Annotated in this window: 50 protein-coding genes (2 of these 50 running past the window's edge); 21 read left to right on the top strand and 29 right to left on the bottom strand. The window is 65.1% G+C overall.

The features are described 5' to 3' along the window. Together CO675_RS09800 and CO675_RS09795 are read right to left on the bottom strand one after the other, a co-directional pair. A protein-coding gene (locus tag CO675_RS09800) for an MDR family MFS transporter (RefSeq protein ID WP_097671701.1) crosses the window boundary here: on the bottom strand, positions 1-785 show its 5' portion. 826 nt of this gene lie to the left of the window's left edge; 785 of the gene's 1611 nt are visible here — the first part of the coding sequence; the start codon lies at positions 783-785; its stop codon lies off the left edge, out of view. 332 nt (positions 786-1117) lie between these two features. After that, on the bottom strand, positions 1118-2266 hold the full coding sequence (locus tag CO675_RS09795) for an HlyD family secretion protein (protein WP_097671832.1): 1149 nt from the start codon (positions 2264-2266) through the stop codon (positions 1118-1120). Between the two features lie 142 nt (positions 2267-2408). On the opposite strand from CO675_RS09795, the gene CO675_RS09790 reads away from it, so the two are divergent. From CO675_RS09790 to mctP, 4 genes are all read left to right on the top strand, one after another. Continuing rightward, positions 2409-3320, top strand: a complete 912-nt coding sequence (locus CO675_RS09790) for a LysR family transcriptional regulator (RefSeq protein ID WP_097671700.1) — start codon at positions 2409-2411, stop codon at positions 3318-3320. 235 nt (positions 3321-3555) lie between these two features. Further along, positions 3556-4527, top strand: coding sequence for a Bug family tripartite tricarboxylate transporter substrate binding protein (locus CO675_RS09785; RefSeq protein WP_097671699.1), 972 nt, complete (start codon positions 3556-3558; stop codon positions 4525-4527). Positions 4528-4674: 147 nt separating this feature from the next. Continuing rightward, entirely contained in the window at positions 4675-4860 is a 186-nt protein-coding gene (locus CO675_RS09780; RefSeq protein ID WP_097671698.1) for a DUF3311 domain-containing protein, read from the top strand. 10 nt (positions 4861-4870) lie between these two features. After that, the gene (mctP, locus tag CO675_RS09775; RefSeq protein ID WP_097671831.1) at positions 4871-6361 is read left to right on the top strand and encodes a monocarboxylate uptake permease MctP; all 1491 of its coding nucleotides are present in this window, start codon (positions 4871-4873) and stop codon (positions 6359-6361) included. Here the strand turns inward: mctP and CO675_RS09770 are convergent. Further along, a complete protein-coding gene (locus CO675_RS09770) occupies positions 6332-9976 on the bottom strand; it encodes an indolepyruvate ferredoxin oxidoreductase family protein (protein WP_097671697.1) in 3645 nt (1214 codons plus the stop codon). The two genes, mctP and CO675_RS09770, sit on opposite strands and share 30 nt — an antisense overlap. Before the next feature lie 157 nt (positions 9977-10133). Here CO675_RS09770 and CO675_RS09765 point away from each other — a divergent pair, with 157 nt between their 5' ends. Continuing rightward, entirely contained in the window at positions 10134-10589 is a 456-nt protein-coding gene (locus CO675_RS09765) for an Lrp/AsnC family transcriptional regulator (protein WP_097671696.1), read from the top strand. Between the two features lie 158 nt (positions 10590-10747). On the opposite strand, the gene CO675_RS09760 is transcribed toward CO675_RS09765, so the two are convergent. Next, positions 10748-11251: a DUF8737 domain-containing protein gene (locus CO675_RS09760; RefSeq protein WP_097671695.1), complete on the bottom strand. Its 504-nt coding sequence runs from the start codon at positions 11249-11251 to the stop codon at positions 10748-10750. An 80-nt stretch (positions 11252-11331) separates the two neighbouring features. Then, a complete protein-coding gene (locus CO675_RS09755) occupies positions 11332-11685 on the bottom strand; it encodes a hypothetical protein (RefSeq protein WP_245452694.1) in 354 nt (117 codons plus the stop codon). A 186-nt stretch (positions 11686-11871) separates the two neighbouring features. On the opposite strand from CO675_RS09755, the gene CO675_RS09750 reads away from it, so the two are divergent. Beyond that, a complete protein-coding gene (locus CO675_RS09750) occupies positions 11872-12792 on the top strand; it encodes a LysR family transcriptional regulator (RefSeq protein ID WP_097671693.1) in 921 nt (306 codons plus the stop codon). Between the two features lie 25 nt (positions 12793-12817). On the opposite strand, the gene CO675_RS09745 is transcribed toward CO675_RS09750, so the two are convergent. From CO675_RS09745 to CO675_RS09730, 4 genes are all read right to left on the bottom strand, one after another. Beyond that, positions 12818-14002 carry a serine hydrolase domain-containing protein gene (locus CO675_RS09745; protein WP_097671692.1) on the bottom strand — a complete coding sequence of 395 codons (1185 nt, stop codon included), beginning with the start codon at positions 14000-14002 and terminating at the stop codon, positions 12818-12820. 315 nt (positions 14003-14317) lie between these two features. Beyond that, positions 14318-15103, bottom strand: coding sequence for a fumarylacetoacetate hydrolase family protein (locus CO675_RS09740; protein ID WP_097671691.1), 786 nt, complete (start codon positions 15101-15103; stop codon positions 14318-14320). Between the two features lie 12 nt (positions 15104-15115). Then, positions 15116-16480, bottom strand: a complete 1365-nt coding sequence (locus CO675_RS09735; RefSeq protein WP_097671690.1) for an LLM class flavin-dependent oxidoreductase — start codon at positions 16478-16480, stop codon at positions 15116-15118. Between the two features lie 24 nt (positions 16481-16504). Continuing rightward, complete coding sequence (locus CO675_RS09730; protein ID WP_097671689.1) at positions 16505-17557, bottom strand: Ldh family oxidoreductase; 1053 nt, start codon at positions 17555-17557, stop codon at positions 16505-16507. Between the two features lie 401 nt (positions 17558-17958). Here CO675_RS09730 and CO675_RS09725 point away from each other — a divergent pair, with 401 nt between their 5' ends. Further along, positions 17959-22074 (top strand): bifunctional diguanylate cyclase/phosphodiesterase, encoded by a 4116-nt coding sequence (locus CO675_RS09725; protein WP_097671688.1) that lies wholly within the window; start codon positions 17959-17961, stop codon positions 22072-22074. On the opposite strand, the gene CO675_RS09720 is transcribed toward CO675_RS09725, so the two are convergent. Both CO675_RS09720 and CO675_RS09715 read right to left on the bottom strand, forming a co-directional pair. Continuing rightward, positions 22048-22389, bottom strand: a complete 342-nt coding sequence (locus CO675_RS09720; protein ID WP_097671687.1) for a hypothetical protein — start codon at positions 22387-22389, stop codon at positions 22048-22050. The two genes, CO675_RS09725 and CO675_RS09720, sit on opposite strands and share 27 nt — an antisense overlap. Positions 22390-22446: 57 nt before the next feature. Then, positions 22447-22917, bottom strand: a complete 471-nt coding sequence (locus CO675_RS09715) for a cupin domain-containing protein (protein WP_245452693.1) — start codon at positions 22915-22917, stop codon at positions 22447-22449. Positions 22918-23136: 219 nt separating this feature from the next. Between CO675_RS09715 and CO675_RS09710 the strand changes: the two genes are divergently transcribed. Next, the gene (locus tag CO675_RS09710) at positions 23137-23736 is read left to right on the top strand and encodes a 3-keto-disaccharide hydrolase (protein ID WP_097671686.1); all 600 of its coding nucleotides are present in this window, start codon (positions 23137-23139) and stop codon (positions 23734-23736) included. A gap of 58 nt (positions 23737-23794) precedes the next feature. Here CO675_RS09710 and CO675_RS09705 read toward each other — a convergent pair whose 3' ends face one another. The 7 genes from CO675_RS09705 to CO675_RS09675 form a co-directional block, all read right to left on the bottom strand. Next, positions 23795-25297, bottom strand: coding sequence for a hypothetical protein (locus tag CO675_RS09705; RefSeq protein ID WP_245452692.1), 1503 nt, complete (start codon positions 25295-25297; stop codon positions 23795-23797). A 92-nt stretch (positions 25298-25389) separates the two neighbouring features. Next, positions 25390-26496 (bottom strand): glycoside hydrolase family 5 protein, encoded by a 1107-nt coding sequence (locus CO675_RS09700; protein ID WP_097671684.1) that lies wholly within the window; start codon positions 26494-26496, stop codon positions 25390-25392. Positions 26497-26560: 64 nt separating this feature from the next. Continuing rightward, complete coding sequence (locus CO675_RS09695) at positions 26561-28879, bottom strand: exopolysaccharide transport family protein (protein ID WP_097671683.1); 2319 nt, start codon at positions 28877-28879, stop codon at positions 26561-26563. Positions 28880-29032: 153 nt separating this feature from the next. Then, positions 29033-29785, bottom strand: a complete 753-nt coding sequence (locus CO675_RS09690; protein WP_097671682.1) for a polysaccharide deacetylase family protein — start codon at positions 29783-29785, stop codon at positions 29033-29035. Further along, positions 29782-30600 carry a class I SAM-dependent methyltransferase gene (locus tag CO675_RS09685; RefSeq protein WP_245452691.1) on the bottom strand — a complete coding sequence of 273 codons (819 nt, stop codon included), beginning with the start codon at positions 30598-30600 and terminating at the stop codon, positions 29782-29784. Before CO675_RS09685 ends, CO675_RS09690 begins: the two co-directional genes overlap by 4 nt. Positions 30601-30604: 4 nt before the next feature. Then, positions 30605-32047, bottom strand: a complete 1443-nt coding sequence (locus CO675_RS09680) for a lipopolysaccharide biosynthesis protein (protein ID WP_097671681.1) — start codon at positions 32045-32047, stop codon at positions 30605-30607. Continuing rightward, positions 32041-32967, bottom strand: a complete 927-nt coding sequence (locus CO675_RS09675) for a DUF6492 family protein (protein WP_097671680.1) — start codon at positions 32965-32967, stop codon at positions 32041-32043. The genes CO675_RS09680 and CO675_RS09675 overlap by 7 nt, the downstream gene beginning before the upstream one ends. Positions 32968-33386: 419 nt before the next feature. On the opposite strand from CO675_RS09675, the gene CO675_RS09670 reads away from it, so the two are divergent. Then, positions 33387-34355 carry a glycoside hydrolase family 26 protein gene (locus tag CO675_RS09670; protein ID WP_143278933.1) on the top strand — a complete coding sequence of 323 codons (969 nt, stop codon included), beginning with the start codon at positions 33387-33389 and terminating at the stop codon, positions 34353-34355. 71 nt (positions 34356-34426) lie between these two features. Here the strand turns inward: CO675_RS09670 and CO675_RS09665 are convergent, their stop codons facing one another. Beyond that, on the bottom strand, positions 34427-35515 hold the full coding sequence (locus CO675_RS09665) for a radical SAM protein (protein WP_097671678.1): 1089 nt from the start codon (positions 35513-35515) through the stop codon (positions 34427-34429). Positions 35516-35920: 405 nt separating this feature from the next. Here CO675_RS09665 and CO675_RS09660 point away from each other — a divergent pair, with 405 nt between their 5' ends. Both CO675_RS09660 and CO675_RS09655 read left to right on the top strand, forming a co-directional pair. Then, positions 35921-36916, top strand: coding sequence for a glycosyltransferase family 2 protein (locus CO675_RS09660; protein WP_245452690.1), 996 nt, complete (start codon positions 35921-35923; stop codon positions 36914-36916). Continuing rightward, positions 36913-38232, top strand: a complete 1320-nt coding sequence (locus CO675_RS09655; RefSeq protein ID WP_143278931.1) for an O-antigen ligase family protein — start codon at positions 36913-36915, stop codon at positions 38230-38232. Before CO675_RS09660 ends, CO675_RS09655 begins: the two co-directional genes overlap by 4 nt. On the opposite strand, the gene CO675_RS09650 is transcribed toward CO675_RS09655, so the two are convergent. Then, positions 38229-39323 carry a glycosyltransferase family protein gene (locus CO675_RS09650; protein ID WP_143278930.1) on the bottom strand — a complete coding sequence of 365 codons (1095 nt, stop codon included), beginning with the start codon at positions 39321-39323 and terminating at the stop codon, positions 38229-38231. The genes CO675_RS09655 and CO675_RS09650 overlap by 4 nt on opposite strands. Positions 39324-39516: 193 nt before the next feature. On the opposite strand from CO675_RS09650, the gene CO675_RS09645 reads away from it, so the two are divergent. Both CO675_RS09645 and CO675_RS09640 read left to right on the top strand, forming a co-directional pair. Continuing rightward, the gene (locus CO675_RS09645) at positions 39517-40476 is read left to right on the top strand and encodes a cupin-like domain-containing protein (RefSeq protein ID WP_097671674.1); all 960 of its coding nucleotides are present in this window, start codon (positions 39517-39519) and stop codon (positions 40474-40476) included. A gap of 36 nt (positions 40477-40512) precedes the next feature. Continuing rightward, complete coding sequence (locus CO675_RS09640; RefSeq protein ID WP_245452689.1) at positions 40513-41694, top strand: GNAT family N-acetyltransferase; 1182 nt, start codon at positions 40513-40515, stop codon at positions 41692-41694. 23 nt (positions 41695-41717) lie between these two features. Here the strand turns inward: CO675_RS09640 and CO675_RS09635 are convergent, their stop codons facing one another. From CO675_RS09635 to CO675_RS09625, 3 genes are all read right to left on the bottom strand, one after another. Beyond that, entirely contained in the window at positions 41718-42665 is a 948-nt protein-coding gene (locus tag CO675_RS09635) for a DUF5996 family protein (protein WP_097671672.1), read from the bottom strand. 159 nt (positions 42666-42824) lie between these two features. Continuing rightward, on the bottom strand, positions 42825-43424 hold the full coding sequence (gene wrbA, locus CO675_RS09630; protein WP_097671671.1) for an NAD(P)H:quinone oxidoreductase: 600 nt from the start codon (positions 43422-43424) through the stop codon (positions 42825-42827). A gap of 90 nt (positions 43425-43514) precedes the next feature. Next, positions 43515-44213: a pirin family protein gene (locus CO675_RS09625; protein WP_097671670.1), complete on the bottom strand. Its 699-nt coding sequence runs from the start codon at positions 44211-44213 to the stop codon at positions 43515-43517. A 126-nt stretch (positions 44214-44339) separates the two neighbouring features. Between CO675_RS09625 and CO675_RS09620 the strand changes: the two genes are divergently transcribed. The 3 genes from CO675_RS09620 (at position 44340) to CO675_RS09605 (ending at position 48599) form a co-directional block, all read left to right on the top strand. Continuing rightward, on the top strand, positions 44340-45254 hold the full coding sequence (locus CO675_RS09620; protein WP_097671669.1) for a LysR family transcriptional regulator: 915 nt from the start codon (positions 44340-44342) through the stop codon (positions 45252-45254). A gap of 187 nt (positions 45255-45441) precedes the next feature. Further along, positions 45442-47889: a Nal1-like putative serine protease gene (locus CO675_RS40910; RefSeq protein WP_198964553.1), complete on the top strand. Its 2448-nt coding sequence runs from the start codon at positions 45442-45444 to the stop codon at positions 47887-47889. A gap of 353 nt (positions 47890-48242) precedes the next feature. Then, on the top strand, positions 48243-48599 hold the full coding sequence (locus tag CO675_RS09605; protein WP_097671668.1) for a hypothetical protein: 357 nt from the start codon (positions 48243-48245) through the stop codon (positions 48597-48599). Between the two features lie 3 nt (positions 48600-48602). Here the strand turns inward: CO675_RS09605 and CO675_RS09600 are convergent, their stop codons facing one another. From CO675_RS09600 to CO675_RS09585, 4 genes are read right to left on the bottom strand one after another with little or no spacing between them, the layout of a single operon-like run. After that, positions 48603-49088 (bottom strand): YbaK/EbsC family protein, encoded by a 486-nt coding sequence (locus CO675_RS09600; protein WP_097671667.1) that lies wholly within the window; start codon positions 49086-49088, stop codon positions 48603-48605. A gap of 20 nt (positions 49089-49108) precedes the next feature. Continuing rightward, positions 49109-49852 (bottom strand): haloacid dehalogenase type II, encoded by a 744-nt coding sequence (locus CO675_RS09595; protein WP_097671666.1) that lies wholly within the window; start codon positions 49850-49852, stop codon positions 49109-49111. Continuing rightward, the gene (locus CO675_RS09590) at positions 49849-50691 is read right to left on the bottom strand and encodes a dienelactone hydrolase family protein (RefSeq protein ID WP_097671665.1); all 843 of its coding nucleotides are present in this window, start codon (positions 50689-50691) and stop codon (positions 49849-49851) included. Before CO675_RS09590 ends, CO675_RS09595 begins: the two co-directional genes overlap by 4 nt. Positions 50692-50727: 36 nt before the next feature. Continuing rightward, positions 50728-51612 carry an amidohydrolase family protein gene (locus CO675_RS09585; RefSeq protein ID WP_097671664.1) on the bottom strand — a complete coding sequence of 295 codons (885 nt, stop codon included), beginning with the start codon at positions 51610-51612 and terminating at the stop codon, positions 50728-50730. Between the two features lie 466 nt (positions 51613-52078). Between CO675_RS09585 and ykgO the strand changes: the two genes are divergently transcribed. Continuing rightward, on the top strand, positions 52079-52204 hold the full coding sequence (ykgO, locus tag CO675_RS09580) for a type B 50S ribosomal protein L36 (RefSeq protein WP_002718645.1): 126 nt from the start codon (positions 52079-52081) through the stop codon (positions 52202-52204). A 104-nt stretch (positions 52205-52308) separates the two neighbouring features. Beyond that, positions 52309-52980: a tetratricopeptide repeat protein gene (locus CO675_RS09575; protein WP_097671663.1), complete on the top strand. Its 672-nt coding sequence runs from the start codon at positions 52309-52311 to the stop codon at positions 52978-52980. A gap of 105 nt (positions 52981-53085) precedes the next feature. Here the strand turns inward: CO675_RS09575 and CO675_RS40905 are convergent, their stop codons facing one another. Beyond that, positions 53086-53262, bottom strand: a complete 177-nt coding sequence (locus CO675_RS40905) for a hypothetical protein (RefSeq protein WP_198964552.1) — start codon at positions 53260-53262, stop codon at positions 53086-53088. Between the two features lie 364 nt (positions 53263-53626). On the opposite strand from CO675_RS40905, the gene CO675_RS09570 reads away from it, so the two are divergent. Both CO675_RS09570 and poxB read left to right on the top strand, forming a co-directional pair. After that, positions 53627-54610 (top strand): alpha/beta fold hydrolase, encoded by a 984-nt coding sequence (locus tag CO675_RS09570; protein WP_097671662.1) that lies wholly within the window; start codon positions 53627-53629, stop codon positions 54608-54610. A gap of 83 nt (positions 54611-54693) precedes the next feature. After that, positions 54694-56430 carry a ubiquinone-dependent pyruvate dehydrogenase gene (poxB, locus tag CO675_RS09565; protein WP_097671827.1) on the top strand — a complete coding sequence of 579 codons (1737 nt, stop codon included), beginning with the start codon at positions 54694-54696 and terminating at the stop codon, positions 56428-56430. A 90-nt stretch (positions 56431-56520) separates the two neighbouring features. On the opposite strand, the gene cycA is transcribed toward poxB, so the two are convergent. Then, positions 56521-56916 (bottom strand): cytochrome c-550 CycA, encoded by a 396-nt coding sequence (cycA, locus tag CO675_RS09560; RefSeq protein ID WP_097671661.1) that lies wholly within the window; start codon positions 56914-56916, stop codon positions 56521-56523. Between the two features lie 236 nt (positions 56917-57152). Between cycA and CO675_RS09555 the strand changes: the two genes are divergently transcribed. Then, a protein-coding gene (locus tag CO675_RS09555; protein WP_097671660.1) for an FAD-linked oxidase C-terminal domain-containing protein crosses the window boundary here: on the top strand, positions 57153-57671 show its 5' portion. The gene runs 975 nt beyond the window's last position; only the first 519 of its 1494 coding nucleotides appear in the window; it begins with the start codon at positions 57153-57155; the stop codon falls past the right edge of the window.

Genomic DNA, 57671 nt, shown 5'->3' with positions numbered 1-57671 from the left:
AGCGCCACGGCTGCGATCACCGACAGGCGGACGATGAAAGGCGAGCCGAACCAGTCGTCCTTGTTGCCCTCTTCCAGCACGGTCTGCAGCGCAGCGAGGCCGATCGCCATGGTGATGATGCCGAGCCAGTCGCCCTGGCGGATCAGCGACAGCTTCATCGGGCTCGGATCGAGCGAGACGTACAGCATCGCGATCATCACGGCGCCGGGCACCAGGTTGACATAGAAGATGTACTGCCAGCCCCAATTCTCGGTGAGATAGCCGCCGATGGTCGGGCCGATCGCCGGCGCGAACGTCGCCGACAGCGCGAACAGCGCCAGCCCGATCGGCTGCTTTGCCTTCGGCAGCAGCGTGATGATCAGCGTGAATGCCATCGGGATCAGCACGCCGCCGGTGAAGCCCTGCACGGCGCGCAGCGCGATCATCTGCGGCAGGTCCTGCGCCAGCGCGCAGGCGCCTGAGAACACCAGGAACAGGAACGCATTGGTGAGCAGATAGATGCGCACCGAGAACACCTGCGCGAGCCAGCCGGAAAGCGGGATCACCACGATCTCGGCGATCAGATAGGAGGTCGAAATCCAGCCGCCGTCATCGATGCCCGCGCCAATGCCGCCTTGGATGTCGGCAAGCGAGGCGTTGACGATCTGGATGTTGAGCACCGCCATGAAGGCGCCGAGCGTGGCGCCGACCACCGCGATCCAGGTCCTGGTCGGGATCGCGGGTGTCGCAGGCGCAGCGGGGGAGGGGAGATCGGCAGCGTTGGCTATGGATTGGAGCGTGGTCATCGGGATCGTCCTTGCTTGCCCGCACAACATGGATTAGGCGGCCGGTTTCGATAATCTGGGAAAGACTGGAAGGATTGTCCGGCAGAAATTGATAATCCGCCGTCGGTTCGTGAGGCGGGCATGCTTGCCAGGCTCCCTCTCCCGCTTGCGGGGGAGGGCGGGGTGGGGGCTCTCTCCGCGAGTCACATCGTGGAGAGAGCCCCCACCCGGATTGCATCTGCGATGCAATCCGGCCTCCCCCGCAAGCGGTAGAGGCGAAGAGGGGTTCCGGACAGCAAAACGCGATCGATCTTCACGATCGATCGCGTCAAACCAGTCGAAGCTGTTGGGCGCTAGCCGCCGCTCGGCCGCGCCGCCGACGCCAACTGCCGCTTCTCTTCCCGCTCGGCCAGCACGGTCGCCTTGGTGTTGACGGTCGGGATCGCCGACATGCCGGGCCGCAGCAGGCCGGTGAGGCTGTGATCGTCGAGCACGATCTTCACCGGCACACGCTGCACGATCTTGGTGAAATTGCCGGTGGCGTTGTCGGGTGGCAGCAGCGCGAATTCGAGGCCGCTGGCCGGTGACAGGCTGTCGACATGGCCCTTCAGCGTGGTGCCGTGAAAACTGTCGACGGTGAGCTTGACCGGCTGGCCGTTGCGCACATGGGTCAGCTGCGTCTCCTTGAAATTGGCGACCACATAGACCGCATCGAGCGGCACTACCGCCATCAGCTGGGTGCCGGCCTGCACATATTGGCCGACCCGGAGCGTGCGGGCGCCGACGGTGCCGTCGACCGGCGCGGTGATCCGTGCGTAGGACAGGTTCAGCTCGGCCTGCTGTTCGACTGCGCGCGCGCGATCAGCCTGAGCTGTGGCCTGAGCGCGCTGTGTGATCAGCACGTCGACCTTGCGCTGCGCCGCCGACAGTGCCGACTTCGCGTGCTGCAACTGTGCGGTGTTGCTGCGCAGCGCCGCATCGGTCTGCTGCGCGCGTTGAATGGTGCCGGAGCCGGACTTCATCAGCCCGTCGTAGCGGCTCTGCTCCTCCTGGGCGAATTTCAGATTGGCCTCGGCGGCGGTGACGTCGGCAGTGCTCTGGTCGATAATCGGCTGTTGCAACTCGAGTTGGGCATCGAGGTTGCGCACGGAGGCGTTGGCCGCGTCGACATCGGCCTTGGCCTGACCGAGCGCGGTGCGGTAGTCGCGGTCGTCGATCTCGGCCAGCAGCTGGCCGGCCTTCACCGGCTGGTTGTCGGTCACCAGCACGCGGGCGATGTAGCCCGACACTTTCGGGGCGATGATCGTGGAGTCCGCCTTCACATAGGCGTCGTCGGTCGATTCGAGATAGCGGCCGGTGGTGAGGTAGTCGTAGCCGAAGTCGCTGGCCACGGCGACGCCGAGCACGGCGGCCAGCCCAAGCGTCACCCGCTTGACCGTCCGCCGCGACAGGCGGAGGCCGATTTTGGTTGATTCTTCAGGAACATAGGTTGTGGTCGACATGATTGTCTCCTGGCCGAACATTCGCGTCCTTCCAGAAAGGGCGCCGGATACGGCCCTTAGATGCAATGTCCTCCCCGCTGTGATAATCCCGATAAAACTGGAAGCATTATCAAGCCAGCGCTGATAATCCGGACCTTGTTACATGGATCGCCTGACCAGTTTGACCGCCTTCGTCCGGGTCGTGGATTCCGGCGGCTTTTCCGCCGCCGGCCGCAAGCTCAATATGTCCACCACCATGGTGAGCAACCACGTCCAGTCGCTGGAGGACCGGCTCGGCGCCCGGCTGCTCAACCGCACCACGCGCAAGGTCAGCCTCACCGAGGTCGGCCAGGCCTATTACGACCGCTGCATCCAGATTCTCGCCGACATCGAGCAGGCCGACGAGGTCGCGGGCGCGCAGCAATCGGTGCCGCGCGGCACGCTGCGCATCTTCACCAACACCCATCTGGTCCAGTTCCTGTCATCGACGGTGGCCGAGTTCCTGGCGACCTATCCTGAGGTCAAGGTCGACCTGATGATCGGCGAACGCTCGGCCGACCTGCTCGACGAAAATTTCGATCTCGCCGTGCAGATGATCCCGCCGCGCGATTCCGCGCTGATCGTGCGCCGCATCGCCACCTGGCGCCACGTGCTGTGCTGTTCGCACGACTACGTCGCGGCGCATGGCAAACCGGAACAGCTCGCCGATCTCACGACCCGCAACTGCGTTCGCCATATCAACTACCCGTTCGGTGACGAGTGGCATTTCGTCGACCGCAAAGGCGCGCCGGCAGCGGTGAGGGTGGCGGGCAATCTGGTCTCCAACAGCGGCGAGACGCTGAAACTCGCGGCGCTCGCCGGCGTCGGCGTGTTCCTCGCGGCGGGCTTCCTGGTCCGTGACGAACTCGAATCGGGGAAGCTGGTTCGGCTGCTGCCCGAATACCGGCCGGTCGAGCTCACGATGAACGCGATCTACCCGCACCGCCATCACCTCTCGGCGAAGGTGCGCGTCTTCATCGACCTCCTGGTGCACCACGCCACCGAGCAGCAGAAGCTGATCAATCCGTATTCGTGATGGGCGCGGAAATAATATCGCACGTAAATCTATCACCATCATCCTGAGGAGCCGCGCAGCGGCGTCTCGAAGGATGCACGGCCCGGCTGGTAGCCGTCGACCCTTCGAGACGCGCTTCGCGCTCCTCAGGGTGACGGGACTGGCAGCGCAGCGCTTGGCTCGTCATGACCGCCTGGCATCCGTTGCATGGCGCCAACGTGTATGAAGGTCACCTCACTCGCCGCCGGGGCCTGCCATGCCGCTTCGTGTCTTGACCGCCATCCTGTTCGCGATCGCAGCAAACATGCTGCCGCAGGCGCCGGCGCATGCCGGCTATCCCGATCATGTCATCAAAATCGTGGTGCCGTTCGCGCCGGGCGGCGGCACCGATGTCGTGGCGCGCACGCTGGCGCAGGAGATGCAGAAGGATCTCGGCGTCACCGTCATCATCGAGAACAAGCCGGGGGCGGGCACCATCATCGGCACGCAAAGCGTCGCCGCGAGCCCACCCGACGGCTACACGCTGCTGATGGCGACATTCGCCAACGCGGTCAATCCGAGCCTTTACGCCAAGCTGCCCTACGACGCGCGCAAGGACTTCGCGCCGGTGGCGCTGGTGGCGCGCTCGTTCAATGTCGTCGTGGTCAATCCTTCCTCGCCGATCAAGTCGATCGCCGATCTGATCGCGGCTGCGAAGGCCGATCCGGAAAAACTGTCCTACGGGACCTATGGCACCGGCACCTCGGCGCATCTGGCCGGCGAATTGTTCAAGCACATGGCGGGCGTCAATCTCACCACCGTGCCCTACAAGGGCGCGGCGCCTGCGATCACCGACCTCTTGGGCGGCCAGATCCAGGTGATGTTCACGACGGTGGCAAGCTGTGCGTCGTCGGTCGAGGCCGGCCAGCTGCGCGCGATCGGGGTGACCTCGGCGGAGCGTTCGGCGTCGTTCCCGCAATTGCCGACGGTGTCGGAAGCCGGCGTGCCGGGCTACGCCGCGGAATCCTGGTACGGCCTTTACGCACCTGCGAACACGCCGCCCGACATCATCGACCGCCTCAACAAATCAGCGGCCAAGGCCGTGCAGGCCGAGGCCTTCAGGAAGCTCAGCGTCAACGAGGGTCTCGTGATGGTGGCACGGCCCCCGGCCGAGCTCGACCGCTACTTCACGGCTGAGGAGGCGCGCTGGCGCAAGGTGATCCAAGACGCGGGCATCAAGGCCGAATAAGCCACCAGTCCGATACAGCGATCACATCTTTTTGCATCGCCATGCCGCAACCGTGATTCTAGACGCAACGAATGGTTCCTGGGGTCGTTGATGACGGGACGCCGGCACCCCGCCGGTTTGGATCACACCCCGGGCTGGGAGAGAGCCATGTGGATTCTGTTGCTGCTGCCGTTCATCGGCTTGCTGTGGGTGCCGTTCTATAATTTCGCCGAGCCCTCGCTGTTCGGCTTTCCCTTCTTCTACTGGTATCAGCTCGCTTGGGTGCCGATATCCTCGCTGCTGATCTGGCTGGTCTATCGCAGCCGGCGGCTTGATGCCGACGAGCAGCGGTGAGGGGGCAGCCATGACCGATCATATCGCCTGGGTGGCGCTCTCCGTCTTCATCTTCTTCTTCGCGCTCGTCACCGTGATGGGCTTCTTCGCCGCGCGCTGGAAATCCGGCCCGGTCAGCGAACATCTCGACGAATGGGGCCTCGGCGGCCGCCAGTTCGGCACCTGGATCACCTGGTTCCTGGTCGGCGGCGACTTTTACACCGCCTACACCGTGATCGCGGTGCCGGCGCTGGTCTATGCGGTCGGCGCCTACGGCTTCTTCGCGCTGCCCTACACCATCATTGTCTATCCCTTCGTATTCGCCGTGATGCCGGTGCTGTGGAAGAAGGCGCATGCCAACGGCTATGTCACCGCCGCGGATGTCGTCCACGGCGCCTATGGCTCGCGCGCGCTCGAGCTCGCGGTGGCGCTGACCGGCCTGGTCGCGACCATGCCCTATATCGCGCTGCAGCTGATCGGCATGGAGGTCGTGATCAAGGCGATGGGCCTCACCGGCGAGCTGCCGATCATCGCTGCCTTCGTGATCCTCGCGCTCTATACCTACAGCTCCGGCCTGCGCGCGCCGGCGCTGATCGCCTTCGTCAAGGACATCATGATCTACATCGTGGTGCTGACGGCCGTGGTCGTGGTGCCCTCGAAGCTCGGTGGCTACGGTGCGGTGTTCTCGGCCGCCAACGACGCCTTCACGGCCAAGGGCGGCGCCACCGGACTGACGCTGAAGCCTGCTCAGTATCTGCCCTACGCGACGCTGGCGCTCGGCTCGGCGCTCGCCGCCTTCATGTATCCGCACACGCTGACCGGCATCTTCGCCTCGAAGTCGGCGGATACGATCCGCAAGAACGCGATCCTGCTGCCGGCCTATACGCTGCTGCTCGGCCTGATCGCGCTGCTCGGCTACATGGCCTATGCCGCCAACATCAAGGTGACCTCGCCGAACGACGTGGTGCCGATGCTGTTCAAGACGCTGTTCCCGGAATGGTTCGCGGGCTTTGCGTTCTCGGCGATCGCGATCGGCGCGCTGGTGCCGGCGGCGGTGATGAGCATCGGCGCCGCCAATCTGTTCACCCGCAATGTCTGGAAGCACTATGTCAATCCTGGCATCTCGCATGCCGGTGAGGCCTCCGTGGCGAAGATCACCTCGCTGGTGGTGAAGGTCGGCGCGCTGGCCTTCATCCTGTTCCTGCCGACGCAATATGCGCTCGACCTGCAACTGCTCGGCGGCCTCTGGATCGTGCAGACGCTGCCGGCGCTGGTGTTCGGCCTGTTCACCGTCTGGTTCCGCGCCGAGGGCCTGCTGCTCGGCTGGGCCGTCGGCATCGGCTGGGGCACCTACACGGCATGGAGCAACGGGCTGAAGCCGCTCGCCAGTATCTCGCTCGGTGATGCCAGCTACACCTTCTATGTCGGCCTCGGCGCGCTCTTGCTCAACATCGTGGTGGCCGTGATTGCGACCGTCGTGGTCGGCTTGATCTCACCCGCCAAGCGCGGCGCGGCGGCCTGAGCCGTCGTTGGTGTCTGACGGGGCGGAGGTGAGAAGCGCGGTCAGCCGCGCCACCTCCGCCCTGGTCTTTTCGATTGCAGCGTCCTTCACCGGCCCGTAGCCGCGGATCTCCATCGGCGCCTTTGCAATCGCTGTGAGATCGGGCAGCCGCGCGGCATCGAGCCTGCCGAGCAAGGTCTCGATCAGCGCCTCGTACCAGGTGATCAGCTCGCGCTCGGCGCGCCGCTCAGCGGTGTAGCCGAATATGTCGAACGCCGTGCCGCGCAGTCCTTTCAGGCCTGCGAGCAGCCGCAGCGGCGTCTGGATCCATTGCCCCAACGCACGCTTGCGTGGCCGACCGCGGGCATCCCGCCGCGCCGGTAGGAAGGGCGGCGCGAGATGGTACTGCACCGTGAAGTCGCCATCGAAGGTGCGCTTGAGCTCATCGAGGAAGCCCGACTGCATGTGCAGCCGCGCCACCTCATACTCATCCTTGTAAGCCATCAGTTTGAACAGCGACCGGGCGACGGCATCGGTCAGCGGGAGGTCGGCCTCGCCACGGATTCGCTTCGCCTCTCCCGCGTGCGGGGGAGGCCGTAACGCATCGCCAGATGCGTTACGGGTGGGGGCTGTCTCCGCGATGTGACTCGTGGAGATACCCCCACCCCGACCCTCCCCCGCAAGCGGGAGAGGGGGCGCACCTTCTTCGAGGTTGGCGCCGAACGCGGCCTCGGCGCGGCGGACGCGCTCGACCGTGGTCCGGTAGCGGGCTGCATAGGCCTCATCCTGATAATCCCGCAGGAAATCAGCGCGCCGCGCGATCATCTGCTCCAGCGTCTCGGGCGCACTGGCCGCCGCGGCCTCGGCCTTCGGCAGAAAATCCGGATCGGCAAAGGCGAGCCGGCCCCAGGCAAGCGCCTGCTTGTTGCGCTCGATCGCGACACCGTTAAGTTCAATTGCGCGGATCAGCGCGTGCAGCGACACCGGCACCAGGCCCTGCTGCCAGGCGAAGCCGAGCATCAAGATGTTGGCATACACACTGTCGCCGAGCAGCCGCTCGGCCAGCGCGTTGGCGTCGATTGCGGTGAGGTTGCCTGATCCGATCACCCGCTCGATGGCGCGCAAGCGAACCGGCGAAGCGAGGTCGGCGTCGCGAAAGCGAACCACGTCGCCGGTCGGCATCTCCGCGAGGTTGACCGCGGCGCGCATCCCCTTGCGGTAGGTGCCGGAGGCCTTGGCCGACGAGCTGACCACGAGATCGCAGCCGATCAGCGCGTCGGCCGCGCCTTGGTCGATCCGCACCTGGTGCAGCGCGGCGGGCTCAGCCGCCAGCCGCAGAAAACTCAGTACCGGGCCGAACTTCTGCGCGAAGCCGGTGAAGTCGAGCACCGAGACGCCGTGGCCCTCGAGATGCGCGGCCATCGCGATCAGGGCGCCGACCGTGATGACGCCGGTGCCGCCGACGCCGGTGACCAGCAGATCATAGGGTTTGTCCAGTGCCGCAAGCTCGGGCGCGGCAAGCGCGGCGGCGCGCGCCAGCGGATCGATCGCGCTTGCACCCTTCGCCCGCCGCTTGCCGCCCTCTATGGTGACAAAACTCGGGCAGAAGCCGTTGAGACAGGAAAAGTCCTTGTTGCAGGTCGAGAGGTTGATCTTGCGCTTGCGGCCGAACCGCGTCTCCTTGGGCTCGACGCTGAGGCAATTGGATTCGACCGAGCAGTCGCCGCAGCCTTCGCAGACGAGATCGTTGATGTAAGCGAAGCGCGCTGGGTCTGCGATCGTGCCGCGCTTGCGTCGCCGCCGCTTCTCGGTGGCGCAGGTCTGCTGATAGATCAGCACGGTGACGCCGGATATTTCGCGCAGCTCGCGCTGTACGGCGTCCATTTCCTCGCGCGGATGGATGGTGACGCCGATGGGCAAATCCGCCGGCGAGAACTGCGCGGGATCATCCGACACCAGCGCGATCCGCGCGACGCCCTCGGCGCGGACGCTGTGGGCGATCGCCTGCACGCTGACCGGGCCGTCCACCGGCTGGCCGCCGGTCATCGCCACTGCGTCATTGAATAGGATCTTGTAGGTGATGTTGGCTTTGGCGGCGATCGCCTGCCGGATCGCCATCGAGCCGGAGTGATAATAGGTGCCTTCGCCGAGGTTCTGGAACACGTGGCTGTTGCCGGTGAATTTCGACGACGCCGCCCAGTTGACGCCTTCGCCGCCCATCTGGATCAGGGACGAGGTCTCGCGGTCCATCCAGCTCGCCATGAAATGGCAGCCGATGCCGGCCAGCGCCTTCGAGCCCTCGGGCACTTTCGTCGATGTGTTGTGCGGACAGCCCGAGCAGAAATACGGCGTGCGCGTCGCGCCAGGCACCGCGATCGTGCGGTCCTGCTCGGGCCTGAGCGCCGCGACGCGGCGAGCGAGCTGCAATTCCGGAAACATCGGATCGAGCCGCCGCGCCAGCACGTCGGCCAGCATCCGTGGCGACAATTCGCCGGTCCAGGAGATCAGCCGCGCGCCGCTTTCGTCATGCTTGCCGACCATCCGCTCCGGCTTGGCGCCGGGATAGTCGTAGAAATATTCCTTGAACTGGCTCTCGATGATGCCGCGCTTCTCCTCGACCACCAGGATCTCGCGCTTGCCCTTCACGAACTCCATCGCATCATGCAGTGCGAGCGGCCACACCATGCCGACCTTGTAGATGTCGATGCCGAGGTGGCGGCACGCGGCCTCGTCCAGCCCGACCAGCCGCAGCGCCTCCATCAAATCGAGATGCGCCTTGCCCGTGGTGACGATGCCGTAGTTCGCATCCCTGATGTCGTAGATGCGGCGATCGATCGGATTGGCCTTTGCGAACGCATAGACAGCGTGCTTCTTGGCTTCCAGCCGCTCCTCGATCTGTGGGCCCGGCAGATCCGGCCAGCGATAATGCAGCCCGCCGGGCGGCGGCACGAAATCCGGTCGCACGAACGCGCGCGGCGGCGCAAGCTCGACCGAGGCGCCGGACTCCACGATCTCCGAGATCGCCTTGAAGCCGACCCACATGCCGGAAAATCGGCTGAGCGCATAGCCATATTCGCCGAACGCGAGATATTCGCCGACATCGGCCGGATGCAGCGTCGGCATGAACCAGCTCATGAAGGCGACATCGGATTGATGCGGCATCGACGACGAGACGCAGCCATGGTCGTCGCCGGCCACGACCAGCACGCCGCCATGCGGCGAGGAGCCATAGGCATTGCCGTGCTTCAGCGCATCGCCGGAGCGATCGACGCCCGGGCCCTTACCGTACCATAGCCCGAACACGCCATCGACCTCGCGGTCCCGTTGCGTCTCGACCTGCTGCGAGCCGAGCACGGCGGTCGCCGCGAGGTCTTCGTTGACCGCGGGCAGGAATTCGATGCGGCTCTCCTTCAGCCGCTCGCCGATCTTCCACAGTTCGAGATCGACGCCGCCGAGCGGCGAGCCGCGATAGCCGGAGATGAAGCCCGCGGTGTTGAGGCCGCTCGCACGGTCGCGCCTCACCTGATCGAGCGCGATGCGCACGATCGCCTGCGTGCCGGTGAGGAAGACGCGGCCGCGCTCGCGGCTGTAGCGCTCGGACAGCTGGTAGGCATCGAGCGGCGGCATCTGGCCCATGACTGACCCCTCCGGGAATCGCAATGTCTGACCGGACAAGGCTACGCCCGAGGGGGTTGGTAGGTCTTACCTATCTATTCGGCAGACGAACCATAATCGGTGGTAAATTGCCACAAATGGCATATTCTGGTAGAATCTACCAAATTGGAGCTACGTCATGGTGGAAGAGCAAGACGAGAAAATTCTCGCCGAACTGCAGAAGGACGGCCGCGCCACCAACCAGCAGCTTGCGGAAACCGTCGGGATGTCGACCTCGGCGTGCTGGCGGCGGGTCCGCGCGCTGGAGGAGTCCGGCGTCATCTCGGGCTATTCGGCGATGGTGGCGCGCGAGCGCGCAGGCTTTGCGACCTCGGCGATCCTGCACGTCTCGCTGGAGCGGCACGACACGAAATTCGTCGACGAGTTCGTCGCGCGGGTAACGCAGCGCCGCGAGGTGCTGGAATGCTTCGCGACAACAGGCGATGCCGACTATCATCTGCGCGTCGTCGTGCGCGACATGGACGCCTACAATAGATTCCTCGACGAGTTCATGTTCCGGATTCCCGGCATCCGCCACGTCCGCACCAACGTGATCCTGAAGGAGATCAAGACCGGCGTTGCGCTGCCGTTTTGATGGAGATGCCGTCGCGAAGACGACGACGGAGCCGCGCGCTCAGTTTCTCCTCCGTCACCCTGAGGAGGCCGCGTAGCGGCCGTCTCGAAGGGCGAACGGCCACCGGCCGGGCGGTGCATCCTTCGAGGCTCGCTCCGCTCGCACCTCAGGATGACGGGTCATTGTGCTTGTTCCGCCCACTTGGCGCGCATCAGAATCATGAACACCATGACATGACTGACCAGCAGCAGCGGCACGTAGAGCGCCGGGATATAGATGCCGGCGCCGAACAGGCCGGGATCCGCGTTCTTGGTCGCGCCCATGAAGTAGGCGTTGAGGAGATCCAGCGTGCCCCAGATGTTGAAGAACCAGACGATCGGAATCGCCGCCGGCCAGCGCCACGACAGTGCCGCCATCGCAAGCAGCGCGAGAGCTGCGGCGGTCAGATCGCCCCAGCCGACCGCCCCGGCAAATACCGGGTTCACCTCCGGCGAGACGAAGCCGATGACCAAGAAGTTCATCCCGAGAAACCGAAAGGCATGGAAAGCCGCAAGCAGCCGGAGCGCATTATGCCGCGGCATTGTGCGGAGTGCGGGCCAGACGTAGGTGACGGCCACCACCGTACTCGTCAGAAATGCTCCGGCGACGCTGAGCAGGAATGGAATGTTGAGACTGACTGGCACGGTCGGCTCCTGTCTGACTGTCGATCCGGCCGGACCTAGCGATCGGGTCCGACTTCGGCGAGGCGCTCAGGGCTTGATGCTCAAGGCTTGCCGAGCAGCAGGCGCAGCGGCAGCAGCGGGCCGACCGCGATGTAGTCGTGGTCCATGATGTCGAGCTTGGACAACGGCAGCCCCTCCATGATCGCGTGCGCCTCGGATGTATCCTTGGCGTCGAGCAGGAAGACGACACCGCGCCCGTCGGATCGCGAATACCATTCGCGAACCTTGCCGTTGAGATAGAGCTGCACGGTCTGGCGGATTTCATCCGGCATCACGGCCATCACCTGTTCGCGGGTGACGCCTTGCTTGACGGTCAGAATGACCATCACGCCGGTGGTGATGGTGGAGGGGGCTTGGGCCTGTGTTTGGGCCTGAGCAAGAGAGGGAGCGGTCATGGAGGTTAAGCCTGTCGAAGTGAGGGTGAGGGCAAGGAGGGTGTGACGGACTGTTTTCATCGGTCGCAGGTCTCCGTTCACGACTGCCGTCGTGATGTCGGGTGGAGCAGCGCACGTGGCGCGGCCTGTGGCTCCGATGTAGGGCGGCTTCCCGCGCGCGACTATTCGCGATAATGTTGACGGGCCATGAAGCAGAGCTTCACAGTCAGGCAAGGGGCGCTCGACGGCGTCGAGGCGTTCCTGGCCGTCGCCCAGCACCGCAGCTTTCGTCGCGCGGCGACCGAGCTCGGCGTGACGCCGTCGGCGATCAGCCAGGCCGTGCGCGCGCTGGAGGCCCGCCTCGGCGCCGCGCTGTTCATCCGCACCACCCGCAGCGTCGGCCTCACCGAGGCTGGCGAACGCTTCCTGACGCGCGCCAGGCCCGCGTTCGAGGAGCTGATCGCCGCGAGCGGCGCGGCGCGCGAGCTCGGGCAGAAGCCTGCCGGGCTGTTGCGTCTCACCGTGCCGCGCTCGGTGGTGCCGATCCTGCTGGAGCCGCTGATCGCGTCATTCTGCAAGGCCTATCCCGAGATCGAGGTCGAGCTCGCCGCCAGCGAGGAGCTGGTCGACCTCGCGGCCGGCGGTTTCGATGCCGGCATCCGGATGGGCCAATTCATCAACCCCGACATGGTCGCGGTGCGTCTGACCAAACCGTTCCCGTTCGCAATCGTCGGCAGCCCGGACTATCTCGCGCGCCGCGGCCGGCCCAAGCGTCCGGACGATCTGCGCGAGCACACGTGCCTCAGGCTGCGGCGATCGAACGGTGGGCTGGCGCCGTGGTCGCTGAACGACAACGGCCGTTCGATCGAACTCGCCGTCTCTGGCTCCTTCATCGGCCACGACTTCCCGACGCTGGTCGGCGCGGCCATCGAAGGTGTGGGCCTTGCGCAAGTCCCCGCGCCGCTGGTCGCCGGCGCGGTGAAAGAGAAGAAGCTGGTCCGCGTGCTGGAGCCGTTCGCGACGACGACGCCCGGCGTATTTCTCTACTATCCCGGCCACCGCCAGATCATGCCGAAGCTGCGGGCCTTCATCGATCATGTGAAGAACAGGTCGGCGGCGGCGCCCTGAGCTCGGCCCGGAATGACGGCGAGGCCTACGCCCGCTTCTGCGGTTGCCAGTCCGGCACCGTCTTGACCATGTGCCAGACCAGAAGGTCGAGGGCGCGGGCCATGCCGTCGCGCGACCTGGTATTGGTGAACGCGGACCAGCAGAAGTCTCCATCGGTCCGGACCGAGATCGTCGTCGTTCCGTCGAGCAGGCCGCTGTGCCACCAATTGTTGTTGGCGGTGATGAAGAGGCCCTTGGCATAACGGGGGTTGACGGCGCTTGGCGTGCTCATGACGCGGAGGCTGTCGTCGGTGAGTAGCTGTTCGCTGTCCTTGAAGCCGTCGATATGGACGAACAGCGTCGTCAGATCGCTCGGTGTCGCAATCCAGCCGCCGTGCGAATCCATTCGGGCGACGTTCATCCGGTACGGATCGCCGCCGGTTTGGCTGTAATATTTCACCTCGTTGCTTGCCCGCTCGCGCAGCGTGTTGCCGGCGATCTGCATGTCGGTGATGCCGCATCGCTTCAGGACCGCGTCCTTGACATACTGCTCATAGCTGCGGCCGCTGAGCTTCTCGATCACGCGCCCGAGGATGCAATAGCCGAAGTTCGAATAGGCATAGGACTGGCCCGGTGGACTGGTGAGCGGCATGTGCTCCAGCGTCCAGTTGATCAGCTCGCGATGGTTCATGTCCTGGTTCATGAACATCGGGTCGCGGGACTGGTTGCCCCAGGTCCCGGTGGTGTGGGTCAACAGATGCTCGATCGTGATCTGCTCGACGAGCGAGCGGGATGAGCCTGACGGCATCAGACTTTGCAAGGTTGGCGTCGTCGGGTAGTCCTTGCCGAGAATGGAGCTTGCGCCGAACACGTAGTCGCCGAGCCGCAGTTTGCCCGCTTCGACGAGGGTGAAGATGCCGGTCGAGGTCACCGGCTTCGATATGCTCGCGATGCGGAAGCGGTGCTGCGGCGTCAGTGCTTCGCCGCTCTCCCGGTCCGCAACGCCGAACGCCTCCACATAAGCCGGCTTTCCCTTGATCGAAACCGCGATGGAAAGACCGGGGACGTCGTACTCTTTCATGAAGTCGGCGGCGAGGCCCGCCATCTGCTTGCGTTGCTCCGATGTCGGCAGCTCCGCGGGCGGGTCGGCAAGCGCCGGCGATTGCCTGCTGGCGATCCCTGCGGCTGTTAGCAGCGTGCCCTGGAGCAACGTTCGGCGTGAAAGCGGCATGGTTGTCTTGCCTGTGCTGGAGCTAACGGCCCGCACGGTATTGCGGTTCTCCAGCTTCTGTCACGTTACGAAAGTGGCTGTGTGATGACGTCACGATGGCCCGATAGGCAATGTTGCGAGAATGCGAATGTGTGACTCACACGCCGTGCAACACACTCGCTGTCGTCCCGGCGCAGGCCGGGACCTATAACCACCGATGGTTATTGTTACGCTACGCTGAAACGACGAGTCCCGTTCCCAACTTCCGCTGCGGAGTATGGGTCCCGGCCTGCGCCGGGACGACATCGAGAATGAGGCGCGAGCGTAGGCACACCCTCACACCTTCTCCCTCACGAACCGGTTCCGCAATGTCCCGATCCCGGTGATGTCGATCTCCACCACGTCGCCGTCCTTCAGGTCCGGCGAGGCGCCGTCGGTGCCCATCCAGATCACGTCGCCGGGCGACAGCGTGAAATATTTCGAAAGCTCGACGAGGAAGGGCACGATGCCGAAGATCATCTCGTTGGTACGGAAGCGGCCGGTCTCCTTGCCGTTGACGCGGATCGCGGTCTCCATGCGGTCGAGATCGACATCGGTCTCGATCCACGGGCCCATCGGCTTGAAGGTGTCGGCGTTCTTGGACCGCCACAGCCCGCGGTCGGCCTTCTGCCAGTTGCGCTCGGAGACGTCGTTGCCGATCGTGTAGCCGAATACGCAGTCCAGCGCGTTGGCTTCGGTGAGGTGCTTGGCTTTCTTGCCGATCACGACGACCAGTTCGCCCTCGTAATGGATCTTCTCGGTCGCGCTCGCGGGGATCACGACGTTCTCGTCATGGGCGATCAGCGCGTTCTGCGCGCGGTAGCCGATTTCGGGACGATCAGGCACGTTCGGCACCGTGCCGGCCTTGTCGGCGGCTTCCTTGAGGTGCTTCAGATAGTTCAGCCCGACGCAGTAGAAGGTACGCGGGATCAGCGGCAGCTCGATCTTGACGTCCTTCAGGGCGTGGGTCTTCGCCGTCTTGCTCCATTCCCCGAACGGATCGCCGTTCACGGTGATGACGGTGTCGCCCTCGACGAGGCCCCAAGACGTGGTGCCCGCGGCGGTGAATTTCAGCCAGCGCATGATGATGTCCTTCTATTCCGCAGCCTGCGCGCCGGTCTTCCAGGCGCCGGCAGCCGGGCGCTTCAGCCCGAGATTCTCGCGCAGCGTCGTGCCGGCGTAGTCCTTGTGGAACAGGCCGCGCTTCTGCAACTCGGGCACCACGTGATCGACGAAGTCGACATAGGAGCCCGGCACATAGCTCGCGGCGATGACGAAGCCGTCGCAGCCACGGCCTTCGAACATTTCCTCCAGCCGGTCAGCGATCTCCTTGGGGCCACCGACCATCGCATCCTGCACCTGGCCGCGGCCGGAGAAGGTGATGAAGTCGCGGGTCGAGGGATTGGTCTTGCCGGAGGTGCGCAGCACGCCGTCGCGGATGCCGAGCATGCCTTGCATGCCCTGTAACTCTTCCGTGGTCAGCGGTTCGTCGATCGGTTTGGCGCCGAAATCGAAGTTGAGGCCTTCGGCGAGCAGCGACAGCGCATCGATCTCGAGCGGCAGCTTCTGGATCACGGCCATCCGGTCCTCGGCCTCGGCCTTGGTCGCGCCGGTGACCGGCGTGATCAGGTTGCAGAGGAACATCTGGTCGGGATCGCGGCCGGCCTTGGCGGCTTCGCCACGGATCGCGTCATAGCCCTGCTTGGCGTTAGCAAGGTTACGCGCCGCGGTGAAGATCACCTCGCCCCAACGTCCCGCAAAGCGCTGGCCGCGGCCGGATGCGCCGGCCTGGATCACGACGGGATGGCCCTGCGCCGAGCGCGGCACTGTGAACGGGCCGCGCGAGGTGAAGAACGCGCCCTTGTGGTCGAGCCGCTTCACCTTGGTTGGATCGGCGAACCGGCCGCTTTTCTTGTCGATCACCAGCGAGCCGTCTTCCCAGGCGTCCCAATGGCCGAGCACCACCTCCATGAACTCGTCGGCGCGATCGTAGCGGAGATCGTGCTCGAGATGCTGTTCGCGGCCCATGTTGAGCGCTTCGCCGTCATTGACCGACGTCACCACGTTCCACGCGGCACGGCCGTTTGTCATCAGGTCGAGCGTGGCAAAGCGGCGTGCGACGTCGAACGGTTCGAAATAGGTGGTGGACGCGGTCGAGGCGAGGCCGAGCTTGGTCGTGACCATACCCATCGTGGTCAGCACCACGATCGGGTCCATCTTCACGCAGCGGATGCCGTACTCGACGGTGTGGGCGTGATCGTTGCCGTAGCGATCGGGCATCGCGAGGCGATCGTCGAAGAACGCCATATGGAACTTACCGCGCTCCAGGATGCGCGCAATCTCCTGGTAGTAGTCCGCCGACATCGAATCGTCGCGCGACTCCGGGTGACGCCAGGAGCTCGGCAGGTTGGTGCAGTTCTGCGCCTGCAAAAAGCCGACCAGCGCCATTTGCCGTGTCATGTCGTTCTCCTGTACCTGAATGCGTCAGCGAAGATCGAGGTCGTCGGTGAGCTTGTAACCGGCCGCGAGCGCCTTCAGCTTGTCCCAAGTCGCATCCTCGATCTCGATGCCGTTCTTGCGCCGTTCGACTTCGCGCAGATGTTCGACCTCGCCCGGATAGAACACGCCGCGGCTCCCTTCCGAGGGCGGCGTCGATTTCAGGTAGCGGGCGAAATCGGCGACCTCGCGTCTGAAGTCCTTGAGCGGGCGGAACGCGGCGACATTGAACACCGCCATGAAGCAGCCGTCGTTGTGCCGGCCGGTCGGCTCGACGCCGAAGCCGAGGCCGGTCAGCAGGCCGCACAGCACCTCGACCATCGCGGCAAGGCCCGAGCCCTTGTAGCCTTCGCTGCCGCCGAGCGGCAGCAGCGCGCCGCCCTTGCGGTAATCTGCAGGGTCGGTGGTGTCGCGCCCTTCGGCATCGATGATCCAGCCCTTCGGGATGCTCTCGCCGCGCGCGACCGCGAGCTGGATCTTGCCGGCCGCGACCGCCGAGGTCGCCATGTCGAGATAGAACGGCGCCTCGAGGTCTGAGGGCACCGCGATCGAGAGCGGATTGGTGCCGAGCCGGGCCTCGCGGCCGCCGAACGGGGCGACATGTTTCGGCGAGCGGCCGGAATCGGCGGCCGCAATCCCGATCATGCCTTCGCGCATCGCCATCAGCGGGTAATGTGCCAGCCGGCCGACATGGCTCTGCCGGAACACGGTGCAGGCCGCGACATTGGCGGTCTTCGCCTTGTTGATGGTCATCTCCATCGCCTTGGCGTTGACGTGGAAGCCGAACCCCCAATGACCGTCGATCACGGTCGTGGTCGGCGTCTCCTGCACCACGGTCCATTTCGCGCCGGGAACGATATGGCCGGCCTTGATGCGGTCGATATAGGTCGGGATCGCGATCACGCCGTGGGAGTCATGGCCGGCGAGGTTGGCGTTGACGCAGCCGGAGGCGACCGCGTTGGCTTCCTCCTCCGATGCGCCGGCGCCCCGGAGCAGCGCCGCGCCGATGCGTGTGAGACGGTCGGCCTGGACGATCGGCATGGGATTTTCCTCGCGGTTCGCCCGCGTGATGCGCGGGTCTTGCTTGCTGTTGTCAGGCTCATGCTCTCAAAGCGCCGCCCGCCGAGCAAGGGCGGAAAATCCGGTCCGCCATACCGCCAGCAGGGTGCTCCCGGCCGGGATTTCACTGAATGGAACGGGCGCGGTCGCGCTGCGGAATTTGGCGGCTCCGGCGGCGCAACCAGGCCGGCGATCCGCGCCCTGCAACCCTTCGCCTCAGGCTGGTACACAGCGTCCGTATTATCCCGGAAAATGGCCACCGGGATTCGTCAGCCGTTTACTTTGTCTCACAACTTGCCGGATACACTAACCATCACTTAGGCCTCTCGCGGGCAATGTTCCCCGGCAGATTGAAGGGGATGGCCCTGGGGCCTTCAGGGATCGTGCAGTCGAGCATCGGACGTACATTCGCGGCGTTGAATGCCACCAACGAAGCGATCCTGTACGCGAAATCACCAGAAGAATTGTACGGAAAGGTCTGCGAAGCCGCGTTCTCGAGCGGGAGCTTCCTGGCCGCGACCGTCTTTTTGCTGGAGCCGGATACCGGTCGGCTGACATTCGCCGCCGGTTGCGGTGACGATGTCGCGCGCCTGCGCAGCATCAGGATCTCCGCCCTCGCCAACATCCCGGAAGGTGAGGGGGTCGCCGGCCACGCGTTCCGCGATCAGAGCGCCAGCGTCAGCAACGACTACATCAACGATGCCCGTTCGGCGGCGTGGCGCAGCGGCCTCGCGGCGGCCGGCGTCGGTGCGGCGGCGGCGATGCCGCTGGTCTGCAACGGGCGCAGCGTCGGCGTCTTCATGGTGACCCGGCGCGAGGTCGACTCGCTCGGCGAGGAGATCGTGTCGCTGCTGGAGCGCATCGCGGCGAACGTGTCCTTTGCGCTCGACAATTTCGACCATGAGGCGTCCCGCAAGAGCGGCGAGCGGGCGATGCGCCGGCTCAACCGCATGTTCGGCGCCATCAGCGCAACCAACGAGGCGATCCTTCGCGCCAAGACCGAGCACGATCTCTATCAGCGGGTGTGCGACGCCGCGGTGTTCAGCGGAAAATCCTTCGCCACGGTGGTGCTGCTGGCCGAGCCCGACACGCACTGGCTGGAACCCGTCGCCGGCACCGGCGAGGCGCTCGACCTGATCACGCAGACGCGCTTTTCGACCGATCCGGACAATCTCTACGGCAAGGGGATCTGCGGCGAGGCGTTCCGGACCAAACGGCCGTGCATCGAGCACGACATTCCGATATCGACGGGTGCCTCGCAGGCGCAAGCGGGCGAGAGCGGTCTGATGGCCTGTGTCGCGCTGCCGCTCACCCGGTTCGGCAGGAGCATCGGCGTCCTGATCTTCTTCATCGGCAATTCCTGGGCCCGCGATGAAGAAATCATCGCGCTGCTGGCGGGCATCGCCGAGAACGTCTCGGTTGCGCTCGACACGTTCGGCCGCGCCACCGAGAAGGCCAAGGCCGACGCCGAACGCGAGCGGCTGTCGCGGATGTTCGCGGCGCTGAGCGCGACCAACGAAGCGATCATGCGTGCGCGGTCGCGGCTCGAGATGTTCGAGCTGGTCTGCGCGGCGGCGGCGCATGGCGGCGGGTTCAACTCCACCAGCATCCTGATCGCAAAGCCCGGCGACGACTTCCTGGAGATGATGGCGGTGGCGGGGCCGACTGCCGAGAATGCGCGCCGCCTCAATGTCTCGCGCAGCGAGGCGCGTCCCGAAGGGCGCGGGGTTTGCGGCAGGGCATTCCGCTCCCGGCGCGCCTGCGTCAACAACGATTTTCTCGGCGACGTCGCCAACAGCCCGTTCCGCGACGTCATCGACCGCGAGGATGCGCGATCGGGTGCGGCATTTCCGTTGATCGTCGACGACGAGCCGGTCGGCGTGATGCTGTTCATCTCGGCCAAGCGCAACACCTTCTCGGCCGAGTTCGCTGAGCTGCTGCAGCGGCTCGCCGACAACGTCGCCTATGCGCTCGGCAGCTTCGATCGCGCCGACGAGAAGGCGCGCACCGAGGAGCAGAAGGAACGGCTGAGGCGGATGTTCGCGGCGCTGAGCGCGACCAACGAGGCCATCATGCGGGCGAAATCCCGCGGCGAGCTGTTCGATCTGGTCTGCGATGCCGCCGCGGTCGGCGGTCAGTTCATCTCGGCCACGATCAGGCTGGTGCGCCCGGGTGAAGCCTTCCTGGAGAACGTGGCTGCTTCCGGCCCCGACAGGGTACGGGCTCGCGAGGTCCAGTTGTCGGCCGATGCGACGCGCCCGGAAGGACAAACGCTGACCGGCGTTGCGATCCGCACCCGCAGGCCCTGCATCAGCAACGATTATCTCAGCGACTTCGGCCCCGAGTCGCATGTCTATCCGGTCGTGCGCGACAGCGGCAGCAAGTCCGGCGCAGCCCTGCCGCTGCTCAAGAACGGCGAGGCGATCGGCGCGCTGGTGTTCCTCTCCGGCGAGTTCAACACCTTCAGCCCGGAGATGATGGCGCTGCTGCAGCGGCTCACCGAAAACGTGTCGTTTGCGCTGGCCAATTTCGACCGCGCCGACGAGAAGGCCCGGGCCGACGAGCAGAAGGAGCGGCTGTCGCGGATGTTCGCGGCGCTGAGCGCGACCAACGAGGCGATCATGCGGGCGAAGTCCCGCGCCGAGCTCTACCAGCTGGTCTGCGAGGCGGCAGCGACCGGCGGCAAGTTCACCTCGACCACCATCGCGCTGGCGCAGCCCGGCAGCGACTATCTCCGCATCGTCGCGATCGCAGGCCCGGCAGCCGACGGCGCGTGCCAGGTGACACTCTCGACCAGTGAAGCGCACCCCGAGGGGCGCGGCGCCTGCGGCAGGGCGTTCCGGTCCGGCAAAGCCTGCATCATCAACGACTATTTTGCGGATACCGAGACCGCGGCCTTCCATGAGCGCGCTCGTCTCGATGGAACGCAGTCCGGTGCCTCGTTTCCGCTGATCGTCAACGGATCGGTCGTCGGCGTCATGATCTTCGTCGCGATCGAGAAGGATACGTTCACGCCGGAATTCGCCGAGCTGCTGCAGCGGCTCGCCGACAATCTGGCGTTCGCGCTCGAGAGCTTCGACCGTGCCGACGAGAAGCACAAGGCCGATGAGCGGATCGAATATCTTGCCTCGCACGACAGCCTGACCAATCTGCCGAACCGCGAGACTTTCAACGAGATGCTGCGTCACGCGATCTCGGCGGCGGACCGCCATTGCCGGCAGCTCGCCGTGCTGTTCATCGATCTCGACCGCTTCAAGGTGATCAACGATTCGCTCGGCCACGACGCCGGCGACATGCTGCTGGTGGCGATCGCCGAGCGGCTGCGCGGATCGTTGCGCGCGAGCGACGTGGTGGCGCGGCTCGGCGGCGACGAGTTCGTGGTCATCCTGGATGACACCGCCGAACGTCACGACGTCGAGCGCATCGCCGGCGATCTCCTGGTCGCGCTCAGCCAGCCGATGCAGCTCAGCGGGCACGAGTGCCACACCACGGCCTCGATCGGCATTGCGACCTATCCGACCGACGGCTCCGACGTTCAGACGCTCACCAAGAATGCCGACATGGCGATGTATCTCGCCAAGGAGGACGGCAAGAACGGTTTTCGCTTCTTCTCCAACGAGGTCAGGGCGCAGTCGATCGAGCGCCTGACGATGGAAAGCGCGCTGCGCCGCGCGCTGGAGCGCGACCAGTTCACGCTCGAATATCAGCCCAAGGTCGACATGGCGAGCGGACAGATCAGCGGCGTCGAGGCGTTGCTGCGCTGGACCCATCCCGAGCTCGGCAAGGTCTCGCCGGGGCAGTTCATTCCGCTCGCCGAGGAGATCGGGCTGATCGTGCCGATCGGCCGCTGGGTGCTGAAGGAAGCCTGCGCGCAGAACATGGCGTGGCAGCACCGCGGCCTCAAGGCGGTGACGATGGCGGTCAACCTCTCGCCGCGGCAGTTCGGCGATCCGAACCTGCTCGACGACATCGACGAGGCGCTGGCGGCGAGCGGCATGTCGCCGGCGCTGCTGCAGCTCGAGGTCACCGAGAGCATGGTGATGCGCAACGTGACGCGTGCGGTCCGCGTGCTCGACGCGATCCAGCACCGGGGCATTCGCCTCGCGATCGACGATTTCGGCACCGGCTATTCGTCGATGTCGCTGATGAAGCAGTTCCCGATCGACACCATCAAGATCGATCGCTCCTTCGTGCGCGACCTGCCTGACGATTCCGAGGACGTCGCGATCGCGCAGGCGATCATCAGCATGGGCAAGGCGCTCGGCATGACCATCGTGGCCGAGGGCGTCGAGACCTCCGAGCAGCAGGAGTTCCTGCGAGCCCATGCCTGTGACGAGATGCAGGGGTTCCTGTTCAGCCGGCCGCTGCCGCCGCGCGATCTCGCCGAATTGTTGAAGACGTCGCCGGTGCTGACGTCGCCGCCGTTGCAGCCGTCGCTGGACGACGAGGCGACCAGCGACGCCGGGCCGGATCTAGGGCGGAAACGCGCTGTCGTCTGACGGCTGCACGGGCAGGTCGCGGACGTCGGAATCGGTGGATGCGATCACGCGCGAGAAATCATAGGGCCAGGACGGGATCGCCTGGCCGGCCAGGGTCTGGCGCAGCGCCGCCGACGCCTCCGCAAAGCTCGCCCCGTCGGGCAGGCGGAACCGGCGCGACAAGGCGGAGGGCAGCGGCTCAGCGGCATCGCGCATCTCGAATGCCGGTCCCCACCACCACGCCGGCGCCGGCGGCCGTTCCGGTTCGGCAATGGCGCGCCATCGCGCGAACTCGTCGGCGATGCGGGCAAATTGCAGCTTGGCGGCGGGATGCATCGAAGGCTCTTCCTCAGCGCCCGGATGATAGCATCGCCCCCGCCTCGCGCAACGCGGCTACTTCTGTTCCACCTCGGTCGCAGTGGCCGGGCCTTCGCCCATGATCAGCAGCACGGCGTCCTCATCCTTGGCGCCGTCCCAATGCACCTGCTTGCCGAAATGGGTGACGAAGCTTCCCGCCGGCATTGCGACAGTGCCGTGATCGGGATCGAATTTCGGACCCGAGCCGACCCACCAGGTGCCCTTGAGCACGACGATGTAGCGGTCGTTCGGGTGGAAATGCGGGCGGCTGAAATGATTGCCCTTGGTCCATTTGGTGTAGACCATGTAGAAGCCGGGCTTCGAGGGATCGCCGACCACGACGGCATTCTGCGCGCCGCGCGCGTCGACCGGGCTCCAGGGAATCTGGTCCGGCAGCTTGTAGGTGACGGCGGCCGGATTGAGTTCTGCCGCGGAGCTGACGCTCAGCGTGCCGGCAAGGGCCAGCGACATCATCAGGTATCGCCAGGACCGGTTCGACGCCGTCATCGCACTCTCCCAAGTGAGTTCGTTCGGGCGACTGCCGCGCCCGTATATCGCGTGATGCTAGTCGTTCTCGCTTGCGCCGGACAAGACGCACTCGCGCATGTCTGCTCTCAAGATTGCGGCATCGGGTCGTGACACAACGCAGTTGCAATATGAAAAACGCATTTACGACGCTGCGGACGATGATAGGTTGCGCGCCAAACAAAAGACGGGAGGATAACCTTGAAGAAGCAACTGTCGATACTGGCGGCGGGACTCGTGATCGGTGCGGCCGCGCTGCAATTCTCCACCGCCGCATCGGGCGATGACGGCTGGGTCACGCTGCTCGACAGCTCCAGGAAGGGCGACTGGGACGAGGTCGGCAAGGCCAATTGGGCCATGAAGGACGGCGCGCTGGTCGCCGACAAGCTCGACGGCAAGGATCTCTCCTATCTCGTCAGCAAGACCCAATACAAGGATTTCCAGATCCGCGCGGAGTTCTGGACCGACGAGGACGCCAACAGCGGCGTCTTCATCCGCTGCGAAGGCAACAAGGTGATCGACTCCAAGGTCTGCTACGAGGTCAACATCTTCGACAAGCGGCCCGATCCGACCTACGGCACCGGCGCGATCGTCGACGTCGGCAAGGTCGATCCGATGCCGAAGGCGGCCGGCAAATGGAACGTCTACGAGATCACGGCGCAGGGCCCGCATTTCGTCGTGACGCTGAACGGCCAGAAGACCGTCGACGCACAGGATTCCAAGCACGCCAGCGGCTACATCGCGCTTCAGTACGGTTCGGGCGTGGTCAAGTTCCGCAAGGTACAGATCAAGCCGCTCTGACAACGCACGCCGAGGAGAGCCCGGTCGCGCTGCGGCCAGGCTTTTCGCGTGCCATGTGCTATCCGCCGAAGGTGGTCAGATCGTCGCCTCGCGTGCGCAAATGATGACCGAGCACGAGGCCGGTCAGGCACAGCAACAACCCGAGCGCCGGCGGCGCAAACAGCGCTTCTTCCTGGAAGATGCCGTTCACCAGCACGACCATCGTGCCGAACGCAGCGAGCCCCTGGATGAGGATTCCCGACGAGGCGTAGAGGCGCCAGGCCTTCAGCGCCACCGCAAAGAAGAAGCCGAGCGGCACCACTGCGCCGATGCCCATCTGGTAGAGCAGGACCCCGACGGCGCTCTCCACCGCGCCGTCCATGGTGCCGGCCGCTTGCGCGGCGTCCCAGTCGATCGAGAAGTAACCTTCGGAGAGATTGCCGCCGACGCCGAGGCCGCGGCCGATCGGATTGTGCAGGAATCCATCCCAGCCGCCCATGAAGCCGATCACGTGAAAGTCGCCGATCTGGAGCCCGATGTGGATCGCGGCGATGGCGTACACCACGAGTCCGACCAGCGCGACGGCAAGGGTGATGGTGGCGCCGAGCAGCCAGGTCGCTGTCCAGGCCAGGGCCACGAAGATGACCAGGATGAGCGCGCCCTTCACGCTGCAGAAGATCAGCAACGGGATCGCGATCAGCGCCAGCCAGCGATATCCGACCGCAAACAGGAACAGGATGGAAAAGGCGATCCCGTAGCCGAAACTGATCGGGCTCATGTTCGGTCCGAAGATGCGCAGGATCGACGACAGTCCGAGATCCTCGAACAGCGGGCTGTTGAGAAAGCTGAAACGGAAGCGGTCGATCAGATCCACCGGGACATTTCCGGTTTGGCGCATCTGGGCTTCCCAGGCTCCGGAGCGGGTCGCCTTCAGCTCGTCGAAGTGCCAGAACGTGTAGCCGTTGGTGATCTCGAGCCAGAAATCGCGAAACAGCAGTTCGACATAGCCGCAGACGATCAGCATTGTGGCGACGGTCACCAGGAACGGCGTGATGCGGATCTCGAAGGTTGCGGCCGTCAGCAGCGAGAGCTGAAACAGGAACAGCGGAAATGCGATGTTGCGCAGATAGACGAGGGCCGCATGCGCGTCCTGTGTCGCGCCGAGCAGGAAATACACCCCTACGACCGCGAGGGTCATCAGCCCCCAATGCATGATCCGGTCGATCTCGGGCGAGTGCTTGCGCTCGCGCAGCAGGTACAGTGCCAGCGTCACCAGCCACATCACCGCGCAGATCAGGAAATTGTAGCCCTTGACGAAATCCATCTCCTGCTCGGTCGTGATGTAGGACGACAGGATCGAGACGAACAGGTTCTGGAAGAAGATGATGAAGATGGCAATCGACGGCGCGTAAGCCGGCGCCGCGAGCACGATGGCGCAGCCGATCAGGCTTTCGACGACGATCGCGAGCCCTGCATTGGCCGCCTGCATGATCGGCGCGAAAGCGATCGATGCCACGGCGATGCCGAGCGCAGGAACGAGGTCGCCGGCCAACAGCGGCCGCGGGGCTATGTCTGCTCGCACAGGCTCTGACCTAAATGACCGGATGTGTGGCGTGCCACACCCGCATCGCCGATCTAGCCGCGCATTGTGTAAGAACCGGTTAACCAGATCGGTCAGCGGCTCCCGAGCAGCGCGTTCAGCACGTCGCGGTCGGCCTTGCCGGTGACGGCGTCGGCCAGGCCAAAGCCCTGCGACAGTTCCCAATGGGTCCAGCCCCAGCACTGCTGCCGGGCGTAGGTCGTGACGCCGGCGAGCCAGCGTAACCGGCTGTCGCGCGGCGCGCCGGCCTTTAGCACCCCGAACTCATTGATGACAATGGGGCGGGAATACTGCCGCTGCCAGGCAGCCGCGGGCTCGAGCCATTGGTCGATGCTGCGGCCCTGGATGGCGCGGTCGACCATCGCAAGCGCCTTGGGCTTGTCCAGCGCGGTCAGCTGCTCCCGCAACTTCTCAACCTTCGGATCGTCGGCACGGATTGGATAGGGTAGTCCGACGACGTCGTGGAGCGGCTCGTTCCGATCCCAATGGGCCTGATGGGTGAATACCATCGGGTCGTAGAAGTGGATGGCGTAGACGACGTTCGGATCGTCGAGCGGCGTGAAGCCCGGCAGCGAGTCCGCGCGCTGCCAGTTGACTGGACCCGTGATCAGCGTGGTCTGCGGCAGCAATTGGCGAATGAAGCCGGCCAGTTCCCGGACCTCGCGCTGCCACTGCGCGGCATCGACGTCAGGCTCGTTCAGCAGTTCCGCAAAGACCCGATCGGAAGGATAGCGCCGCATGACCTGCGCGAGCCCGGTCCAGGCGCTCTTCATCTCGGCCATCGCGCCGGGCGGGTCGTCCTTGTGCAGCGGGTTGAAGTGCTGGCCCGAATGCAGGTCGATCGACACGGCAAACCCGAGTCCGAGCAGGGTCTTTAGCGCGGCATCGACGGTTTGCAGCCGGCTGTCGATCTCCGCCTTGGTGGCGAAGCGCGGCATGACGAAGTCGGCGGGCACCGGCAGCCGGATGTGGGTCAGGCCGGCCTTGCGCAGTTCAAGCAGCAGGCTGCGCGGCGGTGCCGACCGTGGATCGACGATCCAGCCATCGGCATTGACGCCGCGCGACAAGGCCTTGATCCGGTCCGGGGCAACGCCCTCGATCAGGGCAGGGCAGGCCCGCGCGGCGACGGACAGCAGAATGAAAGCGGTGGCGATGATGGCGGGGATCGATAGCCGGGCCATTGGAGGGTCAACTCGCGATCGCTGTCGTAGCAGCACGCCAGAACGCAGCACGCTGGCGCGTCGCTCACGCATACTGCTTGTCGCGTTGCGGACTTGCGACGGTGGACCGGAGTTCGTTGACAACGACACCGGCGAGCTTGCGCTCGGCGCCGCCGAGCGCGGTGATGATGTCTTCCATCGACGCGTTGATGTCGCGATCCACCGGCAGCGCCGCGATTATCGCGTCGGCCATGTCGAACAGCTGCCGTTCATCCGCACCCCACGGCATCGGCGGCCCATCCAGGATCACGAGGTCATGGCCGCCGGCGGAGCGCGCCTGCGCGATCGCCTTCTGGATCGCCTCGCTGGCCTTGGCGGGATGGCCCTGGATCGCCGGCAGGATGGCAATGCCGTTTGCGGTATTGATGGCGCGGGACGCCTTGCTGCCGATGGTGAGCCAGTCGAGCCGGCTCGGCCGGCTCTGGACGGGATGCGCAACTCTGTCGGTCAGGGCGTGGACGGCAGCGTCGGCGTCGATCAGCAGGACGCGGGCGCCGTCGCGCGCGGCGACGAGCGCGATGTTGAGCGCGACAACGCTGCGGTCGGGATCGTCGGCGGTGCCGATCACGGCCAGCACAGGGACAGTCTCCGGGCCGGCGCCGGTCGCCAGCGCCGCATGGATCTGCCGCATCGTGTTGGAGAACGGCCCCAGTGCGGAACTGGTCCGCAGCGTCGGCCAGCCGAAGCGCGTGACGTCGGCGGGATTGTCGCCGGTCAGGATGCCGCCGAGCGTGCGCATGACGTCGGATTCCTGCAGCTCGGCGATCAGCGGCTTCTCGATCACGGGCTGGTCGATGAGCGCGGCAGCCGGCTGCACCGCGGGCGGTGTTTGCACGGGCGGCTTGGCCTTGGCGATGACGGGCTGCCGCTCCGGTGCGGCATCCTGTTTCGGCTGGACCCTGGGACGGATCGGATCGGCCCCGGGCGCCAGCTGGCCGGCCGCAACGATCCAGGCTGCTGCGGCAAGCCCGCCGAACATGAAGCCGATCATCCCGAGCAAGGTCATCGGCGGCGGGAACGTGCGCTGCTGCGGGATCGTCGCATCGCCGATCACGCGCGCGCTCGAGGTGTTGAGGCTCTCCTGCTCCTCGGTCTCGCGCGAGCGCTTCAGGAAGGACTGATAGACGTCGCGGCTGGCATCGACCTCGCGCTCAAGCTCGCGCAGCCGCACCGATGCCTGGCTCATCTGCACGCTCTGGTGCTTCTGAACGTCGAGCGCCTTGTTGAGCGAGGCTTCATAGTCGCGCGCCCGGGTCAGATCGTTCTTGGCGGATACCGCAAAGCGGTCGATCTCCTCCTTGATGGTCCGGCGCAGGTCCTCGACCTGCTGCTCGACCTGGCGCAGCGCCGGATGGCGCGGCCCGAGCTCGCCCTGCAGCTCGGCCTGGCGCTTCTTGGCATCGGCATATTGCGAGCGCAGATTGGCGATGGTCGGCGACTGCAGCGCTTCGGCGGTCGCGCCCGCGTCCATCGCACCGCGGCGGCTGGCTTCGATCTGGTCATACTTGGCCTGCGCATCGAGCGTGAGCGCGCGCGCCGCGGCCAGTCGCTGGTTGCCGACCGAGAGCTGCTGGTCGGTGAGCAGGTTGTCCTGCGAGCCGACGAAGTTGTTCTGCGCCTTGTAGGTCGCGAGCGTCTCTTCGGCGTTGCGCAGGCGCTGCTGCAGCTCCTTCAGCCGGCCGGACAGGTCGCGGGTGGCGCGCCGCGCGGCCTCGGCCTGCGACTGCTTGGACTCGGTGAGATAGGCCTTGGCGATGGCGTTGGCGAGCATCGCCGCCTTGACCGGATCGTGCGACCACACGTCGATGTCGACGATGAAGGTGCGATCGGTCTTCTTGACGTTGATATGCCGGTTCAGCGTGTCGAGCGTGGTCATCTCGATCTGCTGTTGCTGCTCCGCCGTCGTGCGCGGCTCGATGCCGAACAGGCCGAGCAGCGCGGCGAGCAGGCCGCGGCTCGCGGCGCCGCCGCCGAACTCGGGATCCTTCACCAAATCGGTGTCGCGGATCACCTGCAGCAGCACATTGTTTGACGTGATCAGGCGCGACTGGCTCTCGACCACCATCGCGAGGCCGGAGACATCCTGGGCGCGCGGGGTCAGCTCGCGCTCGACCAGCTGCAGCTCGCGCGGATCGACATAGAGCTGGGCGCCGGCGGTATATTTCGGTGTCAGGCTCTTGCCGATCGCGACCGCGATGCAGGCGCAGAGCAGCGCGGCTGAGACGATCGCGACCTTGCGCGCCCACAACAGGCGGACCAGCTCGAGCAGGTTGAAGCCGGCCGGGATTGCGGCCCGGCGCGGCTCCGGCTTGGCCCGGTTGATCGGCTGGTCATAGCTAAGCATCGACCCCAGCTTCCGTCTGAATGGCCGCACGCATCGGCTGAGGAGCACTCTTTCGGGCCACGCAACGCGCACGAGACGACGCGACAAACACGCAACACGAAAAATTAACCATACTCATTCGCCGACTATTCACCAGAAAGGCAAACAAAGGGTTTAAGCGCGGGCGCATCGGAACGCCTCCGCCATGGTCAGCACCGGGACATGGCGCCGCGCCGCCGCCTCCAGCGCGTAGGTCATCAGATCAGGCGTGCAGCCATAGAGGCTCGGTGCCTCGGCAACGTCGTGGCTGTAGAAAATTAACCAGCCGTTCACGTTTGCCGTCTCGGCGAAGGCCATGTCGATCCGGTCGCGGGACATCTGGCGGTCGATCAGCGGCATGGCGCGGAGGAATTGCAGGTCGACCTCGCCGCTGTTCACGCCGGGCACGATGCTGCGGCAGGTGCGGAATTCGGACCTCAACTGGTGCTTCCGCGCGTAGGAGCCGTAGCCGAACGGGTAGGCGAAGCTCTCGACCGGCATGGTCGGGTCGAGCGAATGGAAATAGGTCCGGTTGCGCGCGATCTCCGCGGCCAGCGAGGTCTCGTCGAGATCGCAGGCGCGGCGGTGCGAGAACGTGTGGCAGCCGACCTCATGGCCACGGCGATGCAGCGAGACGACGTCGTCGGCGCTGCCGCTGATCCAGTCCGGTGCGTCCAATCCAACCAGTCCGCCCGATACGTAGAACGTGCCGCGGGCGCCGTAGGACTCCAGGATGTCGGCGCCGAACGTCGCCGCGCTCTTTGGCAGATCGTCAAAGGTGAAGGTCACCATCGGCGTGGCATTGTTCAGGCGGAATCGCTCGACCTGCACATGCATCGCCAGCCGGTGGCTGACCTTGACCCTGGCTTCCGACCACAATGCGTTCATGAGCCAAGCTTCCGCAAGATCACGTGGTAGTCGCCGTGCCGGACGTCGATCTTGCCCGGCAGCAACGCGTTCATCGTCTTCGCTGCCGCGTCGATCAGCGCGGCGAGCAGCGGCTTGCGCCGGCGCATCTCGGGATAGCGCGGGCTTTCGTATTTCTTGCGGTAGATCACCTGCAGCCCGCGGCCGGCCGCAAACGCCTCGAGGCTGCCGAGGGTCACCAGCGGATGGAAATGGGTTGGGAACGGCGCCTCGCCCGGCAGTCCGGCGTGCTTCTCGCCGCGCACATGGCGGTAGAACCAGACGTGAAACCAGTGCGGGGAGTATTTCGTGACGATGCCCGACAGCGACTTCGGGTTCGGTGCACCGATCAGCAGCAGCCCGTTCGGCTTCAGCGCCTCGCAGAACCCGCTCAGCACGGCCTCCACATCGGGGACGTGCTCGATGACGTTGTAGCAGATGATCAGGTCGAAACGCTGCTGCGGCGGGAAGCGATGGGTCTGGATGTCGCCCAGGATGGCTTCCTGCGCATAGCTGTTGTTGCGGATCTGATCGGCGTCGATGTCGACGACGGTCACATGCGAACGGCGCAGCACGCCGAGCGGCAGATAGCTGGTCGAGCCGCCGCCGGCTTCGTAAATCGCGAGCGGACCGGCCGGCAGCCGGGCCTCGAGGATGCTGTGAACCGTGAGCAGGCTCTGCTTGGCTTCGCCGGGCGGCAAGGCTAGCAGTGATTCCGGATGGATTTCAGCGGGGACGGGCATCGGCAGTTCGGTGAGCGGGGCGGGACGCGTAGCAAGCGCGAGGGATCTGTTCATCGGCTCATCCAACGTTGCTGTTTGCGGATCTGGTGTGGAACATGACGAGGCCCCGCTTCAGCCGGCCGCGCAGCCGCGCGATGTCGAACAACCAGCAGAGCGCGGCGTAGACGGCGAGCTCCGCTCCGATCAGCACGATGCTGGCAGCGAGATCGGCGAGGGCGAGGACGCGGTCGAGCGCGCCGACGCCGAGCGCCATCGCGAGCGCGGCGACCATGATCAGCGCGAGCCGACCGAGCGAGATCGGAATCCGGAAAGCGAAGCGGCTCAGGATCAGGGCGCAGACAAAGCCCGTGATGTCGGCGCCGAGCCGCGCCCACGCCGCGCCGATCGTGCCATAGAGGCTGACCAGCACGTAGGACAGGATCACATTCGCGGCAATGATCGAGGCGGTGTTGATCAGGTAGAAGGAGTTGCGTCCCGACAGCAGGAAGCTCGCATGCAGATATTGCTGCGTCAGTACCTGGAACAGCACGGCGATCGCGATGACCGGCATGATCTCGCTGGCAACCGCGCGGAAGTCGGCGCCGAGGACGATGTTGGCGATATGCGGGGCGATCAGCGCGAAGCCGAAACAGGCCGGCAGCGTGACACCGGCAAGCAGCTCGAGGCAATCGGCGAGATGGGTCCTGACCGCGGCGTCGCCTTGCCGGGCATGGATCTGCACGGCCATCGGAAAAAACGCGGCGGCCATGCTCATCGCCGGCATCATCAGGGTCTGGCGCACCAGGTCGAGCGCCGCAACATATTTGCCGGCATCTGCGGCGCCGACCAGGTTGGCGATCATGAAACGGTCGGTCACGCTCGAGATCGCGAGCAGCGTCAGCGACAAGGTCAGCGGCAGGCCGGTGCGGGCGAGCGACCGCAGGTCGGCCCGGTCGAAATTGACGATGGTGCCGCGCCATGCGCCGCGCGATTGCACGAGCACGGCGACGAGATAGGCCGTGGCGGCCGCGAGCAGCAGCAGCACGCCGGTCGGGCTGACCAGCGCAACCACGACGCCAAGGCCGAGCAGGGCGGCCGCGCGGACCAGCGTTGCCTTCATGACCGAGAGCGCCTTCAGCCGTGCCCGCAGCAGATCCTGCGTCAGCTCGAACAGGCCGATTGCGATTGCGAGAACCACGGCCGCGAGCGCGGCGGCGCCATCGAGGCCGACGAGGCGGGCCAGCAGATAGGCGATCGGGGCGGTGAGGCAGCAGATCAGGTAACCCGACACGACCAGGCCGCGGACGTCGGTGCCGTCGTTGCGGGCGTGGCCGCTCAGGATCAGGTTGCGAAACCACCCGACCAGGAAGACCGATATGACCGAGGCGAAGCCGACACCGAGCAGATAGATGCCATAGTCATGCGGCGCGAACAGCCGCGTGAAAATGAACACGCTGAGCAATCCAAGCAGCGCCGAGAGCACGTTGGCGGTCAGGTTGATGCTGGCCTGTCCGATCAGCATGATGCGGCGAGCTCCGAAAGCCTTGTGGCCGCCGACGATGCCAGGATGGCGTCGCTCTCGGCCACGACCTCGCGAATCGTCGCGACCGGCGTTCCCGAGAACGATGCGATCGAGAACGCGACGTCGTCCCGATTGGCGCGCAGCAGCAGCCGGGTGAGCTCGTCCTTGCTCAGGGTCGGATCGTCCCAGTAGCTGACGCAGGGCGTCTTCGGCACGTCGGAGTGACGCAATGCGGCGGACCCGTCGTTCTCGACGAAGAAGCCGTACAGCAGATATTCGGAGAACTCGCGGGTTCGGCACAGCGCCTCGATCCAGCTCATCCCGGAGACGGCCTCGATGCGCTCAGTGAGCGCGCGCGTGGTCTGCTTGTCCCAGAAGATGATGTGTCCGATGAAATCCGGTGCCGGGAACGGCGGCGTCGGCAGGCCGATCAGCTGATGGCTGGTCTCGAGCCAGCGCGAATGGCGCGGCTGGTCGGCGGTGACGGCATCGGCCATTTTCAGCAGCGGGATCGAGTTCGGATACTGGAAGCGCGAAAGGTCGAAATCGCGGAAGAACACGATGTCGGAATCCAGGATGCAGAACCGCTCATAGGGCAGCGCGATCGTCGCCGCGATCTTCAGGATCTGCTGGACGTGCCAGCCGTTCACCGGCTTGGCGCGCAGCGACCACCAGAACTGGCGGCGCTTGCGCTGGATCATGCGCGGCAGCGGCCGAAGCCAGTCGGGCAGGAAGGAGGAGGCCGGAATGACGATGCGGCGCTCGCTGGCCAGCGGCGCGAACAGCGGCAGGTCGCAATCCGGGACCAGCAGATAGTGCCTGGAGAACGACGTGACGTGACGATCCACGCTCTCGCAGAGCAGCGTGCAGATTTCCAGATCGCGCCCGTAGGTCGGGGTCAGCAACGCGACAGGGTTCATCTCGTAACTCTCTCCGGCGACACCGTTTCACGGCGGCACATCGTGGTCGCCGGACTTTGTCCTGAACCCCAGTTCAGCAAGATCGGTGCCGGAGAGATTTGATGACCCTATCGGCGGCGTTGATGGTTAAGCAATGGTAAATGATCGCCCGCTGCGGTCGGTAGCGGATCGTCAATCATCGTTCGGTTGCGCGATTTTGACGCTGGACCGGGATGTTGCCCGGATATTGCAGTGCTGCCGTCTCGAATGCCGACGAGGTCGGCGCAGGTGAGTGCACATGCAGATTCGGTGGTATTTCCGGCGGGTAAGCGGCACGGCCGAATGGCGGGCTGCACCATCAGTCCATTTCGAGACATCCGCCCTGTCGGCGCTGTGTGCTTTTGGCACGCGCGCTTCAAGCGAGCCGGCTGGAGCGCGCGATGCCGACTGATCGCGGAATCACGCGGCGCGGTGCCCTAGTAGTCGCGGCGCTTGCCCTGAGCGGACTGTCGACTGCGCGGGCCGCGCCGTCAGCCCGATCGCAGCTCGGTGCGAATTCGGCGCGGTTCGCCGGCGCCTTCGTCAATTGGGGCGAGACTGGCCGCGAGCATGTGTTGCAGGCCTGGGAGACATGGCTCAATCGGCCGCGCTCGTCGGTGCTCGGCGTCGACTTCTACGGCCAGAGCAGCTGGGACGACTTTCACAAGCTCGATTGGGTGCCGGGGCTCTGGAAGAAGCTCAATCCGGCGCGCAATCTGGCCTGGTCGGTGCCGCTCAGCATGCCGGGCACGCCGCTCGCCGATGTCGCGGGCGGCCTGCACGATGCCGAGTTCGAGGCGGCCGCGCGCGCCATCGACGCGGCACATCCCAAGGCGATCATCCGCCTCGGCTGGGAGATGAACATCTCCAACTCGGGCTGGTTCGCGAAAGGCCATGAGGACGATTACATCCAGGCGTTCCGCCGCGTGGTTGGAATCTTCCGCCGACATTCCCGGAGTTTCAAGTTCGACTGGTGTCCGGGCTGGGGAGCGCAGGACATGCCGGCCGACGCCGCCTATCCCGGCGATGACGTCGTCGATTTCATCGGTCTCGACGTCTACGATTTCAAATCCGAAGGCAGCGCGGCGGAGCGCTGGACCAATTCCTGTCTGAAGGCGCCGTTCGGTCTCGAATGGCAGCGGACGTTCGCAGCGAAGCACGGCAAGCTGATGAGCTATCCGGAGTGGGGCGTCGGCCAGTCCGGCGACAACGCGTTCTTCGTGCAGCAGATGCACGACTGGTTCGCCGCCAATCAGGCTGCGATCGCCTACGCGGCCTATTTCGATGTCGACGGACTATGGCCGACGCAGATCGACAACGGCCGGTTTCCGGAATCCGCCAGCCTGTTCCGCAAGCTGTTCGCGGGCTGAGCCCAAAACGATCGAGCAAAGCCCGGTCTGTCCGTGGACCGACCGGGCTTTGCTGTTTCTCTCTTGCTACGTCAGGCGGCCTTGGTGTTGGTCAACAGCGTCAGGCCCATCTTCAGCTTGTCCTGCAGCGTGCGCTGAGCGAGGCAGGTGAACAGGCAGAGCTTGTCGCAGGCGACGGTCTCCTTGCGGCGGGCCCGGGCTTCCTCGCTGTACCAGATCTCACGTGCGGTCTGGGTGCGCACGTTGCCGATCGGCTTGAAGAACCAGCACGTTTCCAGGCGGCCGTCGGAGCGGATGAAGTAATTGCGCATGCCGACCCGGCAGGGCATCACTTCCTTCGGCGCCTTTTCGCGGCGGAAATGGTTCGGCCAGGCCCGCAGCACGGCCTCGCCGTTGAGGATCGGCGCGCCCTCGCGCTTCATGCGCAACAGCTCGTCGCGGACCTTGATGAGATCGTCCAGCTCGCTCTCGCCGATCCACAGTTCGTCCTCGACCTCCTGCGTGCCCTGCTCGACCGGCTGGAAGCTCAGCGCGGTAGCGCCGATCTCTTGGATCCAGTCGACCATTTCGGGCAGGCGGCGGAAGTTCAGCCGGTGCACGACCGGCTTGATGATGATCGGGAAATCCAGGCCTTCGGCACGGCGCTGCTCGGCGACGTTGCGGATGCCCTGCATGATGTCGCTCAGCGAGTTCTCGACGCCGCGCGAGTAGTTGTGAATCTTGGGATCGGTGGAATCGATCGAGATGTTGATGTTGAACGGGTGCGCCTCGACGGTTTGCGCCACGATCTTCTTGTTGAGGTAGGCGCCGCCATTGGTGGTGACGCCCCAGTGGATGTCGCTGTCGCGGCAGAACCGCAGCAGGTCGAGGAAGCCCTTCTTGATATAGGGCTCGCCGCCGGCGAACTCGATGTGATAGGCGCCGATGAATTCCTTCAGGCTCGCGAGCGCGCGCTGCCATTCGTCGATCGACATCTCGTCGCGATAGTTCGGGCGGCGCCAGTAGTCGCAGTAGCGGCACTTGTAATTGCAGCGTTCGACCACCTCGGCGAAGATCGCGGCCGGGCGGGTGACGTCCCGTCCGGTACGCAAATAGAGCTCTTCCGAGAGGGCGTTGCGGACATGCTTGGTGCCGAGCGAGACGAGGTCGAGCGCTTTCAAGGTGAACCTCAGGCAGTGTTTTGCGTTGTTGCGACCGGATCGATCGAGGATTTATGGGGCGATCAGCAAATTGAATGCCAACTGAAGCGCAAGGCGCGCTGCACGCGCGCGTGACGGCTCTTAACCCTAAGGATCAGCTAACGGCGTGGCGCCGATCGTGAGGCTGCGCGCCCGACGCGATCGGCAATCCCCGCAAATCGCTTCGTTCGACTTCAAATTAACCTTGCGACGAAGTTGCGGTAACGCGGGTTTCGTCTGGAGCGGATTTTGCCATGAGGTCCCCGTAACGTTCGCGCCGCGTCCGTATTGCCGCCGGTGTCGGTCACTTTGGGACGGCCATGTCCCATTCCGATCCGTGCCGGGACGATGCGTCGTGCGAATCGCGATTGCCAGGAGGGCATGGAGATGTCGACCGAGCTTGCCGTAGCCGACCGCGCCTGGGTCACCACCTCGCCCGCGCTGGATTGCTCCATCGAGACCGTTATCTGTATTCCGAGCTTCCGGCGCCCCCAGCACCTGCGGCTGACGCTGCAGTCCGTGGCGGCGCAGCGCACCGAGCGCAGCTTTGCGATCGTCGTGGTCGAAAATGATGCGGCGCGCTGCGAGAGCGCGCCGGTCGCGGCCGAGTTTCTCAATTCCGGCAAGCTTCGCGGCGTCTGCATCGTCGAGCCGCGGCAGGGCAATTGCCAGGCGATCAACGCGGCATTCGAGACCGCGCTCGAGACCTTCCCGAACGCGCAGAACTTCCTGATGATCGACGACGACGAGGTCGCTTCGCCGGATTGGCTGGAGCGGATGGTGCAGGCGGCCGAGACCTCCGGCGCCGAGATCGTCGGCGGGCCGGTGTGGCCGAATTTCGACGATGAGCACAAGCGCAGCCTCAAGCGGCATCCGGCGTTCGCGCCGGCCTATCACGCCAGCGGTCCGGTTCCGGTGATCTATGGTTGCGGCAATTGCCTGATCCGGCGCGCGGTGTTCGACAGGCTCGGACAGCCCGCCTTCGACCTGCGTTTCAACTTCCTCGGCGGCGGCGACCACGATTTCTTCGCGCGGGCGCGCCGCGCCGGCTTTCGCTTCTTCTGGGTCACGGACGCGGTCATCAGCGAGACCGTTCCCTCGACCCGTACCAATCTCGGCTGGATCGTGCGGCGCGGATTGCGGATCGGCGCGATCAACTATCACATCGAGCGCAAGGCGGCGCAGACGATGTGGTCACGCGCGGTCGTCAAGGCCAAGATGTTCGGCCTTGTGCCGTTCTCGCTGTATCGCTTCACGCGCATCGTGCTGCGCGAGCAGCAGGCCGTGATTGCGATGCACCCGATGGTGGTCGCGGTCGGCAGTGCGCTTGCGGTGCTCGGCATCGAGCCGCAGCCCTACGCAGCTTCCAAGATCGCGTCGTGAGTGAGTTGTCCGTCACCGCGGAGAGCCGGGCGCTGATCGCCGACATTGCGCGCCGGCCGGTGATGGACATCGTCCGCGCCGCATTCTTTGTCGGTATCCTCCTGCTGGTCTGGATATCGCTGCGGCCGTTCGCGGACCTGAGCGGCTTCTATGTCGGCGACGTGGTCACCGGCAAGGACGCGGTGCTTTACGCGCTGTTCGGCGTGCTGATGGTCGCGATGCTGGCGTTGACCCTGCGCGACAATCTGCCGGCGCTGAAATCGCTGCTGACGCCGGCCTTCCTGCTGTTCGCCGGCTGGATCTGCGTCACCGTCGTGCTGTCGTCTGATCCTGCCACCTCGCTGCGCCGCCTGGCGCTGTCGGTGTTCGTGATCGTGGTGACCGCGACGCTGCTGCTGCTGCCGAAATCGCAGGGCGAATTGATGCGCTGGTTCGGCATCGCCGCGCTGGTGCTGCTGGTGACGTGTTACCTCGGCGTCTTCCTCGCACCGCATCTGTCGATCCATCAGGCCACCGATCCGCAGGAGCCGGCGCTTGCCGGCAACTGGCGCGGCGCGTTCGGCCACAAGAACGTGGCGGCAGCGATGATGGCGATGCTGATCTTGCTCGGCATCTATCTGATGCGGGCCGGCGGCTGGCTGTCGGGCATCGCCGTGACCACCCTCGCCGCGGTGTTCCTGTTCTTCACCGCCGGCAAGAGCGCGATCGTGCTCTGTGCCGCCGTGTTGATGCTGACCGCGCTGATGCCGGTGATCGGCTCGTTGTGGGGCCGCGCGTTGCTGCTGCTGACGCCGCTGCTGCTGCTCAATCTGTTCAGCGTCGGCACCGTGATGAGCGATACGCTCGCCGCGATCGCGGACCGGATGCCGATCGACACCTCCTTCACCGGCCGCGCCGACATCTGGGCCTTCGCCCTCGAATCGCTGCATCAGCGGCTATGGACCGGCTACGGCTTCGAGTCGTTCTGGGGCACCAGCGCGGTCCAGAACCTGCAGGAAGGCAAGGAGTGGGCGGGCTATGCCTCGCACAGCCACAATGGCTATCTCGATACCGCGCTCGGGACCGGTCTGCCCGGTCTCGTGCTGTTGATCGCGGCTGTCGTCGTCAAGCCGCTCCGCGACTTTCAGGCCGCGGATCGCGGCGGCAACGATGCGCCGCTGACGATGCTGTTCCTGCGGATCTGGCTGTTCGGGCTCTATCTCTCGTCGATGGAGAGCTTCTTCCTCGATCGCGCCGACACGATCTGGGTGACGTTCCTGATCGCGGTGTTCGGGCTGCATTATCTGGCCCGGTTCCGGATGCGGGACGAGGTCTAGAGCTGCGCGCGGACTGCGTTGGCAACGTCCGTCCACCAGCCGTCGAAATCGAACGGGGGCACGGGCACAGTCGGCCGCTTCAGCGCCGTGACGATCCGGTCGGCATAGGCCGCACTGTCGGCGTCGCGCGGCACCAGCAGGATGGCGCCGCGATCGATCAATTCCTTGAAGCGCGGATGGTGGTCGAATTCGTCCGGCAGCGCCGGGCCGGTGACGATCAGCGGCCGGCCCGACTGCACGCAGGCCAGGATACTGGAGCGCCGCGCGGTCAGGCCCTCGGCCAGCGAGTAGCAGAACACATCGATCTCGCCGAGCAGGCCGAACACTTCGTGATCGGAGGCGACGTAGCCGGAAACGATCACATCGCCCTTCAGCCCCAGCTTGGCGACGCGGGCATAGAACTTCCGCTCGATGTTGTCGGTGCCGCGGATGAAGGAGCCGACATAGACGATCAAGGGCTGCAGGCCCCGCTGCTTCAGGATCGCGCCGATCTCGAGCAGCCCGTTCGGCTGCTTGCCGGGGTAGATCGAGCCGAAATGGCCGACGATGAGTTGGCCGTTGCTGCGTGCCGCGACGAGCCGCTGCAGCAGCATCGAATCCGAAAAGCCGGCCGGCGCGGCGATGTTCGGCGGCAGCGGCGCCAGCACGCATTTCCGCACCATGCCGCGCATGATGCGGTCATCGGCGAGCTCGCGGCGCACCAGCGGCGAGAACATCACGATGGTGTTCGCCAGCCACAAAGCGGGGATATAGGTCAGCCTGCGGATGCCGTTGAGGCCGGCCCATTCGTGCTGGATCAGGACGACCTTGCGGCGCCGCAGCCGGGCAAACAGCAGCGCGAGCAAGGGCCGCGCGATCACGCGCTTCCAGGCCACGATCGGGAAGTTGCAGACCACGCTGTCCGCGCTGCCGACCGCGCGCCAGATCTCGCCGATCCGGCCGTCGGTCTGGGTCAGGGGTAACGCCTTGCTTGCACCGGGCTCGATCTTGTCGATCGTCTCCTGCAGCAGGCGGGTGAACTGCCCGACGCCGCAGTGCATCTGCGGCCCGGCGCCGAGAAACAGCGCGCGATATCGGGGTGGTTCAGTCATTCAGTCCTGTCGGCTTGGGCGGCCGGCTCCGGAAACGTCGCGGTTAGCCATATCGGCGAGACCTTAGCGATGCGTAACCCTGCGCGCATACGCGACGGCACCGTTCTTGCCAATCCCTGCTCAAGAGCTGCCAGCTCGTCCCGGAACGGGACATCGGATGAAGCGAAACGGCGCAGCAGCCAGGAGCGCGACCATGACGACGGGCAAGATCTTCACGAATTGGAATGACAACCATTCCAGGCTCTGGAGCCATCAGCCGATCCGGCTCGAGCACACGATGCACCGGCAGCCGGCGTTCTCGATGGACGATCTCGCCAAGCTGATCGAGCACTATCCGCGCGAGCATTACAGCCTGGTCAAGACCGGCGCCAAGGGATCGAGCCGGGTGTGGCGCGAGGGCGAGATCGGCAGGCTGCGCGGTCATCAGGTGATCGAGGCGATTTCGCGCGGCGGCCTGTGGCTGAACCTGCGCAACGTCACCGCGATCGATCGCCGCTACCGCGACATGATCGAGCAGATGTTCGGCGAGATCGCAGCCAAGGTTCCCGGTTTCGATGCGCCGACCCATCAGGCCGGCATCCTGATTTCGTCGCCCGATGCGCAGGTCTATTACCACGCCGATCTGCCGGGGCAGGGCCTGGTCCAGATCGCCGGCCGCAAGCGGGTCTACATCTATCCCAGCACGCAGCCGTTCATCCGGCCCGAGCACCTCGAGAACATCGCGCTGTTCGACGTCGAGGTCGATATCCCCTACGAGCCCTGGTACGACTGGCATGCGCAGGTGATCGATCTCGAACCCGGCCAGATGCTGAACTGGCCGCTCAATGCGCCGCACCGCGTCGAGAACCTCGACACCGTCAACATCTCGATGACGATCTCCTATGTGAACGACGATATCCGCCGCGCCCAGATCCTGCATCTCGCCAACGGCATGCTGCGGCATCGCTTCGGCTACACGCCGCGTAGTCGCAGCATCCGCGGCCCGACCTTCTTCGCCAAGCAGGTGATGCAGAAGCTGCTGCGCGACGGCAAGTGGGTGAAGCGTGAACGCGCCGTGCGGCGTGCGATCGACTTCCGCCTCGACGAGAGCGATCTCGGCAAGATCGTCGACCTGCCCAAGGACTCGCCCAAGGCGGCGTTGGAAGCAGCGTAAGCGGGCTTGCCGGTAGCAGGTGCTGGAATGACGGTCTTGACGACTGCGGTTGAGAAATTCGGGGCGCGGGTCGCTGCCTATGCGGTCGGCTATCGCGTCGAATTGGTTTCCGATTGGGCGCAGGCGGCCGCCCGCTGGGGCGCGTTCGAGCCGCTTACGGCGTTCCAGCATCCGCAGTGGTATGCATCATGGTACCGCGCTTTCGCGTCGACCGACGGCGTCGAGCCGCTGATCGCCCTTGTCAGCGATGCCGCGACCGGCGAGCGGGCGGCGCTGCTGCCGCTGATCCGTCATCGGCAGGGCAGCCTGCGCATCGTCGAATTCGCCGACCTCAACCTCACCGATTTCAACGCGCCGGTACTCGGGCCGGCCGCGCCGCGCGACGACGTCGCCGCATGGCAGTTCTGGCGCGATTTGCAGGCCGCGCTGCGCAAGGCGCACGGCGGGGCTGATCTCATCCGGTTTCGCAAGATGCCGGTCAAGCTCGCGACGCGATTCAATCCGCTGGCGCTGCTCGATGGCATCGGACCATCGGTCGTCAACGGCAATCTCTTGACCATCGGCGACGACCACAACGCCTGGCGCTACGAGCTGAGCCGGAAGGTCCGCAAGGAATTGGGACGGAGCTGGCGCGTGTTCGCGCGCGAGCCGTCCGCGACGTTCAGGGTCGCCACGGATACCGACGAGGCGCTGGACCTGCTGTCCGTCACGGAAGTGCAGCAGGGCGTGCGGCTGAACAGTCTGGGGCTCAATTACGCGCTCGACAATGCGGATTGCGCCGCCTTCTATCGCCACCTCGTGCGCGAAGGCACCAGTCGGGGCTATGCTGTCATGACCGCGCTTGCGACCCACGACGAAGTCGTGGCGACACTGCTCGGCATCCGCACCGGCTCACGCTACGTCATGATCCGCATCAGCAATGCGGGCGGGAAATGGTCGGCGTGTTCGCCGGGCCGGCTGATCGTCGATCGCACCATCGCAGCGCTGCACAAGGATGGTGTGCGGGAGTTCGATTTCTCGATCGGCAACTACAGCTACAAGCGGCGGTTCGGACCGCAGCGCACGCCATTGGTCGACCTCAGTGCACCCTTGAGCTGGCGCGGGCAGCCCCACGCGCTGCGTGACCGTGCCGTGCTGGCGCTGCGTCATTATCCGGAGCTGACCGCGCGGCTGAAGCGGGCGCTCGGCAAGGCGCCGCCCTCGCGCGAAGATGACTGAGCCGTTTGTACGGCGCGCCGGCGTTAGACCCCTCTGACCACGCCCGGCTGGCCCGGTGTGCACTCCAGCGCAGCACGGTCCCAGTTCGCATTGATGGCCGCTGCCTCATAGCTTGATTGCAGGAACTCGAGCAGCGCCTTGTCCGGGTCCGCAGCCATTCGCACGGCGTCGTAGGGCAGGATGAATTCGCCGAGGGCTTCGCTGAAGAATGCAGCATCAGGTCGCACCGGCGTGCTGCGATAACCGGCGGGTTCCGGATAAGCATAGGAATAGAAAGCGGGATAATCGATCGCGCCGCCGCCCGGCCAGAAGCCGGCGCTGCTGACCTCGTGCGAATAGGCTTCGTGCGCCACCTCGTCCGGCAAATGGGGCACGCCGCCGGGGTGCCGCGGTGCCGTCCTGCCCGAGAAGCGCGTCACCGCGAGATCGAAGCTGCCCCAGAAAAAGTGCACCGGGCTCGCCTTGCCGAGAAAGCCGGTCCGGAATTGCTTGAACACGCGGTCGCAGCTCACGAGGATCTGGTGAAAGCGGCGCACGGCGTCCGCATCGTAGGCTGCATGTTGGGTGTCCTGCGAAAACCGGATCGGGTCGGGGATTTCGTTCGGCGTCTCATCGATGACGACGTCGACGCCGAGCTCGCTCAGGTTCGCCATGATCGCCGCGTAGAAGCTCGCGACCGATTGCCCGGCCAGCGCGAACTGCCGCTCGGTGCCGTCGCTGGTCGCGATCCGGAGCAAATGATCGATGAAATCGAAGTCGATCTGGAATGTGCGGTCACCGTCGGGGATCGGCGAGGTCGTCAGTCCGCGCGCTGTGACATAGAGCGTGACGTGCCAGGAGTGATTGAGCCAGGGCGACTTCGCCAGCCGGATCTTGCCGGCGATTTGGGTGAAGAGCTGAAGCGTGGCAGAGCTGTCGCGCCACGCCGCGGTCGGCAGTTCCGGCCAGCGGGTCTTCGGTGCGTTGGTCATGGCAAACCTCAGGGCTGCGCCGACAAGAAGCCTTGCGGCATATCACGAAAATAGTCCCGATGATCTCGGAAACCGTTGCAGTGGATAGGGCGGCAATCGTCACCGAGTGCCGCCCCATCGCGCATGTATCCAGCCGGATGTGGAACCCGGCCGTGCAGTTTAGCCGTGCAGCTTTCTGGCTGCCTCCGCGATCGCTCGGCCCTGATAGCGAGCGCCGGCGAGTTCGTTCTCGCTGGGCTGCCGGCTGCCGTCGCCGCCGGTGATCGTGGTGGCGCCGTAGGGCGCGCCGCCGGTGACCTCGTCGAGCTTCATCTGTCCGGCAAAGCCATAGTTCAGGCCGATCACGGTCATGCCGAAATGCAAGAGGTTGGTGATGATCGAGAACAGCGTGGTCTCCTGGCCGCCATGCTGGGTCGCGCTCGAGGTGAAGGCGCCGCCGACCTTGCCGTTCAGCGCGCCCCGGGCCCAGAGCCCGCCGGCCTGGTCGAGGAAGTTCGCCATCTGCGAGGCCATGCGGCCGAACCGGGTGCCGGTGCCGACGATGATCGCGTCATAATTGGCGAGGTCGTTGATCTCTGCGATCGGCGCAGGCTGGTCGAGCTTGTAGTACGAGGCTTTGGCGACTTCGGCCGGCACCAACTCGGGCACGCGCTTGATGTCGACGGTGGCGCCGGCTTCGCGCGCGCCTTCCGCGATGGCATTGGCCATCGCTTCGATGTGACCGTAGGCGGAGTAATACAGGACGAGAACCTTGGCCATGACGGCCTCCTTTAGGGGTTGAGGTAGGGGAAGATGATTGGGGGAGGGGCATGCGCGGACGTTTGTCCGCGCATGAAGAGTGAGTGGTGATCAGGCCGCGTCGACCAGCACGAGCTCGGCATCCTCGAGCGCGGTGATCTTCAGCTTGGCTTCATCGCGGATCGCGGCGCCGTCGCGCGCATTGACGCGCACGCCGTTGACCTCGATGCTGCCGGCCGCCGGCACCAGATAGAGGTGACGGGCCTTGTCGGCGGCGTATTCCGCGCTTTCGCCGGCCTTCAGCGTGGTGGCGAGCACCCGCGCATCGGCGCGGATCGGCAGCGCGTCGTTGTCGCCGGCGATGCCGGAGGCGATGGTGACGAGCTTGCCGGAGCGGTCCGCCTTCGGGAACGGCTTCGAGCCCCAGGTCGGGTGACCGCCCTTCGTCGTCGGCTCGATCCAGATCTGGAAGATCTTGGTCTTGGACGGCTCCAGATTGTACTCGGAGTGACGGATGCCGCTGCCGGCGCTCATCACCTGCACGTCGCCGGCTTCGGTGCGTCCCTTGTTGCCGAGCGAGTCCTGGTGCGTGATCGCGCCTTCGCGAACATAGGTGATGATCTCCATGTTGGCATGCGGATGCGCCGGGAAGCCCGAATTGGGCGCGATCTCGTCGTCGTTCCACACGCGCAGCGCGCCGTGGCTGACATTGGCGGGATCGTAGTAGCTCGCGAACGAGAAGTGGTGCTTGGCCTTTAGCCAGCCGTGGTCGGCGCCGCCAAGCTCTGCGAATGGTCTGAGTTCGATCATGCGTTACTCCGTTTGATAGGTTGGTTTCGATCTCGTTGACCCCTTGGATATGCCTCTGGCTGTGGTATAGAAATAGAAACTATTGAAACTCATTGTTTCCAAATTTAGCGATCAGGACAGCTATCCATGTCGAAACTGCCGGACTTCGAGGCGCTCGCGATCTTCGCAAAAGTCGTGGAGTTACGGTCGTTTGCGGCGGCTGCGGCCGAGCTCTCGCTGTCCAAGGCGACGGTCTCGAAGGCGGTCAGCCGGCTGGAGGAGCGGCTCGGCGCGCGGCTGTTCAACCGCACCTCGCGGCGGCTGGCGCTGACCGATGCCGGCCAGAAATTGTCGGAGCGCGCCGCGCGGCTGCTGGCCGACGGCGAGGCCGCCGAGAGCGAGGCGTTGGCGCAATCGACCACGCCGCGCGGCTTGGTGCGGTTCGCGGTGCCGATGAGCTTCGGCATCAAGACCGTGGCGCCGCTGCTGCCGGAATTCATGGAAGCCTATCCGGAGGTCGCGATCGATCTGCACCTGAGCGATGCCACGGTCGATCTGATCGGCGAGGGCTTTGATGCCGGTTTGCGCATCGCGCGGCTGCCGGATTCCTCGCTGATCGCGCGGCGGCTGTGCGGCATGCCGCGCTACACGGTGGCGGCCCCGTCCTATTTGAAGCGCTACGGCCGGCCGACCCATCCGATGCATCTCGCCGAACACAAATGCTTCGGCTACGCCTATCTCTCGACCCAGGGCGTCTGGCACTACACCAATGCATCCGGCGAGCAGGCGAGCGTGCGTCCCGCCGGCCAGTTGCGGGTCAACAATGGCGAGGCCGTGATGCCCGCGCTGCTCGCCGGCCTCGGCATCGCCGATCTGCCCGACTTCATCGTCGGCGATGCGATCGCGCGCGGCGAGGTCGAGGTGATCCTGAAAGGCTGGAAGCAGCCGGAGGGCGCCGTGCATCTCGTCACGCCGCCCGGTGGCCCGCGTCCCGCCCGCGTCGAGGTGCTGGCGGATTTCCTCGCCAGCCATTTCGCCAAGGGGCGTGCGCCGCGAAAGTAGAGGGCCGCGTCCAGCGGAAATCGGAGACGTTCGCACGCAGGCTCGACGCCGCGTGACCCGTCACATTCGTGTCATCCCTTTTAAATTGTATAAGTTGTGTGAACTAACCCATGATCGTGGGCTGCCGCGATCGTCTATTCCTGCGTCCTGAACCTGTTGCCGCAAAGCGCATTTTCGGAGGAACCAGATGATTGATCTGACCAAGCACGATTTCACGTCATTGTCGGTGAAGGATCTGCTCGATGCCCGCGAGGCCTATCACGTGCATCTGGCCCATCTGCAATCGGTCTACGCCACGGCGATCGGCCGCTATCTGATCCGGGACAACGACCGCAACGCGACCGAACGGCGGCACCATTCCAAGCCGCAGGCGCTCGGACCGCGCACGCTGTTCAATTCGTCGGTCAAGGACTGGTCGTGGCCCTGCATCCTCGTCTTCGTGCGGGACTGGATGAAGCGCTCCGAGCTGAAGAACCATCCGGAGAAGCAGGACCAGCTGGTGCCGCCGTTCCTGTATCTGCCGGACGGGCGCGTCGTGCCCACCTGCGTCGTCAAGGTCGACCCGAACGAGGAAAGCCCCGGCGTCGTCGATCCGCCGGTGTTCAAGAGCGATCTGGTCGGCGGCGGCTTTCCGGTCCAGACCATGATCCAGGGCAAGATCCATCGCGGTTCGATCGGCTGTCTCGTCACCAATGGCGAGACCGTATTCGCGCTCTCCAACCGCCACGTGGTCGGCGCGGCCGGGCGCGAGATCTTCGCCGGCTTCAAGAACACCGACCGCCGTCTCGGCGTCAGCGATGCGCTGCAGCTCGGCAAGCGCGCCTTCAGCGACGTCTATCCCGGCTGGCCCGGCGCGCGCGTGGTGGCCAATCTCGATGCCGGATTGATCCGCGTCGACGACGTCAAGGGCTGGACCGCGCAGGTCTACGGCGTCGGCCAGGTCGGCGACGTCGTCGATCTCAATGTCGGCACCTTCCGCCTCGAGATCATCGACCAGCCGCTGATCGCCTTCGGTGCGACCAGCGGATTGATGAAGGGCAAGATCATTGGCCTGTTCTATCGCTACAAGACCGTCGGCGGCATGGAATATGTCAGCGATTTCGTGATCGGTCCGCGCGACGGCGACACGCCGCTCAACAACTATCCCGGCGATTCCGGCACGGTCTGGTTTCTCGACGATCCGGACGCGAAGAAGAACGCCGGCGGCGCGCGCATCCTCAGTCCCCTGGCGCTGGAATGGGGCGGCCAGGAATTGTTCGGATCGGGCGGCAAGATTCCGATGCAGGTCGCGCTCGGCATCTGCATGGCGACGCTGTGCCGCGAGCTTGATGTCGAGCTGATCGGCGACTGGAACGCCGGCCACACCGAGTATTGGGGCGAATGGGGACACGTCAAGATCGGCGCCTATGCGACCGGCCTGATCGATGCGAAGCTGCCCAAGCTCTCGGCCATGATGGACGCCAATTCCGACAATATCGGCCTCGACGACAAGCTGCTTGCCGATCTCAAGCCTTATCAGCGCGGCGCATTCGCGCCGCTGGCCGACGTCGCCGACCTGGTCTGGCGCTTCACCCGGCACACCGACGAGAGCAATCATTTCGCCGACATGGACAGACCGGGCAAGGACGGCAAGACGCTGCTGGATCTTTGCGCCGAGTCCACGCGGAACGTCGATCCGAAGGTCTGGAACGACTATTACGAAGGGATCGGCGAGGACCGCCGCGGCGCGTTGCCGTTCCGCGTCTGGCAGATCTTCGACGAGATGGTCGACTATGCCGCCGCCAACAAGAAGCTGGAATTCGTCTGCGCCGCGGGAATCGTCGCCCATTACATCGGCGATGCCTGCCAGCCGCTGCACATCTCGCAATTCCACCATGGGCTCGATCCGAACGACAAGAAGCACGCCAAGGTGCACAGCGTGTACGAGACCACGATGATCGGCCGCCACGGCAAGGATCTCATCAAGATGATCCCGGACGCGCGGACCAGCGACGTCGCGGAGATCGCTGCGGGCGGCACGCCGACCGGTCGCGATGCTGCGGTCGCCGTGGTCGCGCTGATGCAGCGCACCGTGAAGCGGCTGCCGCCGATGACGATCGTCAATCTGTTCAACTCACATATGGGAAGCGGGCAGGTCGATGTGCTGTGGTCGAAGCTGAAGGATGCCACGGCGGCTTGCATGCAGGACGGCGCCAAGACACTCGCGCGCGTCTGGGAAGCGGCCTGGCGCGCCGGTGCGGGTGAGGACCGCGGGCAGGGCGGCAAGTTCGATCAGGCCAGCTTGAGCAAGCTCTACAACGATCCGAGCTTCCTGCCGGCATATCAGCTCCAGCAGCTCACGCTCGATGCCGACGATCACATCGTTCCGATCGGGGGAGGCGGCGCGCGTCGCCGGAGTGCGTCGACGGCACGGCGCGCGCGCCCGCAAGCCGCGAAGAAGACAGCCAAGAAAGCGGCCAAGAGTTCGGCGAAGAGTTCGGCCAGGAAGGCGGTCAAGAAGGCGGTGGCGCGCAAGCGTCCGGGAGCGGCCGCCCCGGTCCGCCGCGCCGCTGCCAACAAGAAGACCGCGACCAAGCGCGGCGCGGCGAAGAAGCGGCCAGTCGCAAAGACGCGCAAGGCGACGCGCAAGCGCTAGATGGATTTACGTCGAACGGGTAACGAACGCCGCTCCGACCTCTCCCCGCGCGCGGGAGAGGTCGGAACGCGTCGTGAGGTGCGTCTCGGGTGAGAGCGAGTCTCCGGCCCTGGTCGCCCATCAGAACGCGCCGGAGTTCTCAAAATTTGTTGCAGCCGATAGCGCCCGCTTGATCGCCGCTGTGAAGAAGATCGGCGAGGTCGAATAGGGAACTCAGGTTCATTCGCCTTCACATTTAGTTGTCTGCGCGAACGATCCTTGGCCGCATTCATTTGCCACCTTTGAAGCAAGTCGCCGCGCGGAACTCATGCGTGCGGATGAAATCGAACTCTTATTGAATAAAGGCACTGGGCATGCAGACGCAGCGGATTGTCCTGAGCTTAGCGATCGCGATCGGCCTTGGCGCGGCCGCGCCTGCGTTGTCGCAGGAGTATCGCGGAACCTGGGAACAGCAGATGGCGTGCACGCCGGACGTGATGCGGCTGTGCAGCGATCAAATTCCCGACACCAACCGGATCGTCGCTTGCCTGCGGCAGAACACGGCGCTGCTTGGCAGTTCCTGCCGTGCGGTGTTCGAGTCGAATGCGCAACAACAGGCACAAACGCAGGGACGGGCACCGCAGCCGCAGACGATGCAGCGGCCGCATGCGCCGCAGCAGATGCAGCCGGCCCCGGTTGCGCCGCCGCGGCCCGATGACGATGAGGATTAGTCTCTACGGACTAGCCTCTACCTGAGACCTGAGTTCACAGACATCGACCCATTCGGCCGCGGTCAGCTCGGCCATCCGGTCGGGCGTGATGCGCACCGCGCTGTGGGTCGAGCCCGCGGCCGGCACCACGATGTCGAATGCCTTCAGCGACACATCGCAATACACCGGTAGCGGTGTCTTCAGCCCGAACGGACAGACGCCGCCGACCTCGTGGCCGGTGATGTCGGCAACCTCGTCGAGGCCGAGCATCTTCGGCTTGCCGCCGAACGCTGCCTTCACCTTCTTGTTGTCCATCCGCGACGTCCCGGCGGCGACGATCAGCACCACGCGGTCGCCGACCCGCAGGCTCAGCGTCTTGGCGATCCGCGCCGGCTCGACGCCATAGGCCTCCGCCGCCAGCGCGACGGTCGCGGAGCTCACAGCGGATTCGATCACGGAGATATCGGGCGCCTTCTCGGCGAAGAAGGCGCGGACGGACTCGAGGCTCATACTGTTCAGGACCTTGCTAGTCAGGATCTGGCAGACACCAGGGCAGGAAGTTCGGACAGGCCGTGGATCCGGTGATCGGGCACCACGCCGAGCTCGTCCATCTGGGTACGCAGGGCCTTGAACATCGTCAATGGGGCCACCGTCTCACTCTCGACGCAGGCCAGCGCCATCGCCTCCGGCGTCACCCGTTCGATCCAGGCGACATTGAGTCCGAATGACTTGGCGCCGCAGGCGTCCCACGGATTGGAGGAGATGAACAGGACCTCCGCGGGCGGCACGTTGAGCACCTCCTCGATCAGCGAGTAGGCCTCGGGCGCCGGCTTGAACACCTTGTGGGCATCGACGCTGATGGTCGCATCGAGCAGGCGGTCGAGCCCGGAATTGCGCACCAGCGCATTCAGCATCTCAGGGCTGCCGTTGGAGAGGATCGCGAGCTTCTTGTCTTTCATCGCTTCGAGCGCGGCGACGGCATCCGGATACAGCGCAAGATGCTGATACTTGTCGATGATGCGCCCAAAGGTCGCTTCGTCATATTGCAGGCCGAGGCAACGCAGCGTGTAGGCGAGGGAATCGCGGGTCGCTGTGGCGAAATCCTGGTAGCGCCGCATCAGCGTGCGCAGCCAGGAGTATTCGAGCTGCTTGATGCGCCAGACCTGGGTGATGATGTCGCCGTAGCCGGGGAACGCATCCTCGGTGATTTCAGCCACAGACTGGACGTCGTAGAGCGTGCCGTAGGCGTCGAAGACGATTGCTTTGATGCTCATTGAGTTTTCTCTTGCCCGCCAATGGTCGCATACAGGAATTTCCTGAGAGCGTCGATGGACTGATCGCGGACCCGCTCGTTGAATTCGAGGTGATGACCGAGCAGTTGCCCCGGTATTCGATATTGCGGCTCGTCAAAATCGTGATGGGCGCCGGGATAGACGATCAGCTCGATCGGATAGCCAAGGCCCTGCTGCCGGGAGATGCCGTCATCGTCGCGGCCCTGCGCCAGGTTCCGGCACTCTTGCGCGGGCGTCCAATCGTCGAGTTCGCCGACCATGATCAGGGTCGGCACGGTCATGTTGCCCTTGATGCCGAGGCAGCGCGGATAGAAGGCGACGGCGGCGCGGAATTTTTCCGTTGAATTGACCTCGATTGCGCCGCGCTCGACCGAGAGCAATGCGAGCCATCCGCCTTGCGAAAAGCCGATCACGGCAATGCGTGTCGGATCGACCAGGGATTGCCGGCTCAGGAAGCTCAGCGCGCGATAGGCGTCGTGGACTGTTGCGGCCGGGGCATCGCCGGTACAGGTGTTGCTGATGCCGCGCGGACCGAACCGGTCCACCGTGAGCGTGACGTAGCCCCAGGCCGCGAGCCGTTTGCCCCAACGCTCGTCGAGTTCCCGCCAGTGCCCGCTGCAGCCGTGCAGCAACACCACCGCGGGCAGGAGGCCGGGTCGCTCCGGCCGGCGCAACAGGCCCTGCAACGGTTGCGCGTTGTTGAGCGGGCTTTCGAACTCGACCAGCACGGAAGATGTTTCGGCTGCCGCCGCAAGCTTGCCGCCCGCGCTCCCGACCAGGAGCACGGCGAGAAGGATGGCAAGTCCGGCCCGGTTGTTCATCGGCCGCCCCGCAAGCGTGCGGCCGATGATACTCCCTTAGATGCCCAAAATCTTGCGCGCGTTGGCCTTCAGGACCTTGGGGCGGATCTCCTCGCGGATGTCGAGCTTGGCGAAGTCAGCGAGCCAGCGATCCGGCGTGATGACGGGCCAGTCCGAGCCGAACAGCATCTTGTCCTGCAGGATCGAGTTGATGTAGCGCACCAGGATCGGCGGGAAATATTTCGGCGACCAGCCCGAGAGGTCGATATAGACGTTCGGCTTGTGGGTCGCGACCGACAGCGCCTCTTCCTGCCAGGGGAAGGAGGGATGCGCGAGGATGATCTTGAGGTCGGGAAAATCGGCCGCGACGTCGTCCATGTACATCGGGTTGGAATATTTCAGCCGCATCCCCATGCCGCCCGGCATGCCCGAGCCGACGCCGGTCTGACCGGTGTGGAACAGCGCGATCGCACCGCCTTCGTTGATCGCCTCATAGAGCGGATAGGCCATGCGGTCGTTGGCGTAGAAGCCCTGCATGGTCGGATGGAATTTGAAGCCACGGACACCGTAATCCTCGATCAGCTTGCGCGCCTCGCGGACGCCGAGCTTGCCCTTGTGCGGATCGATCGAGACGAACGGGATGAGCACGTCGAGATGGTCGGAGGCGATCTCCAGCATTTCCTCATTCTTGTAGCGGCGGAAACCGGTCTCGCGTTCGGCATCGACCGGGAAGATCACCGCGGCGATGTTCTTGGCGCGGTAGTAGGCGGCGGTCTCCGGCACGGTCGGCGGATGCTTGTGCGGCGACTTGAAATAGTCGGCCATCTGCGCCTGGAAATCGTCATAGCCGTCGTCGCCATGCATGCCGCACGGCTCCTCGGCATGGGTGTGAATGTCGATCGCTGTGACCTTTTCGATGTCGGGCAGTTTGAGCTTGGGCATTCGGCTTCCCCGGCGGCGTGTTTGTTGGTGATGGAAAATAATTATATGACATAACAATTTTCGCAAGCCGTCTGAGACGCATGACCTGCGAGTTCGGTTCGGCCGTGAAGTCGTCCTTGGGTGGAGCGAGGCCACCACGCGAAGCACGATTCGCCGGCCTTGCAGCCATGATGAGCGCGCGGCGGCTCGACCAGGCCTTGGCGTGGATATCGCGACGATCGCCGTTTCCGATGCGATCTCAATGGCGTGGCGGGGTGACCGATACCGGTTCCAGGCCTCGATAGGGCCGAAAATCGGCCCATCTCGGTTGACATTTAACTGTCCGATGGCTTAGAACCCGGCCGTCCCGCGCGGTAGGCCGCTTGTCGGGATAATCCCATTTCGCCAACTATTGGCTTTTGCCGACGATTGGCATTGATCAGGTACGGCCTCCAACACGGGCCTTTCGAAGTAACAGGATTGTCCCATGAAGGTCCGTAACTCGCTGAAGTCGCTGCGCGGCCGCCATCGCAACAACCGTCTGGTCCGCCGCAAGGGCCGCGTCTACGTGATCAACAAGGTCCAGCGCCGCTTCAAGGCGCGCCAGGGTTGATCCGGCGCGGGTCGGCCGATCGCGCCGATCCCAACGCATCTCTTTCACAGGTCTTTGACGCCGTGCTGCTTTGCAGCGCGGCGTTGTGCGTCTAGACTTCGGCCATGGGATTCAACTTCCTTGGACTTGGCAACCGCCGGCTGGCGATCCTGATCGCCGCGCTGCTTGCCGTGCCGGTCTTGGCCATCCCCGTCGCGGCCGCCGCGCAGGACGATCCCCACGTGGTCCCGCCGCCGAAGGCGCAGAAGAAGCTGCCGGAAGCTCCGACCAAGCTGCCGAAAGTTCCGGCCGACCGCACCCGCGGGCTGGATTTCCTGTTCGGCGCGCTGAAGGCCGCGCCCGATGAGGACAGCGCCCGCCATGTCGAGGCGCGGATCTGGGCGCTGTGGCTGCAAACCCCGAGCGATACCGCAGCGCTGTTGATGGTGCGGGCCAAGGCTGCGCTCGACGCCCAGAATATCGATGTGGCGCTAAAGCTTCTGGATGCGGTGATCAAGCTCCGGCCCGACTATGTCGAGGCCTGGAATCGGCGCGCGACGATCTACTATCTCAAGAACGATTACGTCCGTTCGCTGGGAGACCTGCAGCAGGTGTTGACCCGCGAGCCCCGGCATTTCGGCGCGCTGGCGGGTGTCGGCATGATCATGCAGGACATGGGCGACGACAAGCGCGCGCTGGATGCCTTCCGCAAGGCGCTGGCGGTCGATCCCTACCTCGAGAAGGTGCCGCAGATCGTCAAGCAGCTGACCGAGAAGGTCGAAGGCCGCGACATCTGATTGCCTTCAATTGATTGCGTGCGATGGGTCGCGGGCCGATGGCCGCGAATGGGCACGTTGCTCGCGAGCTTGATGCTTGCTCGCGATACGGTCCGGCGCAGGAGACTAGTGCAGGAACTTGCCGCGGGAGGCGCAGTCCTCGGCCACAGCAGCATAGAATTGCTGAAGTTCCGCCTCCAGGTGCTCATTCACGAGCAACAGTGCCTTCAGGGCGCCGCGCAGGTCGCCATTGCAGCTCGCCACGATCTGATCGATGGCCACATCGCTAGGGTCGGAAATCATGGTACTCCTCCGATTACTTCCCGTTGAACTCGCCGTGCGGACGCAGGTTCCTGTGGATTCAGTGTACAAGCCAAGAGGCATCCCGGGTGCGTCCCGGTTTCGATGAAGCCTCGCCTCTGATGGCGAAATTGCCACCGGCAATCTATGGAATTACTAATGACGGTGGGATGAACCCGCTATCCACAGGCTGGGGGCATTGTGGACAACTCCGCGCCCCGGCGCGAGCCGGAAATCGACAATTGGCTTTCCGAACAAGAGCATGCCCGGGCAGGGGGCAAATCGACGCGAAACCAGGCTTGGGCTTCGTCGTAATTTTCAGGTGCCCAAGACACTTCAAATACCCAAGAGCTTTCGGACCCCCTCGATGTTGACCGCGATCATTGTGCTGGCGGCCGCAGGGCTGACGCTGGCCCTGGCGACGCAAATCGGCGTCGTCCTTATCCGGGGAGCCTTTCCGCCTCGGGGCCGCATGATCGATGTGGCCGGCGCGCGGCTGCATGTGGTCGAGCTCGGCCCGCGCGATGCCGCGGGGCCGCCGGTCGTGCTGCTGCATGGCGCAAGCTCCAATCTGCGGGCGATGCAGCCGCTCGGCGAGCGCATTGCGAAAATGCGCCGGGTGATCCTGATCGACCGGCCGGGCCATGGCTGGAGCACGCGCGAGCGCGTGGCGGATTCGACGCCGGCGATCCAGGGCCGGATGATCGCGGAGGCGCTGACCAGGCTCGGAATCATCAGGGCGATCGTGGTGGCGCATTCCTGGGCCGGCGCGCTCGCGCTGCGCATAGCGCTCGACCATCCGGACCGCGTCGCGGGCCTCGTGCTGCTCGCCCCGGTCGCCTATCCCTGGCGCGGCGGCGCCGGCCGCTACAATGATCTGATCTCGGCGCCGCTGATCGGGCCGTTGCTGGCGCACACCATCACGTTGCCGCTCGGCTATCTCGTCACGCCATCAGGCGCGCGCGGCGTGTTCGCGCCGCAGCCGATGCCGGACGATTTCGTCCGCGACAGCGAGACATTGCTCCTGCTGCGCCCGAGCGAGTTCATCGCCAATGCGCGCGACCTCGTCACGCTGAAGGCCGCCGTGGTCGAGCAGGCGCCGCGCTATGCGGAGATCAACGCGCCGCTGTCGATCATTGCGGGCGACGTCGACACGACGGTCACGACCGGAATCCATTCGCGGCCGCTGGCAGCGACGGCGCCGAACGCCAAGCTCATCGTGCTGTCGGGTGTCGGCCACATGGTGCAATACGCCGCGCCCGATCTCGTGGCGTTCGAGATCGAGGCGATGGCTGACCGGATGGTCCAACCGGCAGCAACCGCGGACAAGATTGCGCCCGCGAATCTGTGATCCGGTGAGGCTTGCGCGGTCGCAGCCTGCCGAACATCATGCGGCTGCGCGGCTCGACAGATATCACCCAAAGGACAAGCCCCATGCGGATCGACAACATCGCCGACCTCATCGCCGAAACCCTTTTCCAGGCCGGGGTGAAGCGCATCTACGGTGTCGTCGGCGACAGCCTCAACGGCTTGACCGAGGCGCTGCGCAAGCGCGGGACGATCGACTGGCTGCATGTGCGCCACGAGGAGGTCGCGGCGTTCGCTGCGGCCGCCGAATCCCAGATCACGGGAGACCTCGCGGTGTGCGCCGGCTCCTGCGGCCCGGGCAATCTGCACCTCATCAACGGCCTGTTCGATGCACATCGCAGCCGCACGCCGGTGCTGGCGATCGCGGCGCAGATTCCGTCGGCCGAGATCGGCGGCGGCTATTTCCAGGAGACCCATCCGCAGGACCTGTTCCGCGAATGCAGCCATTATTGCGAGCTGGTGTCGGATCCAGCGCAGCTGCCCTACATGCTGGAGAACGCGATCCGCGCCGCGGTCGGCAAACGCGGCGTCGCGGTGCTGGTGCTGCCGGGCGACGTCGCGATGCGGCCGGCGCCGAAGCGCGACATCGCGCCGAACGCAGGCCTGCTGCCGCCGATGCCGGTGGTGCGTCCGGCCGCTGCCGAATTGAACGCGCTCGCCGCACTCCTCAACGGCGCGAAGCGCGTCACGCTGTTCTGCGGTCGCGGCTGCGCCGGGGCGCATGACGGACTGCTCAAGCTTGCCGAGACGCTGAAGAGCCCGATCGTGCATGCGCTCGGCGGCAAGGAATATGTCGAATACGACAACCCCTACGATGTCGGCATGACCGGCTTCATCGGGTTCTCCTCCGGCTATGCCGCAATGCATGGCTGCGACGTGCTGCTGATGCTGGGCACCGACTTTCCCTACAAGCAGTTCTTCCCGACCGGCATCGGCATCGCGCAGGTCGATCTCCGCCCGGAAAATCTCGGCCGCCGCTGCAAGCTCGATCTCGGCATCGTCGGCGACGTCGGCGAGACCATCGCCGCGCTGTTGCCGAAGCTCACCGTCAAGACCGAGCGCAAGTTTCTCGACGCCAGCCTCGCGCATTACAAGGACGCCCGCGCCGGCCTCGACGATCTCGCCCGCGGCAGACCGGGGCAGAAGCCGATCCATCCGCAATACCTGGCGCGCCTGCTCAGCGAGCAGGCGACCGAGGATGCGGTGTTTACCGCCGACGTCGGTACGCCGACGATCTGGGCCGCGCGCTATCTGAAGATGAACGGCCGTCGCCGGCTGGTCGGCTCCTGGGTGCACGGCTCGATGGCCAACGCGATGGCGCATGCGATCGGTGCGCAGGCGGCGCAGCCGGGGCGTCAGGTGGTGTCGATGTCCGGCGACGGCGGTTTTGCGATGCTGATGGGCGATTTGATCACGCTGACCCAGGCGAAGCTGCCGGCGAAGGTCGTGATCTTCAACAACAGCGTGCTCGGCTTCGTCGCGCTGGAGATGAAGGCCGCGGGCTTCATCGAGACCGGGGTCGACCTGAAGAATCCGGATTTCGCGGCGATGGCCCGCGCCATGGGCATTCACGGCGTCAGGGTGGAGGATCCCGGCGAGCTCGAGGGCGCGATCCGCGACGTGCTCGCGCATGACGGCCCGGCGGTGCTCGACGTCGTCACCGCAACGCAGGAATTGTCGATGCCGCCGACCATTACACTGGAGCAGGTGAAAGGCTTCAGCCTGTGGGTGCTGCGCGCCGTGATGAGCGGCCGCGGCGACGAGGTGGTCGATCTCGCCAAGACCAATCTCCTGCCGCGCTGATCGCCGCGGCAGGGCATTGTCAGATCAGAGAGCAAGAACGGGATGGCGCTTCGAGGAAAGCCATCCCGTTCTAACGTCCGATACCGCCGATTACTGCTTCTGCTTGCCGTCCTTGTCGAACGACGACACGTAGGCCCACAGATTGTTGGCCTCGGTCTCGTTCTTGATGCCGGCGAAGGCCATCTTGGTGCCGGGGATCTTGGCCTTCGGGTCCTTGATGTATTCGAGGAACTGATCCTTGTTCCAGGTGATGCCGGAATTCTTGTTGGCATCGGAATAATTGTAGTCCGGCGCGGTGCCGGAGTGGCGGCCGTCGAGGCCGTTGAGCTCGGGGCCGACCTTGTTCTTGGCGCCTTCGCCGATCGCGTGGCAGGCGAGGCATTTGTTGAACGAGGTCTTGCCGGCGGCGGCATCCTGCGCCAGCGCGGAGGATGCGGTGGCCAGCGATGTGACGACCGCCAGCGCGCTCAAGGTCTTTAGGTTCATGGGTTTCTCTTCGTTTCGTCCCGGGGGGTAGTGTTTGGTTTGTGGCATGTCCGGCTTGGACAGGACAAGCCACGAAACCTTGACAGGTTTCATGACCGTCCGCTTGTCCGAGAGAGAACTCGCCATTGCCGGGCGGGGCAATCCGACCTTCGGCCGGTTGACCGAAACAGGTGCAGACCTGCTTGATTTGTCGTAACAAATCCGCAAAGCGCGCAGAGCGCACCGAGGGAATAGCGATGTCCATCATGATGCCGGCGGCCGATCAGGCCGTCCTTGCCCGCCGCGCCGAAATCGTCGCCGCCTTGCGCGCCATCGTCCCGGGCGAGGGCGTGATCGACAGCGCCGCCGAAATGCTGGCCTATGAATCCGACGGCCTGACCGCCTATCGGCAGCCGCCGATGGTCGTGGTGCTGCCCGATACCACCGAGCAGGTCGCAAAGGTCCTCAAATATTGCCAGGCGCAGGGCATCAAGGTGGTGCCGCGCGGCTCCGGCACCTCGCTGTCCGGCGGCGCCCTGCCGCTCGCCGACGGCGTCTTGCTCGGGCTCGGCAAGTTCAAGCGGATTCGCGAGATCGACTTCGACAACCGCGTCGTCGTCACCGAGCCCGGCGTCACCAACCTTGCGATCAGCCAGGCAGTCGCCCATGCCGGCTTCTATTACGCTCCCGATCCGTCGTCGCAGATCGCCTGCTCGATCGGCGGCAATGTCGCGGAGAATTCCGGCGGCGTGCACTGCCTGAAATACGGCATGACC

Source organism: Bradyrhizobium sp. C9 (assembly GCF_002532045.1).
GTDB lineage: Bacteria > Pseudomonadota > Alphaproteobacteria > Rhizobiales > Xanthobacteraceae > Bradyrhizobium.
This window is presented reverse-complemented; position numbering and strand designations above follow the sequence as displayed.

Excerpts from the sequence above, each read along its gene's own strand:
- CO675_RS09660 (WP_245452690.1), top strand. The coding sequence starts at position 35,921 with ATGTCGACCGAGCTTGCCGTAGCCGACCGCGCCTGGGTCACCACCTCG.
- CO675_RS09645 (WP_097671674.1), top strand. The coding sequence starts at position 39,517 with ATGACGACGGGCAAGATCTTCACGAATTGGAATGACAACCATTCCAGG.
- CO675_RS40910 (WP_198964553.1), top strand. The coding sequence starts at position 45,442 with ATGATTGATCTGACCAAGCACGATTTCACGTCATTGTCGGTGAAGGAT.
- CO675_RS09635 (WP_097671672.1), bottom strand. The coding sequence starts at position 42,665 with ATGACCAACGCACCGAAGACCCGCTGGCCGGAACTGCCGACCGCGGCG.
- CO675_RS09730 (WP_097671689.1), bottom strand. The coding sequence starts at position 17,557 with ATGCCGATCGTCCAGGCCGACCGTCTCACACGCATCGGCGCGGCGCTG.
- CO675_RS09590 (WP_097671665.1), bottom strand. The coding sequence starts at position 50,691 with ATGAACAACCGGGCCGGACTTGCCATCCTTCTCGCCGTGCTCCTGGTC.
- CO675_RS09650 (WP_143278930.1), bottom strand. The coding sequence starts at position 39,323 with ATGACTGAACCACCCCGATATCGCGCGCTGTTTCTCGGCGCCGGGCCG.
- mctP (WP_097671831.1), top strand. The coding sequence starts at position 4,871 with ATGACCGATCATATCGCCTGGGTGGCGCTCTCCGTCTTCATCTTCTTC.
- CO675_RS09695 (WP_097671683.1), bottom strand. The coding sequence starts at position 28,879 with ATGCTTAGCTATGACCAGCCGATCAACCGGGCCAAGCCGGAGCCGCGC.
- CO675_RS09575 (WP_097671663.1), top strand. The coding sequence starts at position 52,309 with ATGGGATTCAACTTCCTTGGACTTGGCAACCGCCGGCTGGCGATCCTG.
- CO675_RS09765 (WP_097671696.1), top strand. The coding sequence starts at position 10,134 with ATGGTGGAAGAGCAAGACGAGAAAATTCTCGCCGAACTGCAGAAGGAC.
- CO675_RS40905 (WP_198964552.1), bottom strand. The coding sequence starts at position 53,262 with ATGATTTCCGACCCTAGCGATGTGGCCATCGATCAGATCGTGGCGAGC.
- CO675_RS09780 (WP_097671698.1), top strand. The coding sequence starts at position 4,675 with ATGTGGATTCTGTTGCTGCTGCCGTTCATCGGCTTGCTGTGGGTGCCG.
- CO675_RS09740 (WP_097671691.1), bottom strand. The coding sequence starts at position 15,103 with ATGCGCTGGCTGAAATTCACCGCCGCGGGCACCACGTCTTGGGGCCTC.
- CO675_RS09785 (WP_097671699.1), top strand. The coding sequence starts at position 3,556 with ATGCCGCTTCGTGTCTTGACCGCCATCCTGTTCGCGATCGCAGCAAAC.
- CO675_RS09620 (WP_097671669.1), top strand. The coding sequence starts at position 44,340 with ATGTCGAAACTGCCGGACTTCGAGGCGCTCGCGATCTTCGCAAAAGTC.
- ykgO (WP_002718645.1), top strand. The coding sequence starts at position 52,079 with ATGAAGGTCCGTAACTCGCTGAAGTCGCTGCGCGGCCGCCATCGCAAC.
- CO675_RS09595 (WP_097671666.1), bottom strand. The coding sequence starts at position 49,852 with ATGAGCATCAAAGCAATCGTCTTCGACGCCTACGGCACGCTCTACGAC.
- CO675_RS09700 (WP_097671684.1), bottom strand. The coding sequence starts at position 26,496 with ATGGCCCGGCTATCGATCCCCGCCATCATCGCCACCGCTTTCATTCTG.
- CO675_RS09790 (WP_097671700.1), top strand. The coding sequence starts at position 2,409 with ATGGATCGCCTGACCAGTTTGACCGCCTTCGTCCGGGTCGTGGATTCC.
- cycA (WP_097671661.1), bottom strand. The coding sequence starts at position 56,916 with ATGAACCTAAAGACCTTGAGCGCGCTGGCGGTCGTCACATCGCTGGCC.
- CO675_RS09720 (WP_097671687.1), bottom strand. The coding sequence starts at position 22,389 with ATGCATCCCGCCGCCAAGCTGCAATTTGCCCGCATCGCCGACGAGTTC.
- CO675_RS09755 (WP_245452694.1), bottom strand. The coding sequence starts at position 11,685 with ATGACCGCTCCCTCTCTTGCTCAGGCCCAAACACAGGCCCAAGCCCCC.
- CO675_RS09795 (WP_097671832.1), bottom strand. The coding sequence starts at position 2,266 with ATGTCGACCACAACCTATGTTCCTGAAGAATCAACCAAAATCGGCCTC.
- CO675_RS09680 (WP_097671681.1), bottom strand. The coding sequence starts at position 32,047 with ATGCTGATCGGACAGGCCAGCATCAACCTGACCGCCAACGTGCTCTCG.
- wrbA (WP_097671671.1), bottom strand. The coding sequence starts at position 43,424 with ATGGCCAAGGTTCTCGTCCTGTATTACTCCGCCTACGGTCACATCGAA.
- CO675_RS09685 (WP_245452691.1), bottom strand. The coding sequence starts at position 30,600 with ATGAACAGATCCCTCGCGCTTGCTACGCGTCCCGCCCCGCTCACCGAA.
- CO675_RS09605 (WP_097671668.1), top strand. The coding sequence starts at position 48,243 with ATGCAGACGCAGCGGATTGTCCTGAGCTTAGCGATCGCGATCGGCCTT.
- CO675_RS09770 (WP_097671697.1), bottom strand. The coding sequence starts at position 9,976 with ATGGGCCAGATGCCGCCGCTCGATGCCTACCAGCTGTCCGAGCGCTAC.
- CO675_RS09625 (WP_097671670.1), bottom strand. The coding sequence starts at position 44,213 with ATGATCGAACTCAGACCATTCGCAGAGCTTGGCGGCGCCGACCACGGC.
- CO675_RS09670 (WP_143278933.1), top strand. The coding sequence starts at position 33,387 with ATGCCGACTGATCGCGGAATCACGCGGCGCGGTGCCCTAGTAGTCGCG.
- CO675_RS09735 (WP_097671690.1), bottom strand. The coding sequence starts at position 16,480 with ATGACACGGCAAATGGCGCTGGTCGGCTTTTTGCAGGCGCAGAACTGC.
- CO675_RS09600 (WP_097671667.1), bottom strand. The coding sequence starts at position 49,088 with ATGAGCCTCGAGTCCGTCCGCGCCTTCTTCGCCGAGAAGGCGCCCGAT.
- CO675_RS09715 (WP_245452693.1), bottom strand. The coding sequence starts at position 22,917 with ATGACGGCGTCGAACCGGTCCTGGCGATACCTGATGATGTCGCTGGCC.
- poxB (WP_097671827.1), top strand. The coding sequence starts at position 54,694 with ATGCGGATCGACAACATCGCCGACCTCATCGCCGAAACCCTTTTCCAG.
- CO675_RS09745 (WP_097671692.1), bottom strand. The coding sequence starts at position 14,002 with ATGCCGCTTTCACGCCGAACGTTGCTCCAGGGCACGCTGCTAACAGCC.
- CO675_RS09675 (WP_097671680.1), bottom strand. The coding sequence starts at position 32,967 with ATGAACCCTGTCGCGTTGCTGACCCCGACCTACGGGCGCGATCTGGAA.
- CO675_RS09750 (WP_097671693.1), top strand. The coding sequence starts at position 11,872 with ATGAAGCAGAGCTTCACAGTCAGGCAAGGGGCGCTCGACGGCGTCGAG.
- CO675_RS09570 (WP_097671662.1), top strand. The coding sequence starts at position 53,627 with ATGTTGACCGCGATCATTGTGCTGGCGGCCGCAGGGCTGACGCTGGCC.
- CO675_RS09690 (WP_097671682.1), bottom strand. The coding sequence starts at position 29,785 with ATGAACGCATTGTGGTCGGAAGCCAGGGTCAAGGTCAGCCACCGGCTG.
- CO675_RS09585 (WP_097671664.1), bottom strand. The coding sequence starts at position 51,612 with ATGCCCAAGCTCAAACTGCCCGACATCGAAAAGGTCACAGCGATCGAC.